Source organism: uncultured Brevundimonas sp., assembly GCF_937863155.1.
GTDB lineage: Bacteria > Pseudomonadota > Alphaproteobacteria > Caulobacterales > Caulobacteraceae > Brevundimonas.
Window position 1 is genome coordinate 1 of record NZ_CALMFB010000005.1, and the last position, 54,200, is coordinate 54,200.

The window sequence follows — 54,200 nt, forward strand, 5'->3', positions numbered from 1 at the left end:
AAAGGCCCCGGAGATCGCTCTCCGGGGCCTTCTTCGTCGCGCCGAAACCTACCAGCGCCAGGCGTCGTAGATCGCCTCGACCACATAGCCGTCGTAGCGGTCGACCAGATAGATGCTGTTGTCCACGAACACCCACATGGTGCCGGCGGGCGGGTAGGGCAGGCCCCAATAGGCCCAGTCGCGGATTTCATAGCGCCAGAACAGCGACGGCAGATAGTCGCCTTCATAGTAGCGCCGACCCCAATAGCTGCGGGGCACATTGTAGTAGCCGTAGCCCGGCGCAAAATAGAAGCCGATGCGCACGCCCGACCAGCCACGGAAATAGCGGTCGTTGCGCCACCAGTCGGGACGGCTGTGGCGCCGGCCCCAGTCATTGCGCCAATGATCGCGGTTGAAGCGCTGGCGGAACTCGCGGTGGTCGCGGTCGCGGCGGTCGTTGTTCCAGTTGCCGCCCGGACGGTCGGGCCGGTTCGGACGGTCGTTGTCGCGCGGGCGGTCCGGGCGGTTCGGCCGGTCGGGGCGGTTCCAGCCGTCGTTGTCGCGCGGCCGGTCGGGCCGGTTGGGGCGGTCGGGACGATCCGGCCGCTCCTGACGGTTCCAGCCGCCACGGCCGCCATTGCCGCCATCGCCTTCGCGCGGACGGTTCCAGCCGCCGTCGTTGGGCCGGTCAGGCCGGTCGGGACGGCTCTGGCCGCCGCCGGGCCGGTCAGGGCGGTTGGGGCTGTCCGGCCGCTGGGGTCGGGCGTCGGGCCGGGCATCTGGCCGGTTCTGGGGCCTGTCGGGGCGATCCGGGCGATTCCAGCCCTGACCGCCGCCATTCGGCGCCGAAGGCTGTTGAGGTTGCGGCGGCGGTTGTTGCGGCCGTTGCGGACGCTCGGGACGCGGTCGGTCGTCGGGGCGTGGCTGGTCGGCGTTCGGCTGTTCCTGGCGCGCTTCCTGCTGGCGACCGCCATTGGAGCGGCCGCGGTTGCGCGGGCTGTCGCGTTCTTCGGCCTGGGGGCCGTCCTGGGCCAGCACGGCCAGGGGCGCCGCCGCCGGTACGGCGAAGGCGGAGATGGCGCAGAAGACCATCAGGGTGCGTTTCATGGAGCGTCTCGTTCTCGATGCGCCTGGAAGCCGATGGCTCCAGGAAGGCGGCCCCGCGGGTTCGTCCGCGGGGCCTGGATGGCGGGGTCTAGAAGATGTCGTACAGCACGCTGGCGATCAGGCCCGACGCCAGGGCGATCATCACGATGTCGCTGCCCGCATGGACATAGCGATACCCGCGCGGCGCCGGCGGCAGGCCGTAATAGTAGGGGTCGTTCACATAGTAGTGGCGATAGGCCGGGGGCAGATAGCCGCCGCGCTGCCAGCGCTGGCCGTAATAGCGCGGCTCGACGCGATAATAGCCGTGGCCGGGGGCGTACCAGTACCCCTGACGCGCGCCGCGATAGTCGCGGAATTCGGCGCGGCCCCGCCACCAGTCGCGGTTGTTGCGGTCCCAGCGGTCGTTGCGGCGGTTGTCCTGGCGCCAGTCGCGGCGGTCATCGCGACGATCCTGACGCCACTCGCGGCGGTCCTGACGCCATTCGCGCCGGTCGTCCCGGCGATCCTGACGCCATTCGCGACGGTCATCGCGACGATCCTGACGCCATTCGCGGCGGTCGTCGCGTCGGCTCTGGGCCTCGGCGGCCATGGGGGCGGCGGTGGTCGCCAGGGCGATGGCGACGACGGCGGCCTTGGTCATGCGGTTCATGATAGGGTCTCCATCGATGTCGGCGCCCGCCCCCCGAGCGTCCGGTTAATGCCCGCACGCTCGGCCCCGGCGCATGAACCGTCCCTGAACGGCGGGTTCAGGCGGTTGCGCCCGTCAGAAACCGTCACCAGATCGGTTGCAGCAGTCTTCAGGAGACCCCCATGACCCAGCCCATCGAACTCTGGTACTGGCCCACGCCCAATGGCTGGAAAGTCTCCATCGCGCTGGAGGAAATGGGCCTGCCCTATCAGGTGCGGCCGGTGAACATCGGGGCGGGCGAGCAGTTCGCGCCCGAGTTTCAAGCCATCAGCCCCAATGGCCGCATGCCCGCCATCATCGACCCTGACGGCCCGGACGGCCAGCCGATCTCGATCTTCGAATCCGGGGCCATCCTGCAATATCTGGGTCAGAAGTCAGGCCGCTTCTATCCCGCCGATGTGCGCGGCCGGGCCGAGGTGGATCAATGGCTGTGCTGGCAGGTCGGGGGCCTGGGCCCGATGGCGGGCCAGACGCACCATTTCCGCCAGTACGCCCCGGCGATCATCAAGGACCAGCGCCAGATCGCCTATGGCGTCCGCCGCTATACGGACGAGACGCATCGTCTTTACGGTGTGCTGGACCGGCGGCTGGCGGATCGCGACTATATCGCCGGCGACTACTCCATCGCCGACATGGCCGCCTGGCCGTGGATCCTGCCCACGCTTCAGGGGCAGAACATTCAGGAGTTCCCGAACCTGAAGGCCTGGGTCGAACGGGTGGGCGCGCGTCCGGCGGTCATCGCGGGCCGGGCGGTGGGGGATGACCTGCGCCGCGACCTGGGCGGGTCCGGCGCCGGCGCCGAGGCGGCGCGCAAGGTGCTGTTCGGCCAGCGCGGGCGGTGATTATGAATCGATCCTTTCGGTTCGATTGAGGATGTCTGAATCGGTGTTTCAGTATTCATTTTCGCTTTACTGAAAAGTCCCCGCGCACCCTTTCGCTGTTAACTTTAACTTCAAACCGCGGGTATTTGATCGCGTATCAGGAGAGGCGGGCCAGAACGGCGACGCCTGGAGGATACGGTGATGAACGCGCAAGAACTGGCGCACGACAACGCCCAGGCGGCCCTGCCGCTGCCGACGGCCGACATGGACGGGGACGCCCTGTTCCGGCTGGGCATGATGTATTCGGCCGGCTCGGGCGGGTGCCCGATGGACCGGGTCTCGGCCCACATGATCTTCAACCTGGCGGCCATGAAGGGCTCGGTCGAGGCGCGTCTGTACCGCCGCGAAATGAGCCAGGAGATGGAGCGAGAAGAGATCGCGGAGGCCCAGCGCGCGGCCCGTCAATATATCGACGCGGGCGTGGTTCGGCTGGTCGCCTGATCCTTGGGGCGCGGTCGTCGGTCCTTCGGGACCTTCCGACCCGACGCGCCTTGCGCCCTAAAAATTCTGATACTGCCCGTTGATCGTATAGTTGAAGCCGATCGGCAGGGCGTTGCGCACCTGGGTGAAGAAGTTGGCCAGTTCGCCCAGATTGCTGCGCGGCACATAGATCAGGTCGCCGCGCCGCAGGGCCACGACCTCGCCGCGACGGGGCCTCAGGTCGATCACCCGCATCATCCGCCGTCCGCCCGGTCCGCGCCGGATCAGGGCCGTCTGCTGGGGCTTGGCCGTGGGCAGGAAGTCGCCCGCCTGGACCACCGCCTGATAGGCGTCGATGTCGCCGTTCATGTCCAGAACGCCGGGGGTCCGCACCTCTCCGGCCACCCAGACCTTCAGCGGCCCGGCCTGTTTCAGGGTGATCTCGACCACCGGCCGCACCAGTTGCGAGGCGTAGGCGCCGGAACAGGCGGCCTCCAGTTCGGCGATGGTCCGGTCCGCCGCCATCAACTGCCCGACCAGGGGCAGGGACACCCGCCCATCCGGCCCGACGCGCAGGGTGCGGGTCAACTCGGGCGCCGTGGGGGTGGCGATCTCGATCTCGTCGCCGGGATAGAGCACATACTCCGGCTCGTCGTCGGTCCAGTCGGCGAAGGGGATGTCGGGGAAACGCTCGGCCTGCACCCGCTGGACCCGGTCTTGCGCAGTCGCGCGCGCACCGCCCGCCGCACAGCCCGAAAGCAGGGCGGCGGCGCCCAGCAGGAACAGGCGGCGATCTGGGGTCATGCGCACGCGGACTCCGGTTCTAAGGCGGGCGGGAACAGGTTCAGGCGTCAGGCTGGCGACTTATGGGTAACCGATGGTTAACGCCGGGTCGCCACTGTCGCCACAAGCGCCAGTATTGAACGGATTCGGCCCCAACCCATGCGCACGGCGACCTATGTGACAGCCCGCCCGCGTTATGGCGTCGCCGATATCGTCGGCCTGCTGTTCCGCGACCTGTGGCTGATGATCGTGGTCTTCCTTCTGGTGTTCGCCATCGGGGCGGCGGCGGTGCTGCTGACGCAGAAGCGCACCTATATGGCCAGCGCCAGCCTGTTCGCCGGGGTGGGCCAGGAATATGTCTATCAGCCGCGCGTGGGCCAGACGACCGAGCGGGGCCAGGCGCCGAACGGCGATCAGGTGGCGGCCGCCGAAGCGGAAATCCTGTCCAGCCAGACGGTCAAGCAGCGGGTGGTGCGCGCCCTGGGCGTCCAGGTGTTCCAGCGCGGCAAGCCCGCGACCGGCAGCGCCGAGCAGCAGGAGGCCGCGGCGGTCAAGGCGGTCGGCGACGGGCTGAAGGTCGGCACCACGCCCGGCAGCGCCGTGATCCACGTCGGTTTTGAAAGCGACGACGCGGCCTGGTCGGCCCAGGTGCTGAACGCGGTCATCGACCAGTATCTGATCTATCGCCGCCAGGTGTTTCAGGACCGCACCAGCCCGGCCATCGGCGCCCAGCGCGAGGCGTTCCAGAGCGATCTGGAGGCCGCCGACACCGCCTATGAACAGTTTCAGTCGTCCAACGACATCGGCGACTTCACCGCCGCCAAGACGGCCCTGGCCACCGCCTATCAGAACGCCATGACCGACAAGCTGTCGTCGGAGCTGGCCCTGGCGGCGGCGGACCGGCGGCTGCAAAGCCTGACGGCCCAGCAGGCGGCCACCCCGGCCGAGGTCGCCCTGCAACAGGACCTGAACATCTCGGCCCAGGACCAGATCCTGCAACTGCGGACCGAACGCGAAAACCTGCTGGCCCGCTATACGCCGCAAAGCCAGCCGGTGACCGACATCGACGCCCGCATCGCGGCCCTGCAGCAATATGTGGCCACCGGCACGGCGGTCGGGGCTAAGGAGGTCCGCACCGGCCCCAACCCGATCTGGGTCGAACTGGAGACCACGCGCATCAACACCCTGGCCGAGCGCGATTCCCTGCGCGCGCGCCTGTCGGCGGCCGAACAGCAACTGGCCTTCATCCGCGAGCGGCAGCAGTCCCTGACCCGCCAGGAATCGGAAAACGCGGTCCTGTCGGGTAATCGCGAGATGCTGCAAGGCTCGGTGCGCGAGTTCCAGCAGCGCGAGGCCCAGAGCCGCGCCGACGGCGCCCTGGTGGCCGCCGGTGCCGACAATGTCACCGTCATCGAACGGGCCCAGACCCCGTCGCGGGGCAAGAGCCTGAAGGCGCCGCTGATGGCCCTGGCCTTCCTGTTCGCGGGGTTCACGGCCCTGTGCGTCGGCCTGGTTCGCATCTTCACGCGGCGGGGGTTCGTGACGGCGGATTCGGCCGGTCGGACGCTGGAGATGCCGGTTCTGGCGGTGGCCCCGGCCAAGGCGACCTGAGCATGCTAGCCTGACGCGATGCGGCAAGGCGCGTAACCGATTCGATGGTCGATCTGACGTCCGAAATGGCTGGCCTGTGGGCGGCGCTGGGTCCGGCGCCGCAGCATCGCGGCCGCGTGATCCAGTTCGCGGCCGCCGGCACGGGCGAGGGCGTCTCGACCGTGGCGCGCGAGTTTGCGCGGTTAGCCGCCGTTCGCGCGCGACGCCCGGTCTGGCTGGTGGACGGCGACCTGCTGCAACAGGGCCAGCTGGAATCCGTGGGCGCCGAGCCGGAGCGGTTCGGTCGTCTGGGCCGCCCGGCCGTGGCCTCGCCCGATGGGTCCAGCTTCTTCGCCGTCACCCCAAGGGTCGTGGACCGTCAGGGCCAGCCGGTGGTCCCGGCGCGGCTGCTGACGGCGCGCCCGTGCCTGGGCGGTCGGCTGTGGATCACCCGCTTCGCCACCGAGGTGCTGCGCTCGGGCCAGCGGGTCGAGGTGCTGGGCGAACCGGGCTATTGGGACGCCCTGCGCCGCCATGCCGACACGGTGGTGATCGACAGCCCGGCCGCGGACCGCAGCGACATGGCCATCACCCTGGCGCCCTTCGTCGACGCCACCATACTGGTGGTCGCGGCCGAGACCACGGCGGCGCACGAGCCGGTCATCCTGCGTGACGAGATCGAGGCCGTGGGCGGCCGCATCGCCGGGGCCGTGGTCAACCGCGCCACCTATCGCCCGCCGGCCTTCCTGAGGCGGCTGACGGGCTAGGCGCGATCCAGGCGGGCCAGTTCGCGCGCGCCATAGAAATGCGGCTCGAACCCCCTCATCCAGAACAGTTTTCCTAGGCCGCGCGCGGCGCGATCCAGCATGTCGGCCCGGCGCGGGTTCAGGATCAGCGTCAGGCCCAGGGCAGCCAGGCCATACACGGTCGCCTGGGCCGCGCCGATGACCATCCAGCGCACGACGGCGGGCCAGTCGCGGGCGCGGGCGGCGGTCTGGCTGGGGCCCTGGCCATAGGCGAATGCGCGGGCCAGGGCGTAGGTCAGGGTGGCGCGATGGGCCGGGGCGTATTCATCGACCCAGGCGTCGGCGGCCCAGCCGAAGCGGCCGCCGCGCGCAGCCAGGGCGGCGAACAGGGCGTCGTCCTCGCCCCCCGACTGGTCGGCGCCGACATCGAACGGCGCCGGGCCGGGCAGGGCGGTCGCCCGCACCAGCAGGGAATTGCCGCAGCCGTAGCTGTGGGGGATCAGGCCGGTCTGGGCCGGGCCTTCGCGGCCGAAGAAGCATTCCAGATAGGGCCTCAGCCACGGTTTGGCGTCCGGCGCCCGCCCCCGGATCGGACCGAACACGGCGTCGGCGCCCGTCGACCGCTGCGTTGCGATCAGGGCCGCCAGCCAGCCGGGCGTGGCGACCTCGTCATCGTCCAGAAAGGCGATCAGGGCGGCGTCGGTTTCCGCCAGCGCCGCATTGCGGGCCGTGGCCACCCCCGGCGTGGGCGCATGGCGATAGACCAGAGGAACCGGGGCGGCGGCGCTCAGGCGCTGGACCACCGGCGCGGCCGACCCCTGCGGATCGTTATCGGCCACCACGATGCTGATCAGATCGTCCGCCACGCCTGTCTGGGCGAAGACGGAGACCAGGGCGCGCTCAAGCTCGGCCGGGCGGCGCAGGGTGGGAATGACGACGCTGACGCCCGCGCGCGCCATCACACCGCCTCGGCGTAAAGGGCCGCGCGATACAGCCGCAGCGAAAAGGCCCGCGCCCCGACCGGCAGCCAGGCGAGGGCCGCGGCCCGCTTCATCCACGGCCGAACGGCGGCCAGCCCCGGCACGCGCTTCAGCAGCCGCGCGGCGCGATAGCTGGGATAGCCGCTGACGATATCGGGATGGCGCGCCACCACGCGGGCGAAATTCGGCGCCGACTGTTCGTATTTGGCGCTCAGGCTCTCGACCGTATCCAGGCCCATGTGGGTGGCCGGATTGTCCAGGTGCACGACGCGGAACCGGCGCGACACCCGCATGGCCCATTCCACATCCTCCCAGCCCCAGCCGGAGAAACCTGCGTCGAAGGCCTCGGCCTGGAACACGTCGCGGCGGACCAGCAGGTTGGAGGTGTAGACGTATTTCTCGGGCTGACGCGCGCGCTGGGTATAGGGCACGCAGTCGGACCGGGTCGCCATGGCCCGATGCACGGCGAACCGCGCTTCATCCGGGGCCTGCAACAGGGAAAAGCCGCCAAAGGCCACGGCCGGGTCTTCGCGCGCGACCAGATCGGCCCAGTCCTGAAGGAACCGGCGATGGTCCGGCCGCATGTCGCTGTCCAGGAACAACAGGCTGCCGCCCCGCGCCGCCGCCGCCAGACGGTTGCGCCCCTGGCTGCGGCCCTCGTTGGTCTTCAGCACGATCAGGCGCGCGGGCAGGCGCAGGGCGCGCACCTGGGCCGACAGGCGGGCGGTCAGATCGGCGTCATTGGTGCCGTCGTCCAGAACCACGACCTCGACCGAGCCTTCCAGCGCGGCCGCCTCTTCGTCCAGCCGGGCCAGCAGGTCGGACGGATCGTCGTGCAGAAAGGGGATCAGCACCGACAGGGCGGGCCTGGCGCGGCGTCGGCTGGCGCTGTCGATGGTCTGGATGCGCTTGCTCACGCCAAGGCTCCCTTGCGGCGCGCCAGCAGGCGCAGGGCCAGATCCCGCACCCCGGCGGCGTTCAGCACCAAAGCCACGGCGGCGTAGACCGCCGCTCCCACTGAGGCGTCCAGCATCAGCTCAGGCAGGCCGCCGATGGCCGGCAGGGGCGCGACCGCCGCCGCCATCACCGCACAGGCGACGCCGCATCGCACCAGGGTGTCCAGCGGGATGGGCAGGGCCATCACCCGCCGCGTGAGAATCATCGAAAAGGCCAGGCCGATGGCGAAGCTGGCCGCCGTCGCCCAGGCCGCCCCCAGCACGCCGAAGCGCGGGATCAGCAGAAGGTTCAGCACCACATTCGCCGCCGCCGGCACGGCCATGGCCGGCAGCAGCAGGCCGGTGCGCCGCCCCAGGGTCAGGGCCTGGTTCACATAGTAATAGGTAAAGCCCGACAGCAGGGCCGACAGGGCGATCCACGGCGTAACCACCGCCGCTGCGTCACGCAGATCCTCGCCCACCATGAATTGCGCCAGCGGCCGCGCCACCAGGGCCACGCCCACGGCGGCCGGCAGGCCGATCAGCATGAAGGTGGACGCCTGTTCGCGCGCCGCCTCCTTCAGCCGCTCCATGCCCCCGCGCTCCAGCGCCATGACCATGGCCGGCCCGCCCGCCGCGCCCAGCCAGACGAACAGCACGTCCAGCGTCCGATTGGCGATGCTGTAGCCGGCATGATAGGCGCCCACCGCCGCCTCGTTCATGAAGGCTGCCAGAAGGAAGCGGTCGGTGGATGCCAGCACCAGCGCCAACGACAGGCCCGCCGCGATCGGATAGCCATACCGGGCGTAATCGCCCATCCGCACGGGGTCCAGCACACCGCCGGTCGCCCGCCGCCATTCGCCCGGCAGGATGAAGGGCAGGGTCAGCAGCGGCGCCAGCGCCAGCCCGATCAGAGGCGCTGCGGCCCCCGCGCCGGCCAGGGCGAAACCGACCCCGATGGCCAGGCCGCCGATGGCCGTGGCCATGTCCAGGCCGGCGGCCCGCGACACTTCGCCGGCGGCGCGATACCGCTCCTGCGCCAGCTTGACCAGGCACCGGATCGGCGCCCCGTAAAGCCCCGCCGCCAACGCCCAGCGGAACAGCGGCTCCAGCGGCGCCAGCAGCACCACGGCGGTGGTGACGATCAGAAAGACGATGCCAATCGCGAAGGCGGATCGATAAAGGCCGGCGAAATGGTCGGCCGTGTCCAGATCGGTCCTCTGGGCCGCCCAGAAGCGCGCCATGGCCGCCTCCAGCCAGCTGAACACCGCCACATGGGCCAGGGTCATGACCGAGAACGCCAGGGCGTAACGGCCGAACTCTTCCGCGCTCAGCAGGCGGGTGAAGGCCACGATGGTCAGGAAGCCGACCACCCCCTGCACGATATTGGCGGGCAGATAGCCCCAGACCCCGCGCCAGAACATCTCAGCGCCCCCGACTCATCGAACCGCCGCGCGGTCACCCAGCAGCACCGGCACGGTGACCGTCATGATCCACAGGTCCATCCAGAAGGATTGGCGCTCGATATATTCGACGTCCAACTGCACCCGGCGGCGCACGTCGGCGGCGGTGTGCAGCGGCCCGCGCGAGCCCTTGATGGCGGCCCAGCCGGTCATGCCCGGCTTGATGCGATGGCGGTGGGCGTAGTCGGCGACCAGGCGCGCGGATTCCACCTGGCCGGTCTTCATGCCGATGGCGTGCGGACGCGGGCCGACCAGAGACATTTCCCCCCGCACCACGTTCAGCAGTTGCGGCAGCTCGTCCAGGCTGGTCGAGCGCAGGAAGCGGCCCACGCGGGTGATGCGGTCGTCGTCGGCCGTGACCTGGCGGCTGGCGGTGGCGTCGGCGGCGGCGTGACGCATGGTGCGGAATTTCCACACCACGATCTCTTCGTGGTTGAAGCCGTGCCGCCGCTGGCGGAACAGGGCTGGGCCGGGGCTGTCCAGCCGCACCGCCAGGGCGATCAGCCCCAGCACCGGGGACAGGGCGACCAGGGCGACCAGGCCCAGCATCAGATCCTGGATCCGTTTGTGAAACGCCTTGCGGTCCGGGTCGATCGGCCCGTCCAGACTGGCCAGCGGCGTGCGGGCCAGACGCTCCAGCGCGGCGTTGCGCTCGTCCTCGCCATGCGGATCGACCAGCAGGGTGACCGGATTGGGCAGAACCGACAGGCGTCCGGTCAACTCGCGCACCCGCGCCTCGGCCTTGGGGTCGATGGCCACGACGATGCGGTCGACATAGGGGGTCAGCCGGTGGGTCAGCAGGTCTTCGGCCCGGCCCAGCACCGGCACCCCGGCCACGGCGTCGGGCGACCGCGCCAGCCGGTCGTCGAACACGCCCAGGATGTTCAGATCGCGCCGCTTCAGCGCCTCCTGGATCAGGGCCTCGGCATGTCGGGTGGCGCCGACGATGACCACATTGGGCGTCAGGGCGCCCGAAGCCCGCCAGCGTCCGACCACGCCGCGCCACGCCAGATGCAGCCCATACAGGCACAGGGTCGCCAGGGCGGTCCAGATGACGGCCGCCGTGATCGCCGCGGTCCCCGGTGCGAACGCCGCCGTCAGGCCGATGGCCACGCCGCCGCCGGCGACGCCGCACACGGCGACCTTGGCCAGATGCGCGCCCAGGCCCTCGTCACGGCCGAACCGATAAAGGTCCATCCGCCGCACCAGCCACAGCATCACCAAGGCGCCCAGCGCATAGGGCAGAATGGCCGCCAGGGGCGCCTGGATCAGGTTCACCGGCGACGCCGCCCAGGCGCAGCCCAGCGCCAGGACCACCGCCACACTGGCGTCGATGGCCCGGAAATAATGGGGCGCCAGCCGCGCCGCCGCCCGTTGCCGGGTGTTCAGCCAGACCTCGGGCCGGAACGGCCCGCGCCGCGCCGCGCCATCGGCTCCCTGACCCATACGCTGGGCGGCATAGGCCTGAAGCGCCGGGGCGCCGGCGGGCGCCGGGGCGGCCTCCAACACGCGTCGAGACAGAGAGTCGGCCATGGGCGTCCATGCAGCGAAAACGGTCCGGCCAAGCTGCATGTCCGGCCTCTAGATCACGTTAACGGCCACGAAGTTGACCCTGCCGGATTGCGCGCCGCCGCCGGCTCCGCTATCCACGCCGCCTGCCGGAGACGTGGCCGAGTGGCTGAAGGCAACGGTTTGCTAAATCGTCGTACCCTGTAAGGGGTACCGAGGGTTCGAATCCCTCCGTCTCCGCCAGATTTCCCTCATGTTTTTCGCTGTTTTCGGGGCGCGGGCGTTCGGTCGGCTGGGCGGCCGTTAGTCCAGCATCCGTTCCAGCGTCGGCAGTTCGTCCGCCTCCTTGGCCGGCTTGTCCCAGCGGATGCGGTTGATGCGGGGAAAGCGCATGGCCACGCCCGACTTGTGGCGTTTGGAGCGTTGCAGACCCTCGAACGCCACCTCCAGCACCAGGCCGAATGTGCGGTCGGCCCGCACCGCGCGCACCGGGCCGAACCGCTCGACCGTGTGATCACGCACGAATTTGTCCAGCTGCTTCAGCTCCTCGTCGGTGAAGCCGAAATAGGCCTTGCCCACCGGGGTCAGGGCGTGAACCCCGTCCGCGTCCTGGGTCCAGACGCCGAAGGTGTAGTCGGAATAGAAGCTGGACCGTTTGCCGTGCCCGCGCTGGGCGTACATCAGCACCGCGTCGATCAGGTGCGGATCGCGCTTCCATTTGAACCACGGCCCCTTGGGACGGCCGGCCTCATAGACGCTGTCCCGCCGTTTCAGCATCAGCCCTTCGGCCGACCGGGCGTCGCCGGGCGGCGGCGCGGCGCGGGCGGCGGCCAGGTCGTCCCAGGTTGAAAAAGCCACCAGCGGCGACAGGTCGATGCGGTCCGAACCGACGGCGGCCACCAGGGCTTCCAGCCGCGCCCGTCGCTGGACGAACGGCAGGGCGCGCAGGTCTTCGCCATCGGCCGCCAGCAGGTCATAGGCGCGCACGCCCGCCGGATGGCTGGCCATCAGTCGGGCGTCGGCCGTCTTGCGGTTCAGCCGTTGCTGCAGGTCGCCGAACGGCGCCGCCCGCCCGTCGCGCAGCACCATCAGTTCGCCGTCGATCACCCCGTCATAGTCCAGCGCCGCCACCACATCGGGAAAGGCGGCCGAGACGTCTTCGCCCGTGCGGCTGTAGAGCCGTTTCACCCCGCCTTCGCTGACGGCTTGAACCCGGATGCCGTCCCATTTCCATTCGGCGGCGTAGGCGGCGGGGTCCAGGCGCGGCAGGTCGGCCGCCTCGTCGATCGGCTGGGCCAGCATGACGGGGCGGAAGCGGCCCGGCGCCTGGGCCGAGGGGCGGTCCGCCTTGCCGTCCAGCCAGGCCAGCAGGTCGGCATAGGGGGGCGCCTGGGCGTGCCAAACCTCCTGAATGTCGGCCACCTGAACTCTGCCGTAATCGGCCGCCGCCTGCCAGGCCAGCCGCGCCGACACCCCGACCCTCAAACCCCCGGTCACCAGTTTCAGAAGCGCCCAGCGCCCGTCGGCGTCCAGGGCGTCCAGCCAGGTTTCCAGCAGGCCCTGAACCTCGCCGCGCCGGGCGCCGTTCAGGGCGTCGATCACCTCGGACAGCTCCGGCTCGCGGTTGGCGCCGTGCTGCGCCGGCCAGATCAGGGCGACCGTCTCGGCCAGGTCGCCGACATAGTCATAGGACAGGCGGAACAGCTCGGGATCGACCCGCCCTTCGACCGCCTGGCGGATCATGGCCGGCTTGGCGGCATTGAACGACAGCCCGCCCGTCAGCGCCGCCAGCGCCCAGCCCCGATCCGGGTCCGGCGCATCGGCCAGATGATCGCGGATCAACCGCAGCTTGGCGTTGCGCGACGCCGTGAACGACAGCCGGTCCAGCAGGGCGGCGAAGGCGCGCATCAGTCATCATCCTCGTCGTCATAGCCGACCAGGTGCAGCGCCCGCGCCTTCAGCCCCTGCAGCTCGGCCCAGCGGCGCAGGGCGTCGTCGCGGCCATGGGTGATCCACACCTCCTGTGGCGACAGTTCGCTCAGGGTGGCGGTCAGTTCGTCCCAGTCGGCGTGGTCCGACAGGATCAGCGGCAGTTCCACGCCCCGCTGGCGCACACGCGCGCGCACGCTCATCCACCCGGACGCAAAGGCGGTGACCGGATCGGGGAAACGTCGGCTCCAGCGGTCGGCGACGGCCGATGGCGGGGCGATGATGATGCGCCCGGCGAAGTCCGCCTTGGACCCTGTCGTCGGCGCCAGCGGCCCCAGATCGACGCCGAAATGCTGATAGAGGCGGTTCAGCCGCTCCAGAGCGCCATGGACGTAGATGGTCTCGTCATAACCTGCCTCGCGCAACAGGCGGATCACCCGCTGCGCCTTGCCCAGGGCATAGGCGCCGACCAGATGGGCGCGCTCTGGAAACTGCTGCACCGAACGCAGCAGGCGGCCGATCTCCTGCGTATCGGGCGGGTGGCGAAACACCGGCAGGCCAAAGGTCGCCTCGGTGATGAAGACGTCGCTGGGAACCGGCTGGAACCCCGCGCAGGTCGGGTCGCGCCGCCGCTTGTAGTCGCCCGAGGCGGTGATGGTGATCCCGTCGCATCGCACCGTCGCCTGGGCCGAACCCAGCACGTGGCCGGCGGGCGCCAGCGACACCTGGACGCCTCCGACCGTCAGCCGCTCGCCATAGGCCAGAGCCTGGGTCGTCGTGGCGAAGTCGGCGCCGTAACGTTCGCCCATGATGGCCAGGGTCTCGGGCGTGGCCAGGACGGCGCCGTGGCCCGACCGCGCATGGTCGGCATGACCATGGGTGATGACCGCGCGCGCCACCGGTCCCGGCGGGTCGATGTAGAAGTCGCCCGGTTCGCACCACAGGCCCGCCGGCGTGGGTCGCAAGACCTGTTCAAAGCGCCGGGCGGAAGGGCTGGGCATCAGGTAGTCGAAACGGCGGTCATGAAGTCCGGGTTCCCAGGCATGCAACGGCGCGCATCATGAAAGGTATCGGCCGGTTTGTCCCGGCGGGTTCTTCAACCCGGCCCGCACTCTGAAGGCCGCATCGCGGATGCGATCAGGAACGATGATCCCGGCGTTCCGGCGGCAAGGTAGGGAAGGCGGCCTTGCGCCCGCAGGCGCCCAACAGGCCCTCTTCCAGATTGCGCAGAATGGCCCAGTCCAGCAGGGCGAAAACCGTCGCGTGTCGCGGGTCGGCGCAGGCGACCTCATGTTCCAGCCAGCGCTTCTCGCTTTCCAGCAGAACGGGGCGGACGGCGGAACGGGTCAGGCCCATGGGCGGCGCGGCCTGGCGCAGCCCCACGACGTGCGGCCCGTCATGCCAAAGACTGGCCTCCATGACCTGCATCAGGCTGTCCAGTGCGGCTTCCTGTCCGGCCAGCACAGTGACCAGGGTGTCCTGGATATCCAGTATGATGCAGGTCACCTGCTGCATCTGGGCCAGTCGGCGCGTCACGTTCAACAGGGCTTCGGGGCGGCCGGACCGCGCGGCCGGCGTCATTCGCGCCAGGCACAGGACTGCCTGCCGGCCGCCGGATTGAGAGAACGCCGTATCCATGTCGCGGCTTTAGACATGCCGCCGCCATGCGCAATTGCGTGGGATTACGAGGTTCATTCGCCCGGCTGTGCCTGTAATGGTCAAGGCTGAACGGTTTGAGTCGAGATACGTCCGCCTTGGAGTCCATGAACACGCGCCCGCCCCCAGCGCCCGATCCCGAAGCGGCGTCCATGACGCCGCCGCAGGCCGTTGTGGGTGAAGGTCTGGCGCTGCATGTCGCGGTGATCGACGACGACCCCGCCATCCTGCGACTGACCACCATGATCCTGGAGGGGGCAGGGGTGCAGGTTACGCCGTTCGCCGATCCTCTGGACGCCCTGATGTGGGCCTCGGACGCGGAACCGACCTGCATCATCGTGGATCTGAAGATCCCCGGCATCGAGGGGCTGGATCTGGTCAGCGCCTTCTGCGCCCTGCAACGCCACGCCGTGATCCTGCTCAGCGCCTATGTCGATGTGCTGACCACCGTGGACGCCATGCGCCTGGGCGTCGACAATGTGCTGCAGAAGCCGGTGGGCGAAGACGCGCTGGTCGCCGCCGTGCGTCGGGGCCGCGACATCCTGGTATCGACGGTCATGCCGGACACCCTGACCTTCACCCGCCGCGAGCGTCAGGTGGCCGAGCGGCTGGTGAACGGCCGCACCACCAAACAGATCGCCCTGGACCTGAACCTCAGCCCGCGCACGGTCGAGTTCTTCCGCGCCAGCCTGCTGCGGAAAACCCAGTCGCCCAACACTGCGGCCCTGGTCGCCGGCCTGTCGCGCATCGGGTTCATGCCGTCCGACAATTAGGCGCTTGACGGGAACATAGGTGGAACATAGAACATTCCCAGAACAAACAGTCTGGGGATAAGGCCATGTCGCGTTGGGTTCGGGACCTGCTGTCGCTTGCGTCGTGCGGCGGCTTTGTCTGGATGGTGTGGCAGGCGGCGCTGCTGGCGCAATGAGTCGTTTTCGGCCTGCCGAGGGAGAGCGGGCCATCACCGACGGCGCTGACACAGGCTTTGTCCATCTGCGCGTCCGCAGCGCCTATTCGCTGCTGGAAGGCGCGATCAAGGCGGGCAAGGTGGGGCGGATGGCGGCCGACAACGGCATGCCGGCGGTGGGCGTCACCGACCGCGTCAATCTGTTCGGCGCCCTGGAGTTCAGCCAGTCGGCGCGTGAGGCGGGGGTCCAGCCGATCGTCGGCTGCGCCCTGCCGGTCACGGGCATCGGTGGGCGGCCGGCTCCGCGCTGGGCGCGGACGCCGACCGTGGTGTTGCTGGTCCAGAACGAGACGGGCTGGCTGAACCTGTGCGCCCTGTCGTCCTCGGCCTATCTGGACGCCGGCGCCATGGACGAGCCGGGCGTGCCCTGGGATCAGGTGGCGGCGCGGTCCGAGGGGCTGATCCTGCTGTCGGGCGGCCCCGATGGTCCCGTCGATCCCCTGTTCGTTCAGGGCAAGCCGGACGAGGCGGCCCAGGCATTGGCGGCCATGCAGGCGGCGTTTGGCGACCGTTTCTATGTCGAGCTTCAGCGGCACGGGACGCCGGACGAACAGGCGGCTGAGCGGGGGCTGGTCGAATGGGCCTATGCCCACGACGCCCGTCTGGTGGCCACCAATGACGTCTATTACGCGCGGGCGGCCCAGGCGCGGTCGCATGACGCCCTGCTGTGCATCGCCGACGGCGCCTTCATCGGCCAGGACGATCGGCGCCGGGTGACCGGCCAGCACTGGTTCAAGCCGGCGGCCGAGATGCGGTCGCTGTTCGCCGACCTGCCGGAAGCCTGCGACAACACCCTGGATATCGCGCGTCGCTGCGCCTTTCTGGTGCAGACCCGCGCGCCCATCCTGCCGCGGTTCGACACCGGCGCGGGGCGGTCGGAAGACGACGAACTGGCGCACCAGGCGCGCGAGGGGCTGAAGGAACGGCTGAAACAGGTCACGCCCGCCGCGCCCGAAGCGGACTATTGGACCCGGCTGGACTGGGAAGTCTCCATCATCCAGCAGATGGGTTTCCCCGGCTATTTCCTGATCGTGTCGGACTTCATCAAATGGGCCAAGTCGCACGGGATTCCCGTGGGGCCGGGCCGGGGGTCGGGCGCCGGTTCGCTGGTCGCCTGGGCCCTGACCATCACCGATCTGGACCCCTTGCGGTTCGGCCTGCTGTTCGAGCGGTTCCTGAACCCCGAGCGGGTGTCCATGCCCGACTTCGACATCGACTTCTGCCAGGAGCGGCGGGAGGAGGTGATCGCCTATGTCCAGGACCACTACGGCAAGGACCGGGTGGCCCAGATCATCACCTTCGGCACCCTGCAGGCGCGGGCGGTGCTGCGCGACGTGGGTCGGGTGCTGCAACTGCCGCTGGGCCAGGTGGATCGCCTGGCCAAGATGGTGCCGAACAATCCGGCCAATCCCACCACCCTGGCCCAGGCCATCGAGATCGAGCCGCGCCTGCAGGAGGCCCGCGACGCCGAGGCCTCGGTCAAGAATCTGCTGGAGACGGCGCTGGAGCTGGAGGGGCTGTATCGCAACGCCTCGACCCACGCGGCGGGCATCGTCATCGGCGACCGGCCGCTGGTCGAGCTGACGCCGCTGTATCAGGACCCGCGTTCCGACATCCCCGCCACCCAGTTCAATATGAAATGGGTCGAGCCGGCGGGTCTGGTGAAGTTCGACTTCCTGGGCCTGAAGACCCTGACGGTGCTGGATCGGGCGCGGCAATATCTGGAACGGCGCGGCGCGGCGCCGGACTGGAACGGCCTGCCGCTGGACGATCCGGCGACCTACGAACTGATGGCCTCGGGCCAGACGGTCGGGGTGTTCCAGCTGGAATCCCAGGGCATGCGCGACACCCTGCGGAAAATGCGCTGCGGCTCGATCGAGGAGATCACCGCCCTGATCTCGCTGTATCGGCCCGGGCCGATGGAGATGATCGACACCTATATCGACCGCAAATTCGGCCGTGCGGAAGTCGATTACCTGCACCCCAGCCTGACCGAGGTTCTGACCGAGACCTATGGCGTCATCATCTACCAGGAGCAGGTGATGAAGATCGCCCAGATCCTGGCGGGCTACAGCCTGGGCGAGGCCGACCTGCTGCGCCGGGCCATGGGCAAGAAGAAGAAGGAGGAGATGGATTTCCAGCGGGCGCGCTTCGTCAAGGGCGCATCCGAAAAGGGCGTGCCAGAGGCACAGTCCGGCGGCATCTTCGACCTGGTGGCCAAGTTCGCGGGCTATGGCTTCAACAAGTCGCACGCGGCGGCCTATGCGCTGATCTCGTTCCAGACCGGCTGGCTGAAGGCGACCCATCCGGTCGAGTTCATGGCCGCGTCCATGAGCCTGGACCTGTCGAACACCGACAAGCTGGCGGTCTTCTATCAGGACTGCCGCCGTTTCGGCGTGACGGTGCGGCCGCCGGATGTGAACGTCTCGTCCGCCGACTTCGATGTGGCCTGGGACAATGAACAGGGGGCGGTTCTGTACGCCCTGGGCGCCATCCGCAACGTCGGGCTGGAGGCGATGAAACACGTCATCGAGGTGCGCGACACCGGCGGGCGTTTCACCGACATCTTCGACTTCCTGGAGCGGGTCGATCCGCGCAGCGTCAACAAGCGGGCGCTGGAGAATCTGGCCCGCGCCGGCGCCTTCGACACGATTCACCCCAACCGGCGCCAACTGGTCGAACAGGCCGACGTCCTGATGGCCTATTGCCAGAGCGTGGCGGCCGAGCGGGCCAGCGCCCAGGTCAATCTGTTCGGCGGCGACCAGGCCCATGCCGCGCGCCCGCGCCTGAAACCGGTCGAACCCTGGGTCGGCCCCGAACGCCTGGACGAAGAGCTTTCGGCCGTCGGCTTCTATCTGTCGGGACACCCGCTGGAAGACATGATCCCGGCGCTGAAGCGCAAGCGGGTGACCTTCGTGGCCGAGGCGACGGCCCTGGCCGAAGCAGGGCATGAGGCCTTCCAGATGGCCGGCGTCGTGCGCCGTCGCCAGGAACGCGCCAGCCAGCGAACGGGCGAGAAATTCGCCTTCGTCACCTTCTCGGACCCGACCGGCGAGTTCGAGTGCCTGTTCCCGCCCGAACAGTTGCGCCGCTGTCGCGAAATGCTGGAGCCGGGCGCCTCGGTCATGGTGCGGGTGCGGGCCAAGGCGGCGGATGGCGAGGTACGCTTCTTCGGCGACGACGCCCGGCCGATGGATGCCCTGCTGGATGATGCGGCGGCCGAGCTGCGGGTCCATGTCTCGGCGCGGTCCGCCGATGTGGCGGCGCTGAAGGCGCGGCTGGAGCGGGCCAAGGGCGCCGAGGGGCGGGGCGGGGAAATATCGCTGATCGCCTCGCTGGACGGGCGGCGCGAGGTCGAGCTTAAACTGCCGGGCCGCTATCGCCTGGACGGCGCCCTGCGCGGGGCGTTGAAATCCGCACCCGGCGTGGTGCTGCTGGAGGACGCCTGATGGCCGAGACGAAAACCCACGCCGGTTCGTGCCATTGCGGCGCCGTGGCCTATGAGGTCGATACGGGGCTGGAGGGGCTGGTGGAATGCAACTGCAGTCACTGTCTCAGAAAAGGCTTGGTGCTGGCCTTTGCGCCGCGTTCGTCCTTTCGCGTGACCCGCGACGGGCCGACGACCGAATACCGGTTCAACGCCCACAAGATCGCGCATCAATTCTGCCCCACCTGCGGGGTCCAGTCTTTCGCCTATGGGACGATGCCCGACGGGACCGAGACGGTGGCCGTGAACGTGCGCACCCTGACCGACATCGCGCCCTGGGACTGGCAGGCCGAGCGGGTCAACGGCCGCGACTTCTGATTGTCCGGGCCGGGTTTGCTCCGGCGGGGGAAGCCCTGTAGAGACGGCGCTCCTCAGGGCGAAATCGTGTCGGACGCCATCGCGTCCGCGCCAAGATTGCGTTCAGACGGCCGTGTCGGGGTGTAGCGCAGCCTGGTAGCGCATCTGCTTTGGGAGCAGAGGGTCGGAGGTTCGAATCCTCTCGCCCCGACCACCGCCTTAATCCAGGCGATCCACCACATGGCGCCCGCGCACCATGCGCACGAAGGGCAGGGGGCGGTCCGGCGTCGCCAGCCGCTCGTGCACTTCGCCCAGGACGAAACGGGTGATGGCCGGCAGATCCTGGTCGCGGGCATCGTCCAGATCCAGCCAGGCGATCTCGTCCAGTTCGCCCGACCCGGCCGTGGGTTCGGGATGCAGCAGGGCCTCGGCCGGGGCCATGAAGAAGCGGGCGTCGAACCGGCGCGTGCGGCCCGGCGGCGTCACCGCGCGGGCGACATAGGCCAGGGCCGCCAGGTCCGGCAGGGCGCCTTCGGCCCGAAACTCGCGCCACGGCCCGGCGACAGAGGCGACCGGCGCCGATGCGGCCAGCAGCAGGCCCGTCTCCTCGAACGTTTCGCGCACGGCGGTCAGGGCCAGGGCGCGGGCGCGCCGGGCGGGCATCTCGCGTGACAGGCGGCCCAGCACGTCGGACGACGGCGCCGTGGCGAAGGCGGCGCTGAAATCGGCACGTTCGATCCGGCCGCCCGGAAACACCCATTTCGACGCCATAAAGACATGGCCCGGCGCGCGGCGGCCCATCAGCACCTGGTCGCGCCCGCGCAACCGGCGGGTCAAGATCAGGGTGGCGGCGTCCTTGGGTGTCTGGCGACCGCCGACACGCGGCGCGTCGGCCAGGTCTTGCCGGGCGTCGAAGGGGTCAGGCGGACTGGACACGCCGCCTGCATAGCATGCCCGACCTTCTAAGGGTCCAGCCGGTGACCAGTCAGGATCAGGATTTCCAGATCGCGCGTCGGGGTCCAGTTCTGATGGCGCACCTCGAACTGGGTCGGGCCGATCTTGCGCACGCCCTCGGCGCAGAAGCTGACCAGGGCGTCGGGCGAGCCCTTGTCCACCACCAGGCGGAAATCGCCGATGGGGCCGGACCAGTTGGCGCCGGTGGTCAGGATGTAGTTCACCCAGGTTTCGGTCAGATACAGCCCCTCGGCCCGCTTGCGTGCAGCGGCGGCGATGAAGTCGCGGTCGGTGCAATAACGGGCCGCGTATTCGGCTGCGGCGTCCGGTATGTCGCTCTCGCGGTCACCGACGATGCTGCCGGCCGAACCGCCCGTGGCCGGGGCGTAGAGATGCTCGATCACCACCTCGCGGCCCGGCTCGAAATACTGGGTCCAGAACCAGGTGGTCTTCAGCGTCCAGTTGGTGGTGATCCAGCGGGCGCCGTCCTGACGCTCGACCGCGATCAGCCCGGCGGCGGCCAGGCGGTCGGCGTCGGGGTCGGACAGGGCCTCCATCGCCGTCATGGCCGATTGGCCCGAGGGGCTGAACGGCAGGTTCATCGCCGCCAATTCGGCGGTCACGTCGCGGTCGCCCAGCATGGCCTTGCGTTCCAGCTGGACATGAACGGCGTGGTCGTCGACCCAGGTGATGAAGGGCACGATCCGGTCACTGTCGACGTCGCCGCCCACGCTTTCCTCCCACGACCCGGCGATGTCGGGCATGGGAAAGGCGACGATGGTTTCGATCGGTTCGGCGGTGTGATTCAAGAAGCGGTATTTCACCCGCACCTCGCGCGCCGAGACATACAGATCTTCGGACACCATGCGGATGCCGTCGGTGCGTTGCAGCACCAGCCCGCCCGCGCCCATGGCGGCGGTGGAATCATTGGCGACGGCGGGCGCCGCCAGCAGGACAAGGCCAAGCGCGGCGGTGAGGGCGAAACGGGTCATGGCCAGGCTCCGGGTTCGGAAAGCGACGCTATCCGAGCGTAGCCCCGCCGCCAAGGCTCAGCGCCGCTTGCCCTTTCGCACGCCCTTCAGTCCGCCCGAGGGTTTGCCCCCATTGCGGGGCTTGGGTCCGCCGGATCGACCCTTGCCGCGCATCGGCGGCCCGTCGCCGCCGCGGCCGCGCATGCCCAGCCGCGGCGCCGGGGCGTTGGGATCGCGCGGATCGGGGTCGGACAGCATCTCCAGCACCAGGCCGCCGGTGACCGGCGTCGCCTCCACCAGCCGCGCCTCGACCGTCTTGCCCAGGGGCCAGCGGCGGCCCGTGCGTTGGCCGACCAGGGCGTGGGTGCGGTCGTCGTGGACGAAATATTCGTCGCCCAGCGACGAGACGGGGATCAGGCCGTCCGCGCCGGTTTCGTCCAGCCGCACGAACAGTCCGAACCGGGTCACCCCGGTGATCCGGCCGGTGAAGCTGGCGCCCACGCGGTCTTCCAGGAAGGCGGCGATATAGCGGTCCATGGCGTCGCGCTCGGCCGCCATCGACCGGCGCTCGGTCTCTGTGATGTGTTCGGCGATGCCCGACAGTTCCGCCACCTCCCGGTCGGTCAGCCCGTCGTTCCCCAGCTTCAGCGCCCGGATCAGCGCCCGGTGCACGATCAGGTCGGCATAGCGCCGGATGGGTGAGGTGAAATGGCCGTATCGGTCCAGGTGCAGGCCGAAATGGCCGATGTTCTCGGGGCTGTAGATCGCCTGCATCTGGGTGCGCAGGACCACCTCATTGACCGTCTGGGCGTAGGGGCCGTCGCGGGTCTCGTCCAGCAGCCGGTTGAACCGCTTGGTGGTGATCGGCTCGCCCTTGTTCCACGGCTTGCCGATGGTCGACAGGAAGTCGGCCAGGGCGAAGATCTTCTCCTGGCTGGGCGCATCGTGGACGCGATAGATCAGGGGCGTCTTCTTCTGCTCCAGAGTCTCGGCGGCCGAGACATTGGCCTGGATCATCATCTCCTCGATCAGCCGGTGGGCCTCCAGGCTGACGCGGCGTTCGATGGAGGCGATGGCGCCGTCCGGCCCCATCTTCACGCGGCGTTCGGACGATTCGATCTGGACCGGGCTGCGCTTCTCGCGGCCGATCAGCATGGTGCGATAGGCCAGCCACAGCGGTTGCAGGATGGTCTTCAGGATCGGGCCGGTCGCATCGTCCGGCTGGCCGTCGATGGCGGCTTGCGCCTGTTCGTAGCTGAGCTTGGCGTGGCTGCGCATCAGGCCGCGCACGAAGCGGTGGCCGGTTTTTCGCCCCGTCTTGTCGAACACCATCCGCACGGCCATGCAGGCGCGGTTCTCGCCCTGTTTCAGGCTGCACAGGCCATTGGACAGCACCTCGGGCAGCATCGGCTCGACCCGGTCGGGGAAATAGGTCGAATTGCCCTTGTCCCGCGCCTCGCGGTCCAGGGTCGACCCGGGCCGGACATAGGCCGCGACATCGGCGATGGCGACCCAGACGACCCAGCCGCCGGGGTTCTTCTCGTCCTCGTCCCGTTCCGCATAGACGGCGTCGTCATGGTCGCGCGCATCGGCGGGGTCGATGGTGATGAAGGGGATGGCGCGCAGGTCCTCGCGCCCTTTCAGGGTCGGCAGTTCCTGGTCGGCGGCCTCGGCCTCGACGGCGTCTGAAAACCCGATCGGCACCCCATGGGCATGGATGGCCAGGATGGAGGCGGCGCGCGGGTCGTCCTCGCGGCCGATGGTCTCCAGCACCTTGCCGCGCTTGGGACCATAGCGATGCTCGCCCCGCTCGATGGCCGCCAGCACCAGGTCGCCGTCGCGCAAGTCCTGGCCCTGAGCCTGCGGCACGATCAGCACGTCCCTGGAGCGTTTGTCGACCGGCTCGACGCGGGTCTCGCGCGCCGATTTGCGGATCACGCCCAGGACGCGGTTGGCCTCGGTGTCCAGCTTCTTGACCAGCCGGGCCTCCCAGCCGTCGACGCCGCGCTGGAATTTGACCAGCAGCCGGTCGCCCATGCCGGGGGCCGGGCCTTTCGCCTTCGCATGGTCAGGCATCAGAACGGCCCTGGGCGCGTCCTCGCCGCCCTTGACCAGCCGCACATACAGTTCGCCGTCGGCGTCGCGTTCGACCACATCGGCCACGCCGACGGGGGGCAGGGCGCCGGCCTCGGAAAAGCCCTTGCGGCCGCGCTTGCCCAGGCGGCCCTCGGCCTCCAGCTCCTTCAGCATCTCGCGCAGCATGCGGCGCTCATTGCCCTTCAGCCCGAAGGCGCGGGCGATGTCGGCCTTGTCGGCCTCTCCGGCTTCGCGGAGGAATCGGACCAGCGTCTCCTTGTCGGGAAGGCCGTTCGCGGGTCGTTTCGGTGTCTTTGTCATTGGAATCCTATGTAGGGCGCTTCGCGCTCGGGCGAAATCGTGCGCCGCTTGACGTTCCGGGGCGGGCGCGACAGCTTCCGCGCCGATAACGCCCCAGGAGAAGATGATGTCCCTGTCCGCCACGCCCGCCCTCAGCGGCCCGACCGGCTCGCTGCTGACGCTGATCGGCAAGACGCCGATGGTCGAGGTGACCCGGATCGACACCGGCAAATGCCGTCTATTCCTGAAGCTGGAAAGCCAGAACCCCGGCGGGTCGATCAAGGACCGCATCGCCCTGTCGATGATCGCGGCGGCCGAGCGGGAAGGGTGGTTGAAGCCCGGCGGCACCATCGTCGAGGCGACGGCCGGCAATACGGGCCTGGCGCTGACCCTGGTGGGGCAGGCCAAGGGTTATAAGGTGCTTCTGGTCATCCCGGACAAGATGTCCAAGGAAAAAATCCAGCATCTCAGGGCCATGGGCGCCGATGTTCGCCTGACGCGTTCGGACGTGCCGCATGGGCACCCCGAATATTACACCGACATGGCCGAGCGTCTGGCCCAGCAGATTCCGGGCGGTTTCTACGTCAACCAGTTCGCCAATGACGCCAACTCCCAGGCCCATTTCGACACCACCGGCCCGGAGATCTGGGAACAGATGGGCGGCGATGTCGGCGGCTTCGTCGCCGGCATCGGCTCGGGCGGCACCATCACCGGCATCGCCCGCTATCTGAAAAGTGTCGGCTCGAACGCCCAGATCATCCTGGCCGACCCGGTCGGATCGACCCTGGCGGGCATCGTCAACGAGGGCGTTCCGGGGCCGGAAGGCAGCTATACGGTCGAGGGCATCGGCCAGAATTTCGTGCCCGACACGGCCGACATGGACCTGATCGACACCGCCTATTCCATCCCCGACGCCGAGGCCATCGCCACCGTGCGCGAACTGCTGCTGAAGGAGGGCGTGCTGGCGGGGTCGTCGTCGGGCACCCTGATCGCGGCGGCCCTGCGCTGGTGCCGCGAACAGACGGAGGCCAAGACCTGCGTCACCTTCGTCTGCGACACCGGGGCCAAATATCTGTCCAAGGTCTATAATGACGCCTGGCTGGCCGATCAGGGCCTGGGCGAGCGCGAGCTGCACGGCGATCTGTCGGACCTGATCACCCGCAAATACGCCGACGGCGCCGTGGTTTCGGCCACGCCGGACGACACCCTGGACACCGTCTTCAAGCGCATGCGGGGCGCCGATGTGTCGCAACTGCCCATCATCCAGGACGGCCGCCTGGTCGGCATCATCGACGAAAGCGACATCGTCCACGTCATGAACACCGACGAGATCACTCGCCAGGAGCGGTTCAAGAAGGCCGCGGGCACGGTCATGACCCGCGACCTGGACACGGTGCAGGTGAACGAGCCGCTGGACGCCCTGATCCCCCTGTTCGACCGCGACCGGGTGGCCATCGTGCTGGACGGCGACCGCTTCGTCGGCCTGATCACGCGCACGGACCTGATCAATCACCTGAGCCTGAACCGATAGGCGTCATGCAGGCGCCGCTGAACCGCAGGCAGGGGTTGGGGCTAGGGCTGGGGCTGGGCCTCTCCTCGGCCGGGGCGGCGCTCGCCGGTCCAGTCTGGACGCAGGACGCCGGAACGCTTGAGGGTGTCCGCCGCGGCAGTTACCGCAGTCGCGACCGTGACCTGGGCGCACTTGTCGCCACGCCGACGGTGACCGATGGGCCGATGAGCGGCGCGGCGCTTGTTCTGTTGCATGGGGCCGGGGGCATTCGCCGCGACTTCGGCAATTTCTACGGCAACGCCCGACGCCTGGCGGCCCAGGGCTACACGGTCGTCATGCCCGACTATTTCGGCGACATCGATGGCGGGCGCGGGTCGAACGATCCTGAACGCTGGGCGGATGCGGTCAGGGACGCCGCTTTGTGGACCGCCACCCTGCGCGGCGTCGATCCGGCGCGTGTCGGGGCCATGGGCTATTCGCGCGGCGGCTATCTGGCCGGCGAGGTGGCCGTGCGCGAGGCGGGTATCAGGGCCGTGGTCGGTGTCTGTTCGGCCGGCAATGTCGCGGCGAGGCGTATGGTGCGAAAGCCGCCGGTCCTGCTGATCTACGCCGCCGACGATCCGGTCGTGCCTGCGGTGCGCACCCGCCGCTGGGCCAATGTGCTCGAGCGGGCCGGGATCACGGTCGAAACCCATGTCATCGACGTGCGCCGACACGGCTTCTTCGAAGGCGAATGGGCCGATATTTTCGAGCGTTCGGATGATTTCCTGAGGCGATCTATGACCTAGCGGGCGTGTTGTACGTCCCGGCTGGAAATGTGGCGAAAATGTGCTTTCTTACGACTTCGCATTCGGGGATTCTGGGTGCGCAGGCGTTGGAAAGGTGTGTCTTATGCGAACGCATGCAGCGTGGGTGGCGGGTGCAGCGATCATGCTGGGCGGTGCGCAAGAGGCGCCGGGGATTGTCGTGTCGGCGGCTCCGGCCGCGCCGCCGACGGCGGATCGACCCAATGGCGACTATTATCCCGACGCCATGGTCTGCCCGGACGATGTGCCGGTGAACGCCCGGCGCGGCACCATGAAGATCCCCAGCAACAACCGCCAGGTGGACGCCATGGTCTATACGCCGCGCGAGGGGCGCAACACGGCGGTGATCGTGATGCTGCATGACGCCCGCGGCCTGCGACCCACCTTGCCGGGGTTCGATCCGCGCGCCCTGCAGTTGGCCAGTCGTGGATATGTGGTTGTCATGCCTCAATATTACGACGCCACCAGTGGCGAACGTGAGCGGGATCGACGCAACATCGACCGCTGGCGCGACGTGGCCGACGATGTGGTGAGCAGCGTCGCCGAATTCGCCGGGGTGGATCGCAGCAAGGTCGGCGTATGGGGCGTATCGCTGGGCGGTTGGTTGGCGGCGGAAGGCGCCATGCGCAACGAAAGCCTGCGGTCGGCGGTGGCGGTCTCGGCCGGTGCGGACGTGGCGCCCGCGCGGACGTTCAGGCGCCAGGTTCCGATCCTGATGATCAACGCCGACGGCGATCCGATGATCTCCGCCAAATCGGCCCAGGAGTTCGCCGCCGACCTGACCCGGCGGGGCGCGGAGATCGAATCCGAGACGCTGGACAGCGACCAGCATTTCTTTGAACAGCCTCTGTGGTGCCAGACGTTCACCGCCTCGCGGGAATTCTTCGACCGGACGCTTCTGGCGCCCTAAAAGGCGGCCATGTCGATCAAGAACGCCCAGGGATTCTCCACCCGCGCCATCCACGCCGGTCAACGGCCCGACCCCACGACCGGGGCGGTGATGACGCCCATCTACGCCACCTCGACCTACGCCCAGGAAAGCCCGGGCGTGAACAAGGGGTATGAATATGCGCGCGGCAAGAACCCGACGCGCGAGGCGTTCGAGGCTTGTATCGCCGACCTGGAGGGCGGAACCCACGGCTTTGGTTTCGCCAGCGGCATGGCGGCGACGTCCACGGCGCTGGAGCTGCTGGACGCCGGGTCGCACATCGTCACCGGCGACGACCTGTATGGCGGCACCTGGCGGCTGTTCGAGCGGGTTCGGCGCCGGTCGATGGGTCTGGACTTCAGCTATGTCGATCTCAGCGACCTGAACGCCGTCGAGGCGGCGATCACCGACAAGACCCGCATGCTGTGGGTCGAGACGCCGACCAATCCCCTGATGAAGCTGGCCGACATCGCGGCCCTATCGAAACTGGCCAAGGCGAAGGGGCTGATCCTGGTGGTCGACAACACCTTCGCCACCCCCTTCTGCCAGCAGCCGATCGGCCTGGGCGCCGACATCGTCATGCATTCGGCGACCAAATATCTGAACGGCCATTCCGACGTCATCGGCGGGGTTCTGGTGACCGCAAACCCCGATCTGGCGCCCCAGATCAAGTTTCTGCAGAACTCGGTCGGTGGGGTGATGGGGCCGTTCGACGCCTTCCTGGTCAACCGGGGGCTGAAGACCCTGGCTCTGCGGATGCAGGCGCATTGCGCCAACGCCCTGGCCGTCGCGCGCTGGCTGGAGGACCGCAAGGGCGTCGCCCGCGTCGTCTATCCCGGCCTGGTCGCCCATCCCCAGCACGACCTGGCCGCGCGTCAGATGACGGGCGGGTTCGGCGGCATGGTGACGGTGCTGATCGACGGCGACCTGTCGCGCACCAAACAGGTGCTGGAGCGGGTGCAGGTCTTCACCCTGGCGGAGTCTTTGGGTGGGGTCGAAAGCCTGGTCAACCACCCGGCCATCATGACCCATGCCAGCGTGCCCAAGGATGTGCGCGAGGCGGGCGGCGTCACCGACAACCTGATCCGCCTGTCGGTCGGGGTCGAAAACGTCGAAGACCTGATCGCCGACCTGGATCAGGCGCTGGGCTGAAACAGGCTAAAGCGTCTTCGCGTCGGGCAGGGCGGTCTGGTGTCCGGTGACGGGCGCGACCTTCTTTTTCGGCGCGGGCCGGGCCTTCTTCACAGGTTTGGGGGCGGCTGAGGCCCGTGCGGCGTTCTCCGCATCGATCAACGGAATGATATCCGCCGCCTTTTCCATCTGCACCGGCGAACCCGTTTCGGTCAGGCGGACGGCGTTGAGCCGCAGCGCCTTCAGATCGGCGTCGGTCATGGCGGGGATCATTTCGGCCAGGGGCGTCATCCGGCATTCTCCATGCGGAAAGGCCTCAGGGCCGGCGCGCAAGGCGCCAGCCCTTCAGCTGATTGAAAGCGATTTCAGCGACGATCCTGTCGCCCAGCAATGTCACTTCGGTCTGGCGCCCCAGTGAGGGCAGGACCGTGATGAGATGGCCGTTGTCCAGCCGAACACGTCGACCGCCCAGCGGCAGCAGGCCGGTGACGACGCCTTCAAAGGCGATGCCGTCACTGACGCTATGAACAGGATCGTTCGTATTGGCCGCGGGAGGCTTGTCCTACTCCACGGCCTTGAGACGCCCGGCGGATTCCTTGCCCGACCGCGGATCGCGCTCGACCTCATAGGCGATCTTCTGGTTTTCGCTCAGGGCGCCGAAGTCCGAGACTTCCAGGGCGGAGGCGTGGACGAAGACATCCTTGCCGCCGTCATCCGGTTGGATGAATCCATAACCCTTGGTCGAATTGTACCATTTCACAGTGCCGGTCGCCATTCTCAGGACCTCCGTTAGCAGTTGACCGCCGGAGAAAGTCCGGGATCGGCCTGTCGGGTCTGAATGGGATCGGCTTGGGACCTCGGTGCGCGATGCAAAGGGCAGCAGCGTTTCGCAGAGAGATCGACACTACACAGGTGGGGTCTGTGAGGGGCTTCGGCAAGGCCCTCGCCGGAAAACGAAAACGGCGGCGAAGGCATCGCCCTCGCCGCCGTTCCAGATCACATCGCCGAAGCGACGGGCGATCAGCCCTCGGTCTTCAGTTGACCGGCCGATTCCTTGCCCGAGCGACGGTCAGTTTCGATCTCGTACGAGATCTTCTGGTTCTCATCCAGGCCGCGCAGGCCGGCGGCTTCCACCGCCGAGATGTGGACGAAGACGTCCTTGCCGCCGTCGTCCGGCTGGATGAAGCCGTAACCCTTGGTGGAGTTGAACCATTTCACAGTGCCGGTAGCCATATCAGGACCTCCATTGGCGTTGGCCGCAGGGAAAGAGCCCCTGTGGCGGAATGTCGGTTCTGGTGGAGCAGCTTGGACCTCGGTGCGCAGTGCGAAAGGTGCAGGCGTTACGCATAGAGATCGACATCTTCATTCTGAACCAGGTTTGCGCCTGGCGCAAGGCGCAGCCTCAGTCAGATGAGATGGGCGGCAGGGTCGGTGCATAGTGCTGCTGGCACAGCGCCCTGAGCGCCCGGGTCACGGACTGACCGTACAGGCTTTCCTGAACGCGCTCATACCCTTCGGCGGACAGGCGTTGGCGGATTTCGGTGACCGAACGACAGCCGCCGTGGCGGGCCAGCTGATAGGCGCGTTCGATGGTCGTGGGGCGATGACTGCTCATGACCCTAGATGGGGGAGGTCGTGCCGCGTTGCGATGGCCGCCGCTCAGAAGCCGAAGCTGATCGCGGCCACCACGGCGTCGGCATAGCGCGGATCGTTCGACGGCCCGTCCGTTCCGTACCAGCGCACGTCCAGCGCGGCGCGACGGTTGATGGCCCAGCTCATGCCGGCGTTATAGCCGGTGTAGTCGATGGCCCCGTCCTGTTCGCGGCGGCCGATGGCGGCGCTGGCCGAGACGGTTTCATTGAAGTCCCACCCCGCCTGGGCCTCGACCCAGGTCCAGGCCTTCACCGCGCCCGTGCCATCGGGCGAATGCTGCAGCTGCAGACGCGCGCGCGCCGGTCCGATGGAGCGCGACAGATTGGCCGTGAACTCCCAGGCCTCGGCGTCCGCGCCCGGATTAGCGTCCAGTTGCCATTTGTGCGCGATGTTCAGGTCCAGGTCGAAGCCCGCGATCTGGGGCCGCACACCGAAGCCCAGTTCGCCTTCGGTGTCCGAACCGTTGGACTGGATCCCCTCCAGCCCGCCTTGGGCATAGAAGAAGCCGCTGTCGTTTTCCCATTCGGCGCTGGCCCAGACGAACTCCTGGCCCATGGATTTGGACGCGGCCTTGGACCGGTTGTCGGTGCCGGCCCCGAAGCCGAAATTCCAGCGGCCCGGGGCGTCCTGCGCCAGGGCGGGCGTGGCCAGAAGCGCGATCAGGGCGGCGGTCGTCAGGGTGCGGATCATGTCCCCGCTTTGCCTTGAACCTATGGCGAAGTCTAGGCGGGCGAGCTCGGGGCGAAGGCGTCCGCCGCCGCGAAGCCGGCCACGGCCTGCGCATATTCCTCGCGCATGCGGGCGACCAGGTCGTGCGTGGTCGGAATATCGTGCACGGCGCCCGAACCCTGGCCGGCGGACCACACGGTTTTCCAGGCCTTGGCCTCTTCGCCCATGTCCAGCTTGTGTTCGGGCAGGGTCTTGGGGTCGATTCCGTTGGCCAGCAGCGAGGGGGTCAGGAAGTTGGCCGGAATGCCCGAAACGGCGGGAGTGTAGGTGATGTCGGCCGATCCGGCCTCGACGATCATCTGCTTGTATTCGGCCTGGGCGGCGCTCTCGGCCGTATTGATGAAGCGGGTGCCCATATAGGCGAAGTCGGCGCCCATCATCCGCGTCGCCGCCACGTCGCGCCCGGTCGACAGACAGCCCGACAGAATGATGGTCCCGTCGAAGAAGCCGCGCACTTCCTCGACCAGGGCGAAGGGATTGACCACCCCTGCATGGCCTCCGGCGCCTGCGGCGACCAGGATCAGGCCGTCGACCCCTGCCTGGGCCGCCTTTTTGGCGTGACGCACATTGGCGATGTCGTGGAACACGACCCCGCCATAGCCGTGCACCGCATCCACCAGATCGCGCACTGCCCCCAGCGAGGTGATCACCAGCGGAACCTGCTCGGCCACCGTCACCTCCAGGTCCGCCATCAGCCGGGTATTGGTCGGGTGGACGATGTGATTGACGCCGAACGCCGCCGCATCCGCCGTGCGCCGCGCCTTGATCTGTTGCAGCCAGTCCCGATAGCCCTCGGTCGTGCGCTGGTTCAGCGACGGAAAGGTGCCGATCACCCCGGCGTTGCAGCATTCGACCACCAGATCAGGCCCGGAGACCAGGAACATGGGGGCGGCGATGACCGGCAGTTTCAGGCCGGCTTGCAGCGAGGCGGGAATGGCCACGGGCGTCTCCTGGGTTTTGTTTCGCTACGCTTAGCGGGCTGACGATGCGGAAGGCAACGAAATCCTCCCCCGCCGGGGGAGGGGGACCGCGAAGCGGTGGAGGGGGCTAACCCCGCACTCGGCGCCGGATGCGTTGCAACACATCCTCCAGATCCTCCAGCACATCGCGCGCCGCGATCCGCATGACCGCGACGTCGTTTCGATGCAGCCATTCGGTGCGGCGTTCATCGTGCGCCGCGGCGTCAGGATGCTCGTGGCCCTGACCGTCGATCTCGACCGCAAGCCGGGCGTCCTCGCAGTAGAAATCAAGGATGTAGGGCCCGAGGGGATGCTGCCGTCGAAACCGCACATCATCCATGCGGCGGCCACGGATGGCGTTCCACACCAGAACCTCAGGCAGGGTCATCTTGCGCCGCAGGCTGCGGGCCTTGGCTACGGTCGCCTTTGGCGCATAGGTCACTGACGCTCGGGCATGTGGCTGGCCCCCTCCACCACTTCGCGGTCCCCCTCCCCCGATGGGGGAGGATTTTAAAGCGCGCCGCAAGCGCCTAAATGGCCCCTATGACCACCGACACTTCCGGCCTTTCCCAGCTCGGCGCCCAGACGGCCCAGCCGACCAGTCCCGAAACCGCCGTGCTTGAGCGCGTGCCCAATCCGCATGCCGACAGCCTGTATGTCGCGCGCTTCACCGTGCCCGAGTTCACCAGCCTGTGCCCCGTGACGGGCCAGCCGGATTTCGCCCATATCGTCATCGACTATGTGCCCGGCGACTGGCTGGTCGAATCCAAGTCGCTGAAGCTGTATCTGACCGCGTTCCGCAACCATGGCGCCTTCCACGAGGACTGCACCGTGGCCATCGGCAAGCGGCTGGCTGATCTGCTGGCCCCCAAATGGCTGCGGATCGGCGGCTACTGGTATCCGCGCGGCGGCATCCCCATCGACGTCTTCTGGCAGACGGGCGCGCCGCTGGACGGCGTCTGGCTGCCGGATCAGGGCGTGCCCACCTATCGCGGCCGGGGCTGAGGCGTCCCGAAAAACCTCATCTCGACCTCATGATTTGACGGCGTCGCGCGGCCTAAGGGCTGGGGCATGACCGTTGATCGCCTTCCGCTGGAAACCCTGGGCCGGGCCTGGCTGGCGCGGCTTCAGGCCCGCGCCGACCGCGCCGCCTGGTCGCGCCATGCCTTCGAGTTCCTGATGTTTGGGCTGAAGCAGGCCTGGGCCTGTCTGTTCGGCGGGGCGATGCTGGCCTTGCTGGTGGGCACGCACCTGCTGTGGCCCGACCGTGCGCCCGTCGCCCGTTATGACGCCCTGGTGCTGGGCGCCGTCGCCCTTCAGGCGGCCATGCTGGCGCTGCGGCTGGAGAGCTGGGAGGAGGCGCGGGTCATCTTCCTGTTCCACATCGCCGGCACGGTGATGGAGCTGTTCAAGACCGCGCACGGATCGTGGATCTATCCCGAGGCGTCGGTGCTGCGGATCGGGGACGTGCCGCTGTTCTCGGGCTTCATGTATGCGGCGGTCGGCAGCTATATCGCGCGGGTCCAGCGCATCTTCCACATCCGGGTGCGGGCCTATCCGCCGCTGTGGACCACCTGGATTCTGGCCGGCGCCATCTACGTCAACTTCTTCGCTCACCACTGGCTGCCGGACGTGCGGCTGGCGCTGTTCGCGGCGACGGCGGCGCTGTTCGCGCGGGCGCGCTTCTGGTTCACGGCCGATCGGGCGCGGCGGTCGATGCCGATCCTTCTGGGCTATGGCCTGGTAGCCCTGTTCATCTGGTTCGCCGAGAACCTGGCCACGTTCGCGCGGGCCTGGACCTATCCCGACCAGGCGGCGGGGTGGGAGATGGTGTCGCTGGCCAAGCTGGGCAGCTGGTTCCTGCTGATGATCGTGTCGGTGGTTCTGGTGTCCATCGTCCACCGGCCGCAGCCTGAGATCAGCCCAGCCGCGTGACCTTGCCCGCCATGTCGGGACGCGGCCGTTCCAGCGGCGGCTCGGTCAGGGTTCCGATATGGATGAAGCCGGCGATCCGTTCGCCGTCTCTGACCCCGAACAGAGCCGTGGCCTGGGGGTCATAGCTGTACCAGTCGGTGATCCAGCTGGCGCTGTAGCCCAGCGCGCCTGCCGCGTGTTCCAGGTTCATGCACACCGCCCCGGTGGACAGTTCCTGTTCCCACACCGGCACCTTGTGGCCGGCGATCGGGGCCGAGATCACCAGAACCGTCACCGGCGGCGCCGTCAGCTTGACCAGAACCTTGGCCGCCTTGCCCGGATCGGGCTGTTGCTGCGCCAGGGGCGTCAGGGCCTGGGCGATGCGGTCGCGGGCGTCGGGCGACAGGATCACGAACCGCCACGGAAACAGCTTGCCATGGTCCGGCGTGCGCGCGCCCAGGTGCAGGATGTCGTTCAGCTCGGCCTCCGACGGGCCGGGCGCGATCAGGCTTTGCGCCGGGGCCGAACGGCGGGTCGCCAGTCGGTCGCGCCACTGGGGCGACGGAACGGGAAGGGGCAGGGCGGCGCCCAGAACATCATCGGCCATGCGCCTAGCTAGGATTTGCCGGGGCGCGGCGCCATAGGTGCGGGCGATGAGCCAGGATGAAAACGAACCCCAGAACGACCCGCCGTGGGCCGAGGGCGTGACCCGGCCGCCGCCGTGGACGGATGCGGGCGGCCGCACCGTCTATGAGAACCCCTGGCTGCGCCTGACCGAACACAACGCCACGGCCCCGACCGGGGCGCCCGCCCTCTATGCTGTTCTGCGGCCCCGGAACCTGGCGGTCGGCGTCCTGCCGATCCACGATGACGGGACCGTGACCCTGGTGGGTCAGTCGCGCTTCGCCTGCGCCGACTTTTCGTGGGAGATGCCCGAAGGCGGCGCGCCCTTCGATGAAGACCCGCTGGAGGGCATACGGCGCGAACTGGCCGAGGAGGCCGGGCTGAAGGCCGATCATTGGCTGGAGGTGCTGCAGATGCAGATGTCCAACTCGGTGACCGACGAACGGGCCGTGGCCTGGTTGTGCTGGGGCCTGTCGCCCGCGCCGGTCGCGCCGGACCCGACCGAGGTGATCGTGACCGCCCGGACCCCCTTCATGACCCTGATCGACGCCATCGGCCGGGGCCAGGTGCAGGACGCCTTCACCGTGGCGACGGCGCTGCGGGCCTACCATATGGCGCGTGAAAGCCTGCTGCCGGGCTGGCTGGCCCATGTCATGCTGCACCGGCTATGATGGCGCCGAACGAAAGGACGCCCATGACCCGACTGGAAGTCGTCGCCGCGCGTGAAGACGTCTGGGGCCAGCTGCGGGCCTCGGCCGAGGCGGCCGCGCGCGACGAGCCGGGCCTGGCGTCCCAGATGAACGCCGTCATCCTGGCCCACGCGGATCTGGCCGGCGCCCTCAGCTTCCAGATCGGGCGCAAGCTGGGAGACGCCGAACTGGGCGCCATGACGGTGCGTGAAGTGTGTCTGGAGGCCTATGAGGCCGATCCGGCCATCGTCGCGGCGGCCGAGGCCGACCTGGCCGCCGTGGCCGAGCGCGACCCGGCCATCCGCTCGCTGTTGCAGCCGTTTCTGTATTTCAAGGGCTTCCAGGCGCTTCAGGCCTATCGCGTGGCGCACTGGCTGTGGACGCGCGGACGCGAGACCCTGGCCCTGCATTTCCAGAGCCGGATGTCCGAACTGTTCCAGGTCGACATCCACCCCGGCGCCCGCATGGGGTCGGGCCTGTTCCTGGACCACGGCACCGGCATCGTCATCGGCGAAACGGCGGTGGTGGGCGACGAAGTGTCCATGCTGCACGCTGTCACCCTGGGCGGCACCGGGGCCGAACGCGGCGATCGCCACCCCAAGATCGGCCGCGGCGTCCTGCTGGGCGCGGGGGCCAAGGTGCTGGGCAACATCACGGTCGGCGACTACGCCAAGGTGGCCTCCGGTTCGGTGGTGCTGAAGCCGGTGCCCGCAGGCTGCACGGTGGCGGGGGTTCCGGCCCGGCTGGTCAACTGCCCGACCGAGGCGGCCCCGGCGCGGACCATGGACCATACGCTGGCCGACATCGTCTATGATTTCGTGATCTGAGCCTCGCAAATCCTCCCCCATCGGGGGAGGGGGACCGCGACCCGAAGGGCGGCGCGTAGCAGTCAAGCGGTGGAGGGGGCTGGCTGGATGCTGGATCGCCCGTGACCTACGCCCCCAAACCAACCGTCGCCAAGGCTCGCAAGCTCCGCCGCAAGCTGACCTTGCCGGAAGTCCTCGTCTGGACCGCGCTGCGAGGTCGGCGCCTGGATGGCGTTCGCTTCCGTCGCCAACATCCTGTGGGGCCCTACATTCTCGATTTCTACTGCTAGGACGCGCGCCTGGCGGTCGAGATCGATGGTCAGGGACACGAGCATCCCGACGCCTTCGCGCACGATGAGCGACGGACCGCGTGGCTGAACCAGCATGGCGTATCGGTCATGCGTATTGCGGCCAGAGATGTATTGGACGATCTCGAAGACGTGCTGGCGCGCATCCTGCGGCGTGCTCGCGCTTAGCCCCCTCCACCGCCTGCGGCGGTCCCCCTCCCCCGATGGGGGAGGATTTCCATCGGGGCTTTCAAACCCGACCCGACCTCACTAGGGTCCGCGCCCAATTCACCATCCTGACGAGGCCGCCCCGTGACCGAAGCCGACATCAAGCGCGTCGAGACGCATCTGAAGCGCACCTTCAACCATGGCGGTCTGAAGCTGAAGGCCCGCAAACAGGCCGATTCCGCCGAGGTCTATGTCGATGACGAATTCATCGGCGTGGTGTTCGAAGACGAGGACGAGGCCGGCTCCTACATGTTCGAAATGGCCATTCTGGCGGAAGACCTGCCCCAGGCCTGAAGACCGAACGCACCGGAGACGCCGTCATGACCGCGCAACGCATCGCCTTCATCGGGCTGGGCAATATGGGCGGCGGCATGGCCGCCAACCAGGCCAAGGCGGGCCGACAGGTCATGGCCTTCGACCTGTCGCAGGACGCCATGGATCGCGCCGTGGCGGCCGGCTGCACCGCCGCGGCTTCGGTGGCCGAGGCGGTCAAGGATGCGGATATCATCATCACCATGCTGCCGGCCGGGCCGCATGTGATGAAGGTCTATTCCGAACAGATCATCGGCGCGGCGCCGACCAGCGCGCTGCTGCTGGACTGTTCGACCATCGATGTGGACACGGCGCGCGCCGTGGCTGGCCGGGCGCGCGAGGCGGGCTACGCCTTCGCCGACGCGCCGGTGTCGGGCGGCACCATGGCGGCGGACGCCGGGACGCTGGCCTTCATGGTCGGCTGCGACGAAGACCAGTTCGCCCGCATCGAGGCGGCGCTGGCGCCCATGAGCCGCGCCACCTTCCGCGCCGGCGACCATGGCGCGGGTCAGGCGGCCAAGATCTGCAACAACATGATCCTGGGCATCACCATGCTGGGGACGTGCGAGGCGATCGGCCTGGCCGAGAAGCTGGGCCTGGACCCGGTCAAGATGTTCGACATCGTGGCCAAGTCGTCGGGCCAGTCTTGGTCGGTGACCACCTATTATCCCTGGCCCGGCCCGGTGCCGACGGCGCCTTCGAATCGCAACTACGACGGCGGGTTCGCCGCCGCCATGATGCTGAAGGATCTGAAGCTGGCCCAGGACGCGGCGGCCAAGGCCGGCGCCAGCACCCCCCTGGGCGCCCAGACCGAGGCCCTGTTCCAGATGTTCAACGGCCTGGGTTACGGCGGCCGCGACTTCTCGGCCATCCTGCAGATGCTGCGCGGGAAACTGGACGAACTGCCCCAGGGTTGAGACGCGCTGAGGCGCGCCGTTCGGCGTTAACTCTCAATCCATGGTTGTGGTCGACTCTGGCTGAGTCGCATTAGCGACGCTGTTGAGAGTCGTTATCAATTAGGGGGTTGCGACCTTTTCTCCCCGTCCTGAATGTGGACTTTCCGGGCGCGGGGGCGCATAGGCCGGGCCAGCATCATCGAGGGACGAAAACGGCCTTGTTCGACTATCGCGCCGCGTTCGAAAGCGCCGTAGAGCAGGTGAAGGGGGAGGGGCGCTATCGCGTCTTCGCCGACCTGAAGCGCGTGGCCGGTCAGTTCCCGGTGGCCCGCCGTCGCCGCGCGGACGGCACCGAGCAAGACGTGGTCGTCTGGTGCTCGAACGATTACCTCGGCATGGGCCAGCATCCGGCCGTTCTGGACGCCATGACGGCCGAGATCGCCGCGACCGGCGCCGGCGCCGGCGGCACGCGCAACATCTCGGGCACCACCCGTTCGGCCGTGGACCTGGAGGCCGAGCTGGCGTCCTGGCACGGCAAGGAAGCGGCCCTGCTGTTCACCTCGGGCTATGTGGCCAATGAGGCGACGCTGACGACGCTGCAGCGCATCCTGCCGGGCCTGATCATCTTTTCCGACAGTCTGAACCATGCCTCGATGATCGCGGGCATTCGCAACGGCGGGTGCGAGCGGCACATCTTCGCGCACAACGATCTGACGCACCTTGAGGCGCTGCTGGCCGACGCCCCGGCCGATGCGCCCAAGCTGATCGCCTTCGAGAGCGTCTATTCCATGGACGGCGACATCGCCGACCTGAAGGGCACCCTCGCCCTGGCGCGCAAATACGGCGCCCTGACCTATCTGGACGAGGTTCACGCCGTGGGCCTGTACGGCGAAACCGGCGCCGGCGTGGCCGAGCGCGATGGCGTGCTGGACCAGATCGACATCATCGAATGCACCCTGGGCAAGGCCATCGGCGTCATGGGCGGATACATCGCGGCTGACGCCGTGATCGTGGACGCGGTGCGGTCTTGGGCCGCGGGCTTCATCTTCACCACCAGCCTGCCGCCCGCCCTGACCGCCGGCGCCCTGGCCTCGGTGCGGCATCTGAAGACCCATCCCGAACTGCGCGCCGCCCATCAGGAGCGCGCCGCCACCCTGAAGCGCCTGTTCGCCGAGGCGGGCATTCCGGTGATGGACAGCGAAAGCCACATCGTGCCGGTGCGCGTGGGCAACCCGGTCCACTGCAAGATGATCTCGGACATGCTGCTGGAAGACCACGGCGTCTATGTCCAGCCGATCAACTATCCCACCGTGCCCAAGGGGACCGAGCGGCTTCGCTTCACCCCGTCGCCCAACCACACCGACGCCATGATGGCCGATCTGGTGGCGGCGATGGACCGGCTGTGGACCCACTGCAATGTGGCGCGTCGCCCGGCGGCGGCGTGATTGGCCGCGCCTGACCCGGAACTGGGCGAGGTTCTGTTCGAACTGACCCGTAACGGGCCCTATCTGAAATGTTCGGCCATCCACGCCGCGACGGGGATCGAGGTGTCGGCCCTGGGTCCGGCGAACCAGCCCGAGGCCCTGAAGCGCGTGGCCATCGCCAAGCTGAAGCGGGCGCTGCTCAGCCGTTGATTTGACGGCGGTGGTGCAGGTGCATGACGGCGCCCATCGCCAGAAGCCCACCGAACAGGATCATCGCCCATTCGCTCAGGGTCGGCACCGTGGGGACGGGCGGCGGCGGCGGCGTCAGGGACACGGTGACGCTGGCCGCGCTGGCGAATGAAACCCCATCCGCGGGCCCACCCGAGGCGTTCAGGCAGCCGGCGCCGAAGGTGCCGCCCGTAGGGTTGCCGAACCCATCCTCGGCGTTGTCGCCCCGCACCTGGCAGATGGCGTTGCTCAACACATTGACCGGCGTGGCTCCGACACTCGTGAACCAGATCGAAGAGACGCGCGCAGCGGGGTTGGCGGGGGCGCTTACGGGATAAGACCCGGGCGTGTTGACCCGATCGAACTTGAACTCGAATCCGATGATTTCGCCGGCGGCGTTGGTGTCGACCTTGGCGGTGTTGATATAGACCGTGTTGTACAGATCCGCTTCGGTATAGGTGCGCTGGCCATCGTTGATGGTGAAGGTGTTGATGCCGAAGCTGACGTCATAGCCGATCTCGTTCGGCGGCGGCGCGCCGGCCAGTTCAAACTGGCCGCTCAGCTTATGGGCCGTCGTATAGACACGCGAGCAATCCCCCGCCGGACAGACCACCGCCGTCGAATTGGACGCCGTCGAATAGGGCGCGCTGTCGATATAGTAGGTGACGGCCTGAGCCGCCGCCTGATTGGCGAACAGACCAAGGGCCAGGGCCAGCCCCAGAACGACACGCTTCATGATTCTCTCCCCGCAAGCCGTGCAGTTTAGGGAGGTATCCTCCAAGGGCAAAAACTTCGGTCGCGAAATTGGATCGGATTCCAAAATCACGGACTTGCCACAAGATGTTGTGGTCAGCTCGGGTGCAGCGTAGACAGGACGGCGTTTTCGTCGCCCTCTCTAGTTTCGGAATCGCCCGTGACCGCCTTCACCCACACCGACTATTTCTCGAAACCTCTGGCCGAGGCCGATCCCGACATCTTCGGCGGCATCCAGGGTGAACTGGGCCGCCAGCGCGAGCAGATCGAGCTGATCGCGTCCGAGAACATCGTCTCGCGCGCGGTGCTGGAGGCGCAAGGCAGCGTCCTGACCAACAAATACGCCGAGGGCTATCCGGGCCGTCGCTATTACGGCGGCTGCGAATACGTCGATGTGACCGAGGATCTGGCGCGCGAGCGGGCCAAGGCGCTGTTCGGCGCCGCCTTCGCCAACGTCCAGCCGCACTCGGGCGCCCAGGCCAATCAGGCGGTGTTTTTCAGCCTGCTGCAGCCGGGGGATACTTTCCTGGGCATGGACCTGGCCTGCGGCGGCCACCTGACCCACGGCAGTCCGGCGAACCAGTCGGGAAAATGGTTCCGGCCCGTCACCTATAAGGTTAGAGAAGACGATCATCTGATTGATTATGATCACGTCGCCGAGATGGCCGAGCGCGAGAAGCCCAGGCTGATCCTGGCCGGCGCCTCCGCCTATTCCCGCCACATCGACTTCAAGCGGTTCCGCGAGATCGCCGACAGCGTGGGCGCCTATCTGATGGTGGACATGGCCCACTATGCCGGGCTGATCGCCGGCGGCGTCTATCCCGACCCCGTGCCCCACGCCCACGTCGTGACCACCACCACCCACAAGACCCTGCGCGGGCCGCGCGGCGGCATGGTGCTGACCAATGACGGCGACATCGCCAAGAAGATCAACTCGGCCGTCTTCCCCGGCCTGCAGGGCGGGCCGCTGGAACACGTCATCGCCGCCAAGGCCGTGGCCTTCGGCGAGGCGCTGAAGCCCGAGTTCAAGGCCTATGCGAAACAGGTGGTGGCCAACGCCCGCGCCCTGTCGGCGGTGCTGGTGGATCGGGGCCTGGCCATCGTCTCGGGCGGCACCGACAGCCATCTGATGCTGGTCGATCTGCGGCCCAAGGGCGTGACGGGCAAGGCGACGGAGATCGAGCTGGAGCACGCTCTGATGACCTGCAACAAGAACGGGGTGCCGTTCGACACCGCGCCCTTCACCGTCACCTCGGGCGTGCGTCTGGGAACCCCGGCGGGCACCACGCGCGGCTTTGGCGAGGCCGAGTTCCAGCAGGTCGGCCACTGGATCGCCGACGTGATCGACAGCATGAAGGGCGGCGATCAGGCCGACGTCGGGGTCAAGGCGCGCGTGGCGGACGAGGTGCGTCAGTTGACGGCGCGCTTCCCGATCTACGGATAAGCCGCTGATGAAATGCCCTTTCTGCGGAAATGTGGACACCCAGGTGAAGGACAGCCGCCCGTCCGACGATGGCGCGGCCATCCGGCGTCGGCGGTCGTGCGCGGCCTGCAACGGGCGTTTCACCACCTTCGAGCGGGTGCAGCTGCGTGAACTGGTCATCCTGAAGCGCAACGGCCGCCGCACCCCGTTCGACCGCGACAAGCTGGAGCGGTCCCTGGGCGTGGCCCTGCGCAAGCGGCCGGTCCAGCCGGACCAGGTCGAGCAGATGGTCAACCGCATCGTCCGCCAGCTGGAAAGCCTGGGCGAGACCGAGATCCCCTCCAGCGTCGTCGGCGACTTCATCATGAAGGCGCTGAAGGGCGTCGATGAAGTGGCCTACGTCCGCTACGCCTCGGTCTACAAGGACTTCCGCCACACCAGCGACTTCGCGAAATTCCTCGGCGACGAGGGTCTGGACGAGGGCTGATGCGCCCGCCAGACCGCCCGCATGTGACGCTGAAACTGGCCACCTCGCTGGACGGCCGCATCGCCACGGCGACGGGCGAGAGCCAATGGATCACCGGCGACGCCGCGCGCGAACAGGGCCACCGTCTGCGCGCCGTCCACGACGCCATCCTGGTCGGGGTCGAGACGGTGCTGGCGGACGACCCGGAGCTGACCGTGCGACTTCCTTCACCTATTGCGGGGGGAAGGCAACCGTTGCGGGTCGTTATGGACAGCCGCCTGCGCACGCCACCATCCGCCCGGATCGCGGCCGCCAACACCCTGATCCTGACCGCCGCCGATCCGCGCTTTGTCGGCGGGGCGCAAGTGCAGCAGGTGGCGGCCGAGAACGGTCGTCCGGCCATCAGCGCCGTTCTGGCCGCCCTGTCCGAGCGTGGCGTCCGTTCGCTGCTGATCGAGGGGGGCGGGCAGGTGGCGGCGTCGTTTCTGGAGGCGGGCGCCGTGGACGCCATCGAATGGTTCCGCGCGCCGATCCTGCTGGGCGGGCAGGGGCGTCCGGGCGTCGCCGCCCTGGCCCTTGCCCGGCTTTCCGACGCGCCGCGCTTTCGCAGGCTTGCGGTTCAGCCCCTGGGTGACGACCTGTGGGAGCGATACGAGAGGCTCTGAATGTTCACCGGCATCGTCACCGACATCGGCAGGGTGCGCCGCGTCGCCGAAACGGCGCGCGACCGCCGCTATGAGATCGAGACCGCCTGGGACACGGCCGGCATCGACCTGGGCGCCTCGGTCAGCCACGCCGGCTGCTGCCTGACCGTCACGGAAAAAGGCCCCGGCTGGTTCGCGGTCGAGGTGTCGGGCGAAACCCTGTCGAAGACCACCCTGGGCGGCTGGCGCGCGGGCGATCCGGTCAATCTGGAGCGGGCGGCGCGGCTGGGCGACGAAATGGGCGGCCATGTCGTCTCGGGCCATGTCGACGGAATGGGCCAGGTGGTGTCGGTGACGCCGGACGGCGGCTCGCACCGCATCGTCATCGCCGCGCCGCCGCCGCTGCATCGCTATATCGCGTCCAAGGGGTCGATCACGGTCGATGGGGTCTCCCTGACGGTGAACGCCGTCGACGGCGTGGAATTCGGCCTGAACATCATCCCCCACACCTGGACGGCCACGACCCTGGGCCGGTTGAAGGCGGGGGATTTCGTCAATCTGGAAATCGACATGCTGGCGCGATACCTCGCGCGGTGGCAGGAGACGGCGGCATGAACCTGGCGGCCAATATGAATGACAGTCCGATCAGCCCGATCGAGGACATCCTGGAGGACGCCCGCAACGGGCGGCCCTACATCCTGGTCGACGCCGAGGATCGCGAGAACGAGGGCGACGTCATTATCCCGGCCCAGTTCGCGACGCCGGACCAGATCAACTTCATGGCCAAGCATGCGCGCGGCCTGATCTGCCTGGCCATCACGGCTGATCGCGCGCGCCAGCTGCGTCTGCCGCCCATGGCCGCCGAGAACCGCACCAGCATGGGCACGGCCTTCACCGTCTCGATCGAGGCCAAGGAGGGCGTGACCACCGGCATCAGCGCCGCCGACCGCGCCCGCACGGTTCAGGTGGCGGTCGATCCGAACCGCGGCGCCGACGACATCGTTTCGCCCGGCCACGTCTTCCCCCTGGTCGCGCGCGACGGCGGGGTCCTGGTCCGCACCGGCCACACCGAGGCGGCCGTGGACATCAGCCGCATGGCCGGCCTGACGCCCGCCGGGGTGATCTGCGAGATCATGAATGACGACGGCACCATGGCCCGGATGCCCGACCTGGTCGCCTTCGCCCAGCTGCACGGGCTGAAGATCGGCACCATCGCCGATCTGATCGCCTATCGCCGCCGCACCGAACGGTTCGTCGAGCGGGTGCTGGAGACGCCGTTCGACAGCGTCCACGGCGGCCCCTTCCGCCTGATGGTGTTCAGGAACGCCATCGAGGGGGTCGAGCATGTCGCCCTGGTCAAGGGCCGGATCGAGCCGGGCAAGCCGGTGCTGGTGCGGATGCATCAGGTCGACTTCGCCGCCGACCTCCTGGGTCATGTCGAGGCGCGGCAGGACTATTTGCCCAAGGCGCTGAAGGCGATCAGCGATCACAACGGCGCGGGCGTGGCGGTCTTCCTGCGCGACCCCGAACTGGCGGGCCTGGCCGAGCGTCTGGCCGGCGGGGCCAAGCCGGCGGCCGTGGATCGCTCGCTTAAGGCCTATGGCGTCGGCGCCCAGATCCTGCTGGACCTGGGGGTGCGCGACATGATCGTGATGAGTTCGACGCGCCCCAATCCGACCGCGCTGGAAGGCTATGGCCTGCGCATCGTCGGCTGGCGCGACATGGACGGAGAAGACCAATTCTGATCGACGGCCCCCGTATTCTGATCGTCGAGGCGCGGTTCTATGACGCCCTGGCCGACGCCCTGCTGGAAGGGGCCAAGGACGCCCTGCGCGCGCGCGGCGCGGTCTTCGACGTCATCACCGTGCCCGGCGCGCTGGAGATTCCACCGGCCATCGCCCTGGCCGAGGAGGCCGGTCGCTATCCGACCGCCCCGCGCTATGACGGCTATGTCGCGCTGGGCTGCGTGATCCGGGGCGAGACCTATCATTTCGAGATCGTGTCGGATCAGTCGGCGGCCGGCGTCATGCAGCTGGGCCTGAAGGGGCTGTGCATCGGCAATGGCGTGCTGACGGTGGAAGACGAAGCCCAGGCCTGGGCGCGCGCCCGGATTAGCGAGGGCGACAAGGGCGGCGGCGCGGCCCGCGCCTGTCTGGACCTGATCGCATTGAAGAAACGCCTGCGCCTCGGCCTGGCGTCGGAAGGACAGACGGCGTGAGCGACCCCAACAGCCTGCAATCGGTGATGGCCCATCTGGCCGGCAAGACGGACGAAGCGCCGCTTAGCGGCAAGCAGCGCCGCGCCCGCACCATCGCGCGGCTGGCCGCCGTTCAGGCCCTGTATCAGATGGAGCTGGCCGGCGAGGGGGTCGAGACGGTCATCGAGGAATTCTCGCGCCACCGTTTCGACGGCGACATCGAAGGCCAGATGTTGGCCGAGGCGGATGAAGACTATTTCGCCCAGATCGTGCGCGGCGTGGTCACCGGCCAGGTGGCCATCGACGGGGCGGTGAAGGCCCGGCTGGCGTCCAACTGGCGGCTGGAGCGTCTGGACGCCACCCTGCGCGCCCTGCTGCGCTGCGGAGCGTGGGAACTGCGCGACCGGCCCGACACCCCGCGCGAGGTGGTGATCGACGAATATGTCGAACTGGCCAAGGCCTTCTTCGACGAGGCCGAGGCGAAATTCGTCAACGCCGCCCTGGACGGCGTCGCCCGCGATGCCCGCGGTTGACGTCGCCGGAGAGTTCGAGACCATCCACCGCCTGCTGAAGCCGCTGGCGCATCCCGACTGGGCGCGCGGCCTGGTCGATGATGCGGCGGTTCTGCCGTCACGGCCCGGTTTCGATCTGGTCCTGACCAAGGACGCCATCATTGAAGGCGTGCATTTCCTGGCCGACGATCCGCTGGACACCGTGGCCCAGAAGCTGTTGCGGGTGAATCTGTCGGACCTGGCGGCCAAGGGGGCCGAGCCGTTCGGCTATCTGCTGGCCTGTCATTGGTCCGAACGCTGCGGCTGGCCGGAGCGCAAGGCCTTCGCCGAGGGGCTGAAGGCCGATCAGGCCGAGTTCGGCGTCTGGCTGATGGGCGGCGACACGGTGAACACGCCCGGCCCGCTGAGTTTCAGCCTGACGGCCCTGGGCTGGGTTCCCAAGGGGCGGGCTGTGTCGCGCGCCGGCGCACGGCCCGGCGATCTGGTGTTCGTGACCGGGACCATAGGCGACGGCGCCCTGGGCCTGATGGCGGCGCAGGGCGGGCTGACGCTGGAGCCGGAACGGCTGGACGCCCTGATCGCCCACTATCGCGCGCCGCGCCCGCGGGTCGAGTTCGCGGAGGCCGTGCGCGATCTGGCCACCGCCTGCGCCGACGTGTCGGACGGCCTGATCGCCGACGCCGGCCGGATCGCCCAGGCCAGTGGCGTCGGCCTGATGCTGGACCTTGAGAAGACGCCCCTGTCGGCGGCGGGTGCGGTGTGGTTCGACGGCCGGGTGGACCCTGAGGCGGCGCTGGTGCGCCTGGCCACGGGCGGTGATGACTATGAGCTGGTGCTGACGGCGCCGCCCCGGGCCGAGGGGGCGTTACGGGCGGCGGCCGAGGCTCGGCATCTGCGCCTGACGCGGATTGGAGAGGTTACCGGCGGGTCCGAGGTCGTCGCGACCTATCTGCGCCAGCCGGTGGCGATCGACAGCGCCGGCTGGACCCACGACTGACCCCGGCCCGCAACCAAATCCTAATGCGGGTCGATCAGAATGGCCCGATGGATCGCCGCACCCTGATCGCCGCCAGTCTCGCCGCCGCCAGCGTGGGCGGCCCCGCCGTCGCGGGCCCGGGTGGAGGAGAGGCGGCGGCGCCCGCGCTGGGCATATCGGGCGTGGGCCTGCCGGTGATCGAGGGCGGGCGGGTGCGCAACTATGTGTTCGTGTCGCTGAAACTGCATCTGGGCGCCGGCAAGACGCCCCAGGAGATGCGGGCCAAGGAAGCCTATTTCCGCGACGCCCTGGTCAAGGCGGCGCATCGCACGCCCTTTCTGGTTCCGGGCGACTGGACCCGGTTGGACGAGGCGGCCCTGCAACGCAGCCTGATGGCCGACGCGGCGCGAATCGCCGGGCGTGGCGCCGTGACCCGCGTCGAGATCATCGCCCAGGCGCCGCGCCGTCGCACCGGCGTCCGCGCCGGCTGACAGCTGTTCTCAAAAGGCCGGTTGCGTCAGCCTGACGCATTTGGCACGTTTCCGCCGCATTTCCCGCGGGACGCGCTGTGGCGTCCGTGAGCGCACGGGGGGACCGGAAGGCGGACAGAGGCAAAACGCCCGCCGCGCCAAGGGTCCGCGCGCCCAAGGCAATTGAGGTTGGAAACACCCATGACGAACTATCTGTGGCTGGTCATTGCGGCCGGCGCTCTGGGGGTGCTGTACGGCGCCGTACAGACCGCCGCCCTGATGAAGGCCGGAACCGGCAACGACCGGATGCGCGAGATCGCGGCGGCCATTCAGGAAGGCGCATCCGCCTATCTGCGGCGCCAGTACACCACCATCGGCATGGTCGGGGTCGTGATCCTGATCGCCGCCTGGCTGTTGATCGGCCCGTGGGCGGCCATCGGCTTCCTGATCGGCGCCGTGCTGTCGGGCGCGGCGGGTTTCGCCGGCATGCTGATCTCGGTCCGCGCAAACGTGCGCACGGCCCAGGCGGCGTCGGAAAGCCTGTCCAAGGGTCTGGACCTGGCCTTCCGGTCGGGCGCCATCACCGGCATGTTCGTGGCCGGCGGCGCCCTGTTGGGCGTGGCGGGCTATTACGCCTTCATGACGCTGGGCATGGGCTTTGAAAGCACCAGCCGCGAGGTCGTGGACGGCCTGGTGGCCCTGGGCTTCGGCGCCTCGCTGATTTCGATCTTCGCGCGTCTGGGCGGCGGCATCTTCACCAAGGGCGCCGACGTGGGCGGCGACATGGTGGGCAAGGTCGAGGCCGGCATCCCCGAGGATGACCCCCGCAACGCCGCGACCATCGCCGACAATGTGGGCGACAACGTCGGCGACTGCGCCGGCATGGCCGCCGACCTGTTCGAGACCTATGCCGTCACCATCGTGGCGACCATGGTCCTGGCCGCCATCTTCTTCCGCGGCCAGCCCTATGTGGACGTGATGATGCTGCTGCCGCTGGCCATCTGCGGCGTCTGCATCGTGACCTCGATCATCGGCAGCTTCTTCGTGCGTCTGGGCAAGAGCCAGAACATCATGGGCGCCCTGTATCAGGGTCTGATCGTCACCGGCGTCCTGTCGGTCGGCGCGGTCTGGTGGATCATCAACACCCTGGTCACCGGTCCGATCCAGACCAACGGCGGCCTGATGATCGAGCCGATGAACCTGTTCTGGTCCGGCGTGGTCGGCCTGGTCGTGACGGCCGCCATCGTGGTCATCACCGAATACTACACCGGCACCGGCTTCCGCCCGGTGAAGTCGGTCGCCAACGCCTCGGTTTCGGGCCACGGCACCAACGTCATCCAGGGTCTGGCCATGTCGCTGGAAGCCACCGCGCTTCCGGCCCTGACCATCATCGTCGGCATCATCGTGACCTATCAGCTGGCGGGCCTGTTCGGCATCGCCATCGCCACCACCACCATGCTGGGCGTGGCGGGCATGATCGTGGCGCTGGACGCCTTCGGTCCGGTCACCGACAACGCTGGCGGTATCGCCGAAATGGCGGGCCTGCCGTCCGACGTGCGCGAAAAGACCGACGCCCTGGACGCCGTGGGCAACACCACCAAGGCGGTGACCAAGGGCTACGCCATCGGTTCGGCCGGCCTGGGCGCCCTGGTGCTGTTCGCCGCCTATACCGAAGACCTGAAGCATTTCTCGGCCGAAGCGGCGCCGGGCAGCTTCTTCGACGGTCTGGGCACGGTCGCGTTCGATCTGGCCAACCCCTATGTCGTGGTCGGCCTGCTGTTCGGGGGGCTGCTGCCCTTCCTGTTCGGCGGCATGTCGATGACCGCCGTGGGCCGCGCTGCCGAAGCCGTGGTGGCCGAGGTGCGTCGTCAGTTCCGCGAGAACCCGGGCATCATGACCGGCCAGGTCAAGCCCGAGTATGGCCGCGCGGTCGACATCCTGACCTCGGCGGCGATTCGCGAAATGATCGTGCCGTCGCTGCTGCCGGTGCTGTCGCCGATCGTGCTGTTTGTGGCGGTGCTGCTGATCCAGCCGGACAAGGCCAACGCCTTCGCCGCCCTGGGCGCCATGCTGATGGGCGTGATCGTGACCGGCCTGTTCGTGGCCATTTCGATGACCTCGGGCGGCGGCGCCTGGGACAACGCCAAGAAGGTGATCGAGGAAGGCTTCACCGACAAGAACGGCCAGATCCACGGCAAGGGCTCCGAAGCCCACAAGGCCGCGGTGACGGGCGATACGGTCGGCGATCCCTACAAGGACACCTCCGGCCCGGCGGTGAACCCGATGATCAAGATCACCAACATCGTGGCCCTGCTGCTTCTGGCGGTGCTGGCCTCGGGCAAGATCGTCTGATCCGCCGACATCGGTGACCAAGGAAAAGGCCCCGGAGAGCGATCTCCGGGGCCTTGTTCTTTTGGGGGCAGGCCTGAACTGAAGCAGAGGCCGCCAGCAGTGATCCGGTCGTCAGTCGGGGCGGCGCTGGCCCGGAACGTCGTCTTCGGTGCGCGGCAGCTGGCCACGGCCGACGTTGCCCAGCAGTTGCTCCAGCACCGTCAGGCGACGACCGCGCGTCGGCGTCTCGGCCCCATCCATGCTGACCCCTTCGCCATCGGCCAGCGACAGGGTGCGAACGGCGGCCACCTGATCCGAACCTTCGGCGAAGGTGATCTCGGTCACCGAGCGCTGGGTCACTTCGGGCCGGCGGAAGGTGTATTTCTCGGTGACCTGGCTGATGTAGTACCAGACCTGATCCTTCTCGAAGGTCGAGGTGGTCGAGGGCGAACCCAGGCGGGCCAGCACCGTGGCCTTGGTGTCCGTGCCCGCCACGACATCGGCGGGCGCGGCGTCGATGACCTGGAAGCCATTGGCGCCGACGATGGGCGCACAGGCCGCCGAGGCCAGAAGGGCCGCGCCGGCAAGGGCGCGAAGGGCGAAGACGGAAGCGTTTCGGGGCATGAGATGACGCCTGCGGGAAAACAAGGTCTTTGACCTAGCCGGACCTGCGTCCTAGTTCAACGTCGCGGCGGAAAAGGGGCCGTCGAACATGCTGCGATCACTCTTCAAGTCCCGCCCGTCACGGGCCACGGCCGAAACCCTGTACGCCCTGGCGGCGGATCAGGCGCGAACGCCCGCCTTCTATACCCGCCTGGGCGTCGCCGACCGGATCGACGCGCGGTTCGAGCTGTACACCCTGCATGTGCTGCTGCTGGTGCTGCGGCTGCGTCATGAGGGCGACCAGGGCGCCGAAACGGCCCAGGCCCTGTTCGACACCTATGTGTCTTCGCTGGACGACACCCTGCGCGAGCTGGGCGTCGGCGACATGGCGGTGGCCAAGAAGATGCGCAAGCTGGGCGAGGCCCTGTACGGCCGCATGCAGGCCTATGAGGCCGCCATCGTCGAAGCGGACGAGGCCGCGCTGTCGGCCGCCCTGGCGCGCAATGTCTATGAGAGCGAGGATCCCGCCGCCGGCGCCGCCCTGGCCCGCTATGCGCTGGACAGCCGCGCCCGGCTGGCGGATCAGCCGGCCGCGACCCTGGCCGCCGGACCCCACTGGGGAGAGATCGGATGAACGCCCAGCCGAATCAGCCGCCCCTCAGCGACATCGTGCGGGTGAACCAGATCGGCGCCGGGGTGAACCGCACCCTGACGCCCGACGCCGAGGCGCGCCGCAGGATCGCCCGGGAGCTGGACCTGGCGGCGCTGGACGCGTTCGAGGCGGTGCTGACCCTGGCGCCCGGAGAAACGGGATGGCGGCTGACCGGCCGGGTGACGGCCGAGGCGGTTCAGAGCTGCGGCCTGACGCTGGAGCCCCTGCCGGTCTCGATCGACCGCGATTTCGTCATCGAGCTGGTCGAGCGCGCTGAAGACGCCGACGCTGACGACGAGGAGATCGAAATCCTGCTGGAAGACGAGGCGCCGGACGTGATCGAGGACGGCCGTATCGACCTGGGCCAATATGCGCTGGAACAACTGGCGCTGTCGCTGGACCCATTCCCGCGCAAGCCGGGGGCCGAGTTCGTCCAGCCCCCCGAACCGGCCGAGATCAATCCCTTCGCCGTGCTGAAGACCTTCAAGACCAAGGATGACGGCGAAGGTTGACCTAAGGTCCGCCTGGTTGCATCCCATTGACGCGGCGCTATCGTCGCCCTGACTCAGCGCCGCGACAGACGGCGTGACGGAGCATCGACCCCTTTGCCATCCCTGACGACGATCTCTCTGGACGCCATGGGCGGCGATCACGGCCCGCCCGTGGTCGTGGGCGGCGTAAAGGCCTATCTGGCCCGCCACGGCGGCGAAGGCGTGCGGTTCCTGCTGCATGGCGACGAAGCCGCGATCCGCGCCGAGATGACGCGCCTGCGCCTGGACCCAGCGATCATCGAGATCCGCCATTCGGACAAGGTCGTGGCCATGGACGAAAAGCCCGCCCAGGCCATGCGCCGGGGCAAGGGCTCCAGCCTGTGGAACGCCATCGAGGCGGTGAAGACCGGCGACGCCGCGGCCGCCGTCTCGGCCGGCAACACCGGCGCCCTGATGGCGATCTCAAAGCTGATCCTGCGCATGGCCGCGCCGGGGCTGGAGCGGCCGGCCCTGGTGGCCAGTTGGCCCACGGTCAAGGGCGGGCATACCGCCGTTCTGGACGTCGGCGCCAATATCGACAGCGACGCGGCCCAGCTGATCGAATTCGCCATCATGGGCGAGGCTTTCCAGACGGCGGTGCATGGCGTCGAGCGGCCCCTGGTCGGCCTGCTGAACGTCGGCTCTGAAGACATGAAGGGCCATGAAGAGGTACGCGAGGCGCATCGCATGCTGCGCGAAGGCGCCTTCGACCTGCGCTATCACGGCTTTGTCGAGGGCACGGACCTGGCCACCGGCGAGGTGGACGTGGTGGTCACCGACGGCTTCACCGGCAATATCGCGCTGAAGACGGCCGAGGGCACGGCGCGGCTGATCTCGACCTTCCTGAAGGAGGCCCTGACCTCCAGCGTGACCTCGCGCGTTGGCGCCCTGATCGCCCTGCCGGCGCTGAAGGCCATGCGGGCGCGGATCGACCCCAACGCCATCAACGGCGGGCCGTTGCTGGGCCTGAACGGCCTGGTGGTCAAGAGCCATGGCGGCGCGACGGCGGCGGGCTTCGGCTCGGCCATCCGCATCGCGGTGGACCTGGCGCGCAGCGATTATCTGGCCAAGGTGGCCAAGAACCTGAAACGGCTGGACGCCGTCTTCGACCATTCGGCCGACGCCACGCCCGATGCGGCGGCGGCCGGGGAGAGCATCCAGTGAGCGTCACCCGTAGCGCCGTCACCGGCGTCGGTTCCTATCTGCCCGAACAGATCGTCACCAATGACGACCTGGCCAGGATCGTCGACACCTCGGACGAATGGATCATCGAGCGCACCGGCATCCGCCAGCGACACCGCGCCCGCGATGACCAGCCGACCAGCGACCTGGCGGTCGAGGCGGCGAAAAAGGCCCTGGAAAACGCCGGGCGTACGGCGGCGGACGTGGACCTGATCATCGTGGCCACCACCACGCCGGACATGACCTTTCCGGCCACCGCCTCGATCGTGCAGCGCAAGCTGGGCGTACCGGTGTGCATCGCCTTTGACATGCAGGCGGTGTGTTCGGGCTTCGTCTATGCGCTCAGCGTGGCCGACGGCTTTGTCGCGCGCGGCGCGGCCAAATGCGCCCTGGTCATCGGCGCCGAGGAGATGACCCGGCTGATGGACTGGACCGACCGGACCACCTGCGTCCTGTTCGGCGACGGCGCCGGGGCTGTGGTGCTGGAGCCGAAGGCGGGGCAGGGGACGCCCGCCGACACCGGCCTTTTGGGCTTCGCCCTGCGCTGCGACGGCAACAAGACCGACCTGCTGTATGTCGATGGCGGCCCGGCCACGACCGGCTCGGTCGGTCATCTGCGCATGGCCGGCAATCAGGTGTTCCGTCATGCCGTGGTCAATATCGCCGAGGCGGTGACGGCCGCGGTCGCCAATGCGGGCGTCCAGATCGCCGACGTCGATTGGTTCGTGCCGCACCAGGCCAATCAGCGCATCATCAAGGGCGTCGGCGACCGGCTGGGCCTGGACGAAGACAAGGTCATCTCGACCGTCGCCCAGCACGCCAACACCTCGGCGGCCTCGATTCCGCTGGCCCTGGACGCCGCCATCCGCGACGGCCGGATCAAGCGCGGCGATCTGGTTCTGCTGGAAGCCATGGGCGGCGGTTTGACCTGGGGCGCCTGCGCGATTCGCCTGTAAGGCGCATCGCAGGCTTTGACATCGCCGCTCGTTGCCGTCTTATGGGCGCGGGCGATTTTCGGGACCGGGAGGCTTTGGTGGCCGGACAACAGACTCTGACCCGTGCGGACCTCTGCGAGGCGGTTCATGACGAGGTGGGCCTGTCCCGCCAGGAGTGCTCGGCCCTGGTCGAACGCACGCTGGAGCTGATCGTCGAATCGCTGGAGCGCGGCGAGACCGTGAAACTGTCCGGTTTCGGTGTCTTCCAGGTGCGCGACAAACGCGCCCGCATGGGCCGCAATCCCAAGACGGGCGAGCCGGCGACCATCCATCCGCGCCGCGTCATCAGCTTCCGCGCCTCCCAGATCATGAAGGGCCGGGTCCACGACGCCGTGGTGGACTGACCCGCGTGGCCAAGAGCCCCAACGCCTTTCGCAGCATTTCCGAAGCCGCCGAAGAGGTGGGCGCGCCCCAGCATGTGCTGCGCTTCTGGGAAACCAAATTCAGCTTCATCACCCCCGTGAAACGGGCCGGCGGCCGGCGGTTCTATCGCCCGCAGGACGTGGCGATCCTGAAAGCCGTCAGAAAGCTGCTGCATGACGACGGCCTGACCATCCGGGGCGTCCAGCGCCTGCACAAGGACGGCGGGCTGAAGCGGCTGCTGGACGGCGAGGGCGTGGATGTCGGCGCCGCCGTGGCCCCGGCCGAAGCCGCGCCTGCGGCCCCGTCGGCGCGGGGACCGGCGCCGGTGGCGTCCTCGGTCCGGCTGCGGGGTCTGCTGGTCCAGATCGAGAGCGCGCGGGCGCGTCTGGACGCCGTTCTGGCCCGTTAGGCCGATCCATCGATTTTGGGGTTTGCGGCGCAGCGAAGCCCCGTCTATAGGGAGCGCCTCTCGGAGCGTGGCGCAGCCTGGTAGCGCACTTGACTGGGGGTCAAGGGGTCGCAGGTTCGAATCCTGTCGCTCCGACCATTCAAATCCCTGATTTGCATGGCGTCCGAGGCGGGCGGCGGGTCGCAGGACCAGCCGCCCGTTCGCCGTTTCAGCCCTTTTCCGCCCACTTCAGCAGCGGGAACAGGGGCACGCCCCAGCCCATGCCGGCGACGGCGTAGAACAGCAGCTGGACCAGGAAATTGTCCGGCAGCCGCGTCGACAGGCTGACGGCCCCCCAGACCCAGAAGATCAGGAAGGCCAGAACACCGACCGAGGCGACGAAACGCCGCGCGCGCGGCGGCATCAGCGCTTGTTCCGAAACAGGAAGAAGGCGACCAGGCAGATCACAGCTCCCGCCATGGCCCAGCCGACCCAGGTCCAGTCCGTCAGGGTGGCCACCGTGAACACCCGCAGCGCCAGAAAGGCCCCGCAGGCCGCCCCCACGCCCGAGACCAGCAGGGTGGCGAAGAAGCCGCGACGGCCGGTGATCTGATCGGCGATCGCCGCCAGGATTAGCACACCCAGGGCCGCGGCGATGATTTCGGCGTATTGCACGTCCTGCTCCTGAAAACCTGTGCGACCGCCGGTCGCTCGAAACCGACTCGATCTCGTCACCGGAGACGGGCATATCCCGTGCGAGACGTCCAGCGGCCACGCTGGGCGATGAGCATATCGGGCTTAACGGCAGGCGTCGAATGAACCGTTTCGGGATCCGGGATCGGGACCGCGTCGTGGCGGTGTGGATGTTCATCA

At 68.4% G+C, this 54,200-nt stretch carries 61 protein-coding genes, 3 tRNA genes and 1 pseudogene (1 of these 65 running past the window's edge); 40 read left to right on the top strand and 25 right to left on the bottom strand.

Annotation, left to right across the window (positions count from 1 at the left end):
• Positions 1-48 precede the first annotated feature (48 nt).
• Together Q0581_RS00335 and Q0581_RS00340 are read right to left on the bottom strand one after the other, a co-directional pair.
• Entirely contained in the window at positions 49-1,086 is a 1,038-nt protein-coding gene (locus Q0581_RS00335; RefSeq protein WP_298696247.1) for an RcnB family protein, read from the bottom strand.
• A gap of 88 nt (positions 1,087-1,174) precedes the next feature.
• Positions 1,175-1,735: an RcnB family protein gene (locus Q0581_RS00340; RefSeq protein ID WP_298696250.1), complete on the bottom strand. Its 561-nt coding sequence runs from the start codon at positions 1,733-1,735 to the stop codon at positions 1,175-1,177.
• Positions 1,736-1,896: 161 nt separating this feature from the next.
• Between Q0581_RS00340 and Q0581_RS00345 the strand changes: the two genes are divergently transcribed.
• Positions 1,897-2,616 (top strand): glutathione S-transferase N-terminal domain-containing protein, encoded by a 720-nt coding sequence (locus Q0581_RS00345; RefSeq protein ID WP_298696253.1) that lies wholly within the window; start codon positions 1,897-1,899, stop codon positions 2,614-2,616.
• Between the two features lie 180 nt (positions 2,617-2,796).
• On the top strand, positions 2,797-3,096 hold the full coding sequence (locus Q0581_RS00350) for a sel1 repeat family protein (RefSeq protein WP_298696256.1): 300 nt from the start codon (positions 2,797-2,799) through the stop codon (positions 3,094-3,096).
• Positions 3,097-3,153: 57 nt separating this feature from the next.
• On the opposite strand, the gene Q0581_RS00355 is transcribed toward Q0581_RS00350, so the two are convergent.
• On the bottom strand, positions 3,154-3,879 hold the full coding sequence (locus Q0581_RS00355; RefSeq protein WP_298696392.1) for a polysaccharide biosynthesis/export family protein: 726 nt from the start codon (positions 3,877-3,879) through the stop codon (positions 3,154-3,156).
• Between the two features lie 138 nt (positions 3,880-4,017).
• Between Q0581_RS00355 and Q0581_RS00360 the strand changes: the two genes are divergently transcribed.
• Both Q0581_RS00360 and Q0581_RS00365 read left to right on the top strand, forming a co-directional pair.
• Positions 4,018-5,469, top strand: a complete 1,452-nt coding sequence (locus Q0581_RS00360) for a Wzz/FepE/Etk N-terminal domain-containing protein (protein ID WP_298696259.1) — start codon at positions 4,018-4,020, stop codon at positions 5,467-5,469.
• A 44-nt stretch (positions 5,470-5,513) separates the two neighbouring features.
• Positions 5,514-6,215, top strand: a complete 702-nt coding sequence (locus Q0581_RS00365) for a hfsB (protein WP_298696262.1) — start codon at positions 5,514-5,516, stop codon at positions 6,213-6,215.
• Here Q0581_RS00365 and Q0581_RS00370 read toward each other — a convergent pair.
• The 4 genes from Q0581_RS00370 to Q0581_RS00385 are packed head-to-tail and all read right to left on the bottom strand — an operon-like array spanning position 6,212 to position 11,105.
• Positions 6,212-7,153 (bottom strand): glycosyltransferase family 2 protein, encoded by a 942-nt coding sequence (locus Q0581_RS00370; RefSeq protein WP_298696264.1) that lies wholly within the window; start codon positions 7,151-7,153, stop codon positions 6,212-6,214. The genes Q0581_RS00365 and Q0581_RS00370 overlap by 4 nt on opposite strands.
• Positions 7,153-8,091, bottom strand: coding sequence for a glycosyltransferase (locus Q0581_RS00375; RefSeq protein WP_298696267.1), 939 nt, complete (start codon positions 8,089-8,091; stop codon positions 7,153-7,155). The genes Q0581_RS00370 and Q0581_RS00375 overlap by 1 nt, the downstream gene beginning before the upstream one ends.
• Positions 8,088-9,533 carry a lipopolysaccharide biosynthesis protein gene (locus Q0581_RS00380; protein ID WP_298696270.1) on the bottom strand — a complete coding sequence of 482 codons (1,446 nt, stop codon included), beginning with the start codon at positions 9,531-9,533 and terminating at the stop codon, positions 8,088-8,090. Before Q0581_RS00380 ends, Q0581_RS00375 begins: the two co-directional genes overlap by 4 nt.
• A 15-nt stretch (positions 9,534-9,548) precedes the next feature.
• The gene (locus tag Q0581_RS00385) at positions 9,549-11,105 is read right to left on the bottom strand and encodes an exopolysaccharide biosynthesis polyprenyl glycosylphosphotransferase (protein ID WP_298696273.1); all 1,557 of its coding nucleotides are present in this window, start codon (positions 11,103-11,105) and stop codon (positions 9,549-9,551) included.
• Between the two features lie 127 nt (positions 11,106-11,232).
• Between Q0581_RS00385 and Q0581_RS00390 the strand changes: the two genes are divergently transcribed.
• Positions 11,233-11,324: transfer RNA gene (locus tag Q0581_RS00390), tRNA-Ser, on the top strand.
• A 60-nt stretch (positions 11,325-11,384) separates the two neighbouring features.
• On the opposite strand, the gene Q0581_RS00395 is transcribed toward Q0581_RS00390, so the two are convergent.
• From Q0581_RS00395 to Q0581_RS00405, 3 genes are all read right to left on the bottom strand, one after another.
• Positions 11,385-12,989 carry a cisplatin damage response ATP-dependent DNA ligase gene (locus Q0581_RS00395; RefSeq protein ID WP_298696275.1) on the bottom strand — a complete coding sequence of 535 codons (1,605 nt, stop codon included), beginning with the start codon at positions 12,987-12,989 and terminating at the stop codon, positions 11,385-11,387.
• Positions 12,989-14,011 carry a ligase-associated DNA damage response exonuclease gene (locus tag Q0581_RS00400; protein ID WP_298696276.1) on the bottom strand — a complete coding sequence of 341 codons (1,023 nt, stop codon included), beginning with the start codon at positions 14,009-14,011 and terminating at the stop codon, positions 12,989-12,991. The genes Q0581_RS00395 and Q0581_RS00400 overlap by 1 nt, the downstream gene beginning before the upstream one ends.
• Before the next feature lie 136 nt (positions 14,012-14,147).
• Positions 14,148-14,591, bottom strand: coding sequence for a hypothetical protein (locus Q0581_RS00405; protein ID WP_298696278.1), 444 nt, complete (start codon positions 14,589-14,591; stop codon positions 14,148-14,150).
• Between the two features lie 182 nt (positions 14,592-14,773).
• Between Q0581_RS00405 and Q0581_RS00410 the strand changes: the two genes are divergently transcribed.
• From Q0581_RS00410 to Q0581_RS00425, 4 genes are all read left to right on the top strand, one after another.
• Positions 14,774-15,439 (top strand): response regulator, encoded by a 666-nt coding sequence (locus tag Q0581_RS00410; RefSeq protein WP_298696279.1) that lies wholly within the window; start codon positions 14,774-14,776, stop codon positions 15,437-15,439.
• Positions 15,440-15,590: 151 nt separating this feature from the next.
• Positions 15,591-19,082 (top strand): DNA polymerase III subunit alpha, encoded by a 3,492-nt coding sequence (dnaE, locus tag Q0581_RS00415; protein WP_298696280.1) that lies wholly within the window; start codon positions 15,591-15,593, stop codon positions 19,080-19,082.
• A complete protein-coding gene (locus tag Q0581_RS00420) occupies positions 19,082-19,438 on the top strand; it encodes a GFA family protein (RefSeq protein WP_298696281.1) in 357 nt (118 codons plus the stop codon). The genes dnaE and Q0581_RS00420 overlap by 1 nt, the downstream gene beginning before the upstream one ends.
• A 116-nt stretch (positions 19,439-19,554) precedes the next feature.
• Positions 19,555-19,631 (top strand) — tRNA-Pro (locus tag Q0581_RS00425).
• Positions 19,632-19,636: 5 nt separating this feature from the next.
• On the opposite strand, the gene Q0581_RS00430 is transcribed toward Q0581_RS00425, so the two are convergent.
• Genes Q0581_RS00430 through rnr form a run of 3 tightly spaced genes read right to left on the bottom strand, consistent with a single transcriptional unit; the run spans position 19,637 to position 23,739 of the window.
• Positions 19,637-20,353, bottom strand: coding sequence for an NUDIX hydrolase (locus Q0581_RS00430; protein ID WP_298696282.1), 717 nt, complete (start codon positions 20,351-20,353; stop codon positions 19,637-19,639).
• A 26-nt stretch (positions 20,354-20,379) separates the two neighbouring features.
• Positions 20,380-21,363 (bottom strand): DUF4424 domain-containing protein, encoded by a 984-nt coding sequence (locus Q0581_RS00435; protein ID WP_298696283.1) that lies wholly within the window; start codon positions 21,361-21,363, stop codon positions 20,380-20,382.
• Positions 21,364-21,420: 57 nt separating this feature from the next.
• Entirely contained in the window at positions 21,421-23,739 is a 2,319-nt protein-coding gene (rnr, locus tag Q0581_RS00440; RefSeq protein ID WP_298696285.1) for a ribonuclease R, read from the bottom strand.
• A gap of 106 nt (positions 23,740-23,845) precedes the next feature.
• Here rnr and Q0581_RS00445 point away from each other — a divergent pair, with 106 nt between their 5' ends.
• From Q0581_RS00445 to Q0581_RS00460, 4 genes are all read left to right on the top strand, one after another.
• Positions 23,846-25,249, top strand: a complete 1,404-nt coding sequence (locus Q0581_RS00445) for a pyridoxal-phosphate dependent enzyme (protein WP_298696287.1) — start codon at positions 23,846-23,848, stop codon at positions 25,247-25,249.
• Between the two features lie 5 nt (positions 25,250-25,254).
• Positions 25,255-26,016, top strand: coding sequence for an alpha/beta fold hydrolase (locus tag Q0581_RS00450; protein WP_298696289.1), 762 nt, complete (start codon positions 25,255-25,257; stop codon positions 26,014-26,016).
• A 103-nt stretch (positions 26,017-26,119) separates the two neighbouring features.
• Positions 26,120-26,944 (top strand): alpha/beta fold hydrolase, encoded by an 825-nt coding sequence (locus tag Q0581_RS00455; RefSeq protein ID WP_298696291.1) that lies wholly within the window; start codon positions 26,120-26,122, stop codon positions 26,942-26,944.
• A gap of 9 nt (positions 26,945-26,953) precedes the next feature.
• Entirely contained in the window at positions 26,954-28,114 is a 1,161-nt protein-coding gene (locus tag Q0581_RS00460; RefSeq protein WP_298696293.1) for a cystathionine gamma-synthase, read from the top strand.
• A gap of 6 nt (positions 28,115-28,120) precedes the next feature.
• On the opposite strand, the gene Q0581_RS00465 is transcribed toward Q0581_RS00460, so the two are convergent.
• From Q0581_RS00465 to Q0581_RS00495, 7 genes are all read right to left on the bottom strand, one after another.
• On the bottom strand, positions 28,121-28,384 hold the full coding sequence (locus Q0581_RS00465; RefSeq protein ID WP_298696295.1) for a hypothetical protein: 264 nt from the start codon (positions 28,382-28,384) through the stop codon (positions 28,121-28,123).
• Between the two features lie 271 nt (positions 28,385-28,655).
• Positions 28,656-28,868: a cold-shock protein gene (locus tag Q0581_RS00470; protein WP_298696303.1), complete on the bottom strand. Its 213-nt coding sequence runs from the start codon at positions 28,866-28,868 to the stop codon at positions 28,656-28,658.
• Between the two features lie 245 nt (positions 28,869-29,113).
• Complete coding sequence (locus tag Q0581_RS00475) at positions 29,114-29,326, bottom strand: cold-shock protein (protein WP_298696304.1); 213 nt, start codon at positions 29,324-29,326, stop codon at positions 29,114-29,116.
• Between the two features lie 169 nt (positions 29,327-29,495).
• A complete protein-coding gene (locus Q0581_RS00480; RefSeq protein ID WP_298696305.1) occupies positions 29,496-29,708 on the bottom strand; it encodes a hypothetical protein in 213 nt (70 codons plus the stop codon).
• A gap of 44 nt (positions 29,709-29,752) precedes the next feature.
• Positions 29,753-30,436: a hypothetical protein gene (locus Q0581_RS00485; protein WP_298696306.1), complete on the bottom strand. Its 684-nt coding sequence runs from the start codon at positions 30,434-30,436 to the stop codon at positions 29,753-29,755.
• Between the two features lie 32 nt (positions 30,437-30,468).
• Positions 30,469-31,416: a nitronate monooxygenase gene (locus Q0581_RS00490; protein WP_298696307.1), complete on the bottom strand. Its 948-nt coding sequence runs from the start codon at positions 31,414-31,416 to the stop codon at positions 30,469-30,471.
• Positions 31,417-31,522: 106 nt separating this feature from the next.
• Positions 31,523-31,876 carry an endonuclease domain-containing protein gene (locus Q0581_RS00495; RefSeq protein WP_298696320.1) on the bottom strand — a complete coding sequence of 118 codons (354 nt, stop codon included), beginning with the start codon at positions 31,874-31,876 and terminating at the stop codon, positions 31,523-31,525.
• A 101-nt stretch (positions 31,877-31,977) separates the two neighbouring features.
• On the opposite strand from Q0581_RS00495, the gene queF reads away from it, so the two are divergent.
• Positions 31,978-32,439, top strand: coding sequence for a preQ(1) synthase (gene queF / locus Q0581_RS00500; RefSeq protein ID WP_298696321.1), 462 nt, complete (start codon positions 31,978-31,980; stop codon positions 32,437-32,439).
• 66 nt (positions 32,440-32,505) lie between these two features.
• A complete protein-coding gene (locus Q0581_RS00505) occupies positions 32,506-33,369 on the top strand; it encodes a DUF817 domain-containing protein (RefSeq protein WP_298696323.1) in 864 nt (287 codons plus the stop codon).
• Here Q0581_RS00505 and Q0581_RS00510 read toward each other — a convergent pair.
• A complete protein-coding gene (locus tag Q0581_RS00510) occupies positions 33,353-33,955 on the bottom strand; it encodes a nitroreductase (protein ID WP_298696325.1) in 603 nt (200 codons plus the stop codon). The two genes, Q0581_RS00505 and Q0581_RS00510, sit on opposite strands and share 17 nt — an antisense overlap.
• Positions 33,956-34,001: 46 nt before the next feature.
• On the opposite strand from Q0581_RS00510, the gene Q0581_RS00515 reads away from it, so the two are divergent.
• The 7 genes and pseudogenes from Q0581_RS00515 (at position 34,002) to Q0581_RS00545 (ending at position 38,824) form a co-directional block, all read left to right on the top strand.
• A complete protein-coding gene (locus tag Q0581_RS00515; RefSeq protein ID WP_298696327.1) occupies positions 34,002-34,643 on the top strand; it encodes an NUDIX hydrolase in 642 nt (213 codons plus the stop codon).
• 23 nt (positions 34,644-34,666) lie between these two features.
• Positions 34,667-35,488: a serine O-acetyltransferase gene (gene cysE, locus Q0581_RS00520; RefSeq protein WP_298696329.1), complete on the top strand. Its 822-nt coding sequence runs from the start codon at positions 34,667-34,669 to the stop codon at positions 35,486-35,488.
• Between the two features lie 101 nt (positions 35,489-35,589).
• A pseudogene (locus Q0581_RS00525) lies at positions 35,590-35,943 on the top strand (endonuclease domain-containing protein).
• A gap of 123 nt (positions 35,944-36,066) precedes the next feature.
• On the top strand, positions 36,067-36,276 hold the full coding sequence (locus Q0581_RS00530) for a DUF3126 family protein (protein WP_298696331.1): 210 nt from the start codon (positions 36,067-36,069) through the stop codon (positions 36,274-36,276).
• A gap of 26 nt (positions 36,277-36,302) precedes the next feature.
• Positions 36,303-37,211 carry a 3-hydroxyisobutyrate dehydrogenase gene (mmsB, locus tag Q0581_RS00535; protein ID WP_298696333.1) on the top strand — a complete coding sequence of 303 codons (909 nt, stop codon included), beginning with the start codon at positions 36,303-36,305 and terminating at the stop codon, positions 37,209-37,211.
• A 197-nt stretch (positions 37,212-37,408) separates the two neighbouring features.
• A complete protein-coding gene (gene hemA / locus Q0581_RS00540) occupies positions 37,409-38,635 on the top strand; it encodes a 5-aminolevulinate synthase (RefSeq protein ID WP_298696335.1) in 1,227 nt (408 codons plus the stop codon).
• Entirely contained in the window at positions 38,636-38,824 is a 189-nt protein-coding gene (locus Q0581_RS00545) for a hypothetical protein (RefSeq protein WP_298696337.1), read from the top strand.
• On the opposite strand, the gene Q0581_RS00550 is transcribed toward Q0581_RS00545, so the two are convergent.
• Positions 38,814-39,578: an IPTL-CTERM sorting domain-containing protein gene (locus Q0581_RS00550; RefSeq protein ID WP_298696339.1), complete on the bottom strand. Its 765-nt coding sequence runs from the start codon at positions 39,576-39,578 to the stop codon at positions 38,814-38,816. The genes Q0581_RS00545 and Q0581_RS00550 overlap by 11 nt on opposite strands.
• 216 nt (positions 39,579-39,794) lie before the next feature.
• Between Q0581_RS00550 and glyA the strand changes: the two genes are divergently transcribed.
• The 10 genes from glyA to Q0581_RS00600 all read left to right on the top strand — a co-directional run bounded on the left by glyA (position 39,795) and on the right by Q0581_RS00600 (position 48,635).
• A complete protein-coding gene (gene glyA, locus Q0581_RS00555) occupies positions 39,795-41,039 on the top strand; it encodes a serine hydroxymethyltransferase (protein ID WP_298696396.1) in 1,245 nt (414 codons plus the stop codon).
• A 7-nt stretch (positions 41,040-41,046) separates the two neighbouring features.
• Positions 41,047-41,505, top strand: a complete 459-nt coding sequence (gene nrdR / locus Q0581_RS00560) for a transcriptional regulator NrdR (protein ID WP_298696341.1) — start codon at positions 41,047-41,049, stop codon at positions 41,503-41,505.
• On the top strand, positions 41,505-42,149 hold the full coding sequence (gene ribD / locus Q0581_RS00565) for a bifunctional diaminohydroxyphosphoribosylaminopyrimidine deaminase/5-amino-6-(5-phosphoribosylamino)uracil reductase RibD (RefSeq protein WP_298696344.1): 645 nt from the start codon (positions 41,505-41,507) through the stop codon (positions 42,147-42,149). The genes nrdR and ribD overlap by 1 nt, the downstream gene beginning before the upstream one ends.
• On the top strand, positions 42,150-42,743 hold the full coding sequence (locus tag Q0581_RS00570) for a riboflavin synthase (protein ID WP_298696347.1): 594 nt from the start codon (positions 42,150-42,152) through the stop codon (positions 42,741-42,743).
• Positions 42,740-43,873 carry a 3,4-dihydroxy-2-butanone-4-phosphate synthase gene (gene ribB, locus Q0581_RS00575; RefSeq protein WP_298696348.1) on the top strand — a complete coding sequence of 378 codons (1,134 nt, stop codon included), beginning with the start codon at positions 42,740-42,742 and terminating at the stop codon, positions 43,871-43,873. Before Q0581_RS00570 ends, ribB begins: the two co-directional genes overlap by 4 nt.
• On the top strand, positions 43,870-44,346 hold the full coding sequence (ribH, locus tag Q0581_RS00580; protein ID WP_298696398.1) for a 6,7-dimethyl-8-ribityllumazine synthase: 477 nt from the start codon (positions 43,870-43,872) through the stop codon (positions 44,344-44,346). The genes ribB and ribH overlap by 4 nt, the downstream gene beginning before the upstream one ends.
• Positions 44,343-44,858, top strand: a complete 516-nt coding sequence (nusB, locus tag Q0581_RS00585) for a transcription antitermination factor NusB (RefSeq protein WP_298696351.1) — start codon at positions 44,343-44,345, stop codon at positions 44,856-44,858. The genes ribH and nusB overlap by 4 nt, the downstream gene beginning before the upstream one ends.
• On the top strand, positions 44,845-45,834 hold the full coding sequence (thiL, locus tag Q0581_RS00590) for a thiamine-phosphate kinase (RefSeq protein ID WP_298696353.1): 990 nt from the start codon (positions 44,845-44,847) through the stop codon (positions 45,832-45,834). The genes nusB and thiL overlap by 14 nt, the downstream gene beginning before the upstream one ends.
• A 47-nt stretch (positions 45,835-45,881) precedes the next feature.
• Positions 45,882-46,304, top strand: coding sequence for a hypothetical protein (locus tag Q0581_RS00595; RefSeq protein WP_298696356.1), 423 nt, complete (start codon positions 45,882-45,884; stop codon positions 46,302-46,304).
• A 180-nt stretch (positions 46,305-46,484) separates the two neighbouring features.
• Positions 46,485-48,635: a sodium-translocating pyrophosphatase gene (locus tag Q0581_RS00600; protein WP_298696358.1), complete on the top strand. Its 2,151-nt coding sequence runs from the start codon at positions 46,485-46,487 to the stop codon at positions 48,633-48,635.
• 111 nt (positions 48,636-48,746) lie between these two features.
• Here the strand turns inward: Q0581_RS00600 and bamE are convergent, their stop codons facing one another.
• Positions 48,747-49,238 carry an outer membrane protein assembly factor BamE gene (bamE, locus tag Q0581_RS00605; RefSeq protein WP_298696360.1) on the bottom strand — a complete coding sequence of 164 codons (492 nt, stop codon included), beginning with the start codon at positions 49,236-49,238 and terminating at the stop codon, positions 48,747-48,749.
• An 88-nt stretch (positions 49,239-49,326) separates the two neighbouring features.
• Between bamE and Q0581_RS00610 the strand changes: the two genes are divergently transcribed.
• From Q0581_RS00610 to Q0581_RS00640, 7 genes are all read left to right on the top strand, one after another.
• Entirely contained in the window at positions 49,327-49,851 is a 525-nt protein-coding gene (locus Q0581_RS00610; RefSeq protein ID WP_298696363.1) for a ubiquinol-cytochrome C chaperone family protein, read from the top strand.
• Positions 49,848-50,381, top strand: coding sequence for a DUF177 domain-containing protein (locus tag Q0581_RS00615; RefSeq protein WP_298696366.1), 534 nt, complete (start codon positions 49,848-49,850; stop codon positions 50,379-50,381). Before Q0581_RS00610 ends, Q0581_RS00615 begins: the two co-directional genes overlap by 4 nt.
• A gap of 93 nt (positions 50,382-50,474) precedes the next feature.
• The gene (gene plsX / locus Q0581_RS00620) at positions 50,475-51,563 is read left to right on the top strand and encodes a phosphate acyltransferase PlsX (RefSeq protein ID WP_298696369.1); all 1,089 of its coding nucleotides are present in this window, start codon (positions 50,475-50,477) and stop codon (positions 51,561-51,563) included.
• Positions 51,560-52,537 carry a beta-ketoacyl-ACP synthase III gene (locus tag Q0581_RS00625; protein ID WP_298696372.1) on the top strand — a complete coding sequence of 326 codons (978 nt, stop codon included), beginning with the start codon at positions 51,560-51,562 and terminating at the stop codon, positions 52,535-52,537. The genes plsX and Q0581_RS00625 overlap by 4 nt, the downstream gene beginning before the upstream one ends.
• 41 nt (positions 52,538-52,578) lie before the next feature.
• A complete protein-coding gene (locus Q0581_RS00630; protein ID WP_298696375.1) occupies positions 52,579-52,920 on the top strand; it encodes an integration host factor subunit alpha in 342 nt (113 codons plus the stop codon).
• Between the two features lie 5 nt (positions 52,921-52,925).
• Positions 52,926-53,348, top strand: a complete 423-nt coding sequence (locus Q0581_RS00635) for a MerR family transcriptional regulator (RefSeq protein WP_298696377.1) — start codon at positions 52,926-52,928, stop codon at positions 53,346-53,348.
• Between the two features lie 61 nt (positions 53,349-53,409).
• A tRNA-Pro gene (locus Q0581_RS00640) sits at positions 53,410-53,486 on the top strand.
• A gap of 70 nt (positions 53,487-53,556) precedes the next feature.
• On the opposite strand, the gene Q0581_RS00645 is transcribed toward Q0581_RS00640, so the two are convergent.
• Entirely contained in the window at positions 53,557-53,751 is a 195-nt protein-coding gene (locus Q0581_RS00645) for a DUF2842 domain-containing protein (protein ID WP_298696380.1), read from the bottom strand.
• A complete protein-coding gene (locus Q0581_RS00650; protein ID WP_298696383.1) occupies positions 53,751-54,002 on the bottom strand; it encodes a transglycosylase in 252 nt (83 codons plus the stop codon). Before Q0581_RS00650 ends, Q0581_RS00645 begins: the two co-directional genes overlap by 1 nt.
• Before the next feature lie 140 nt (positions 54,003-54,142).
• Between Q0581_RS00650 and Q0581_RS00655 the strand changes: the two genes are divergently transcribed.
• On the top strand, positions 54,143-54,200 hold the 5' portion of the coding sequence (locus Q0581_RS00655; RefSeq protein WP_298696386.1) for a COX15/CtaA family protein. It continues 1,070 nt past the right edge of the window; only the first 58 of its 1,128 coding nucleotides appear in the window; it begins with the start codon at positions 54,143-54,145; its stop codon lies off the right edge, out of view.

Coding starts and splice junctions, on each gene's coding strand:
- Q0581_RS00410 (WP_298696279.1), top strand. CDS start 14,774: ATGAACACGCGCCCGCCCCCAGCGCCCGATCCCGAAGCGGCGTCCATG.
- Q0581_RS00510 (WP_298696325.1), bottom strand. CDS start 33,955: ATGGCCGATGATGTTCTGGGCGCCGCCCTGCCCCTTCCCGTTCCGTCG.
- Q0581_RS00335 (WP_298696247.1), bottom strand. CDS start 1,086: ATGAAACGCACCCTGATGGTCTTCTGCGCCATCTCCGCCTTCGCCGTA.
- Q0581_RS00370 (WP_298696264.1), bottom strand. CDS start 7,153: ATGGCGCGCGCGGGCGTCAGCGTCGTCATTCCCACCCTGCGCCGCCCG.
- rnr (WP_298696285.1), bottom strand. CDS start 23,739: ATGACAAAGACACCGAAACGACCCGCGAACGGCCTTCCCGACAAGGAG.
- Q0581_RS00615 (WP_298696366.1), top strand. CDS start 49,848: ATGAACGCCCAGCCGAATCAGCCGCCCCTCAGCGACATCGTGCGGGTG.
- Q0581_RS00460 (WP_298696293.1), top strand. CDS start 26,954: ATGTCGATCAAGAACGCCCAGGGATTCTCCACCCGCGCCATCCACGCC.
- Q0581_RS00475 (WP_298696304.1), bottom strand. CDS start 29,326: ATGGCTACCGGCACTGTGAAATGGTTCAACTCCACCAAGGGTTACGGC.
- Q0581_RS00420 (WP_298696281.1), top strand. CDS start 19,082: ATGGCCGAGACGAAAACCCACGCCGGTTCGTGCCATTGCGGCGCCGTG.
- mmsB (WP_298696333.1), top strand. CDS start 36,303: ATGACCGCGCAACGCATCGCCTTCATCGGGCTGGGCAATATGGGCGGC.
- bamE (WP_298696360.1), bottom strand. CDS start 49,238: ATGCCCCGAAACGCTTCCGTCTTCGCCCTTCGCGCCCTTGCCGGCGCG.
- Q0581_RS00505 (WP_298696323.1), top strand. CDS start 32,506: ATGACCGTTGATCGCCTTCCGCTGGAAACCCTGGGCCGGGCCTGGCTG.
- nrdR (WP_298696341.1), top strand. CDS start 41,047: ATGAAATGCCCTTTCTGCGGAAATGTGGACACCCAGGTGAAGGACAGC.
- Q0581_RS00600 (WP_298696358.1), top strand. CDS start 46,485: ATGACGAACTATCTGTGGCTGGTCATTGCGGCCGGCGCTCTGGGGGTG.
- Q0581_RS00360 (WP_298696259.1), top strand. CDS start 4,018: ATGCGCACGGCGACCTATGTGACAGCCCGCCCGCGTTATGGCGTCGCC.
- Q0581_RS00385 (WP_298696273.1), bottom strand. CDS start 11,105: ATGGCCGACTCTCTGTCTCGACGCGTGTTGGAGGCCGCCCCGGCGCCC.
- Q0581_RS00470 (WP_298696303.1), bottom strand. CDS start 28,868: ATGGCGACCGGCACTGTGAAATGGTACAATTCGACCAAGGGTTATGGA.
- Q0581_RS00445 (WP_298696287.1), top strand. CDS start 23,846: ATGTCCCTGTCCGCCACGCCCGCCCTCAGCGGCCCGACCGGCTCGCTG.
- Q0581_RS00400 (WP_298696276.1), bottom strand. CDS start 14,011: ATGCCCAGCCCTTCCGCCCGGCGCTTTGAACAGGTCTTGCGACCCACG.
- Q0581_RS00350 (WP_298696256.1), top strand. CDS start 2,797: ATGAACGCGCAAGAACTGGCGCACGACAACGCCCAGGCGGCCCTGCCG.
- queF (WP_298696321.1), top strand. CDS start 31,978: ATGACCACCGACACTTCCGGCCTTTCCCAGCTCGGCGCCCAGACGGCC.
- Q0581_RS00645 (WP_298696380.1), bottom strand. CDS start 53,751: ATGCCGCCGCGCGCGCGGCGTTTCGTCGCCTCGGTCGGTGTTCTGGCC.
- thiL (WP_298696353.1), top strand. CDS start 44,845: ATGCCCGCGGTTGACGTCGCCGGAGAGTTCGAGACCATCCACCGCCTG.
- ribB (WP_298696348.1), top strand. CDS start 42,740: ATGAACCTGGCGGCCAATATGAATGACAGTCCGATCAGCCCGATCGAG.
- Q0581_RS00380 (WP_298696270.1), bottom strand. CDS start 9,533: ATGTTCTGGCGCGGGGTCTGGGGCTATCTGCCCGCCAATATCGTGCAG.
- Q0581_RS00365 (WP_298696262.1), top strand. CDS start 5,514: ATGGTCGATCTGACGTCCGAAATGGCTGGCCTGTGGGCGGCGCTGGGT.
- Q0581_RS00450 (WP_298696289.1), top strand. CDS start 25,255: ATGCAGGCGCCGCTGAACCGCAGGCAGGGGTTGGGGCTAGGGCTGGGG.
- Q0581_RS00395 (WP_298696275.1), bottom strand. CDS start 12,989: ATGCGCGCCTTCGCCGCCCTGCTGGACCGGCTGTCGTTCACGGCGTCG.
- Q0581_RS00345 (WP_298696253.1), top strand. CDS start 1,897: ATGACCCAGCCCATCGAACTCTGGTACTGGCCCACGCCCAATGGCTGG.
- Q0581_RS00570 (WP_298696347.1), top strand. CDS start 42,150: ATGTTCACCGGCATCGTCACCGACATCGGCAGGGTGCGCCGCGTCGCC.
- Q0581_RS00485 (WP_298696306.1), bottom strand. CDS start 30,436: ATGATCCGCACCCTGACGACCGCCGCCCTGATCGCGCTTCTGGCCACG.
- Q0581_RS00465 (WP_298696295.1), bottom strand. CDS start 28,384: ATGACGCCCCTGGCCGAAATGATCCCCGCCATGACCGACGCCGATCTG.
- cysE (WP_298696329.1), top strand. CDS start 34,667: ATGACCCGACTGGAAGTCGTCGCCGCGCGTGAAGACGTCTGGGGCCAG.
- Q0581_RS00355 (WP_298696392.1), bottom strand. CDS start 3,879: ATGACCCCAGATCGCCGCCTGTTCCTGCTGGGCGCCGCCGCCCTGCTT.
- Q0581_RS00515 (WP_298696327.1), top strand. CDS start 34,002: ATGAGCCAGGATGAAAACGAACCCCAGAACGACCCGCCGTGGGCCGAG.
- Q0581_RS00405 (WP_298696278.1), bottom strand. CDS start 14,591: ATGACGCCGGCCGCGCGGTCCGGCCGCCCCGAAGCCCTGTTGAACGTG.
- Q0581_RS00550 (WP_298696339.1), bottom strand. CDS start 39,578: ATGAAGCGTGTCGTTCTGGGGCTGGCCCTGGCCCTTGGTCTGTTCGCC.
- dnaE (WP_298696280.1), top strand. CDS start 15,591: ATGAGTCGTTTTCGGCCTGCCGAGGGAGAGCGGGCCATCACCGACGGC.
- ribD (WP_298696344.1), top strand. CDS start 41,505: ATGCGCCCGCCAGACCGCCCGCATGTGACGCTGAAACTGGCCACCTCG.
- Q0581_RS00595 (WP_298696356.1), top strand. CDS start 45,882: ATGGATCGCCGCACCCTGATCGCCGCCAGTCTCGCCGCCGCCAGCGTG.
- Q0581_RS00340 (WP_298696250.1), bottom strand. CDS start 1,735: ATGAACCGCATGACCAAGGCCGCCGTCGTCGCCATCGCCCTGGCGACC.
- Q0581_RS00435 (WP_298696283.1), bottom strand. CDS start 21,363: ATGACCCGTTTCGCCCTCACCGCCGCGCTTGGCCTTGTCCTGCTGGCG.
- Q0581_RS00455 (WP_298696291.1), top strand. CDS start 26,120: ATGCGAACGCATGCAGCGTGGGTGGCGGGTGCAGCGATCATGCTGGGC.
- Q0581_RS00630 (WP_298696375.1), top strand. CDS start 52,579: ATGGGCGCGGGCGATTTTCGGGACCGGGAGGCTTTGGTGGCCGGACAA.
- Q0581_RS00610 (WP_298696363.1), top strand. CDS start 49,327: ATGCTGCGATCACTCTTCAAGTCCCGCCCGTCACGGGCCACGGCCGAA.
- Q0581_RS00480 (WP_298696305.1), bottom strand. CDS start 29,708: ATGAGCAGTCATCGCCCCACGACCATCGAACGCGCCTATCAGCTGGCC.